The organism is Streptomyces sp. A 4/2 (assembly GCF_940670765.1).
In the GTDB taxonomy this organism is placed as follows: Bacteria; Actinomycetota; Actinomycetes; order Streptomycetales; family Streptomycetaceae; genus Streptomyces.
This window is the reverse complement of sequence record NZ_CALNVW010000039.1, coordinates 57,672-114,719: the sequence shown is the minus strand read 5'-3', so window position 1 is coordinate 114,719 and position 57,048 is coordinate 57,672. Positions and strand designations below refer to the sequence as shown.

General features: G+C 71.0%; 51 protein-coding genes and 1 riboswitch (2 of these 52 running past the window's edge). Of the genes, 35 read left to right on the top strand and 16 right to left on the bottom strand.

What is annotated here, in order from left to right:
* Positions 1-1,077, top strand: the 3' portion of a protein-coding gene (locus NBY69_RS28720) for a citrate synthase/methylcitrate synthase (RefSeq protein WP_250304795.1). 69 nt of this gene lie to the left of the window's left edge; only the last 1,077 of its 1,146 coding nucleotides appear in the window; its start codon lies off the left edge, out of view; the stop codon is at positions 1,075-1,077.
* A 38-nt stretch (positions 1,078-1,115) separates the two neighbouring features.
* Complete coding sequence (locus tag NBY69_RS28715; protein ID WP_250304794.1) at positions 1,116-2,258, top strand: GTP-binding protein; 1,143 nt, start codon at positions 1,116-1,118, stop codon at positions 2,256-2,258.
* Between the two features lie 46 nt (positions 2,259-2,304).
* Here the strand turns inward: NBY69_RS28715 and NBY69_RS28710 are convergent, their stop codons facing one another.
* Entirely contained in the window at positions 2,305-4,752 is a 2,448-nt protein-coding gene (locus NBY69_RS28710; RefSeq protein ID WP_250304793.1) for a DNA topoisomerase (ATP-hydrolyzing) subunit A, read from the bottom strand.
* Positions 4,753-4,932: 180 nt separating this feature from the next.
* Between NBY69_RS28710 and NBY69_RS28705 the strand changes: the two genes are divergently transcribed.
* From NBY69_RS28705 to NBY69_RS28690, 4 genes are all read left to right on the top strand, one after another.
* The gene (locus tag NBY69_RS28705) at positions 4,933-6,282 is read left to right on the top strand and encodes a pitrilysin family protein (RefSeq protein WP_250304792.1); all 1,350 of its coding nucleotides are present in this window, start codon (positions 4,933-4,935) and stop codon (positions 6,280-6,282) included.
* 20 nt (positions 6,283-6,302) lie between these two features.
* Positions 6,303-7,670 carry a pitrilysin family protein gene (locus NBY69_RS28700; RefSeq protein WP_250304849.1) on the top strand — a complete coding sequence of 456 codons (1,368 nt, stop codon included), beginning with the start codon at positions 6,303-6,305 and terminating at the stop codon, positions 7,668-7,670.
* Between the two features lie 309 nt (positions 7,671-7,979).
* Positions 7,980-8,138, top strand: a riboswitch (cyclic di-AMP (ydaO/yuaA leader).
* Between the two features lie 13 nt (positions 8,139-8,151).
* A complete protein-coding gene (locus NBY69_RS28695) occupies positions 8,152-8,952 on the top strand; it encodes a M23 family metallopeptidase (protein ID WP_250304791.1) in 801 nt (266 codons plus the stop codon).
* A 184-nt stretch (positions 8,953-9,136) separates the two neighbouring features.
* Positions 9,137-9,814 carry a GntR family transcriptional regulator gene (locus NBY69_RS28690; protein WP_250304790.1) on the top strand — a complete coding sequence of 226 codons (678 nt, stop codon included), beginning with the start codon at positions 9,137-9,139 and terminating at the stop codon, positions 9,812-9,814.
* A gap of 289 nt (positions 9,815-10,103) precedes the next feature.
* On the opposite strand, the gene NBY69_RS28685 is transcribed toward NBY69_RS28690, so the two are convergent.
* Positions 10,104-10,385: an HPr family phosphocarrier protein gene (locus tag NBY69_RS28685; protein ID WP_250304789.1), complete on the bottom strand. Its 282-nt coding sequence runs from the start codon at positions 10,383-10,385 to the stop codon at positions 10,104-10,106.
* A gap of 129 nt (positions 10,386-10,514) precedes the next feature.
* Between NBY69_RS28685 and NBY69_RS28680 the strand changes: the two genes are divergently transcribed.
* The 4 genes from NBY69_RS28680 to NBY69_RS28665 all read left to right on the top strand — a co-directional run bounded on the left by NBY69_RS28680 (position 10,515) and on the right by NBY69_RS28665 (position 15,952).
* Positions 10,515-13,352, top strand: coding sequence for a bifunctional GNAT family N-acetyltransferase/acetate--CoA ligase family protein (locus tag NBY69_RS28680; protein WP_250304788.1), 2,838 nt, complete (start codon positions 10,515-10,517; stop codon positions 13,350-13,352).
* Between the two features lie 100 nt (positions 13,353-13,452).
* Positions 13,453-14,040: a DUF5998 family protein gene (locus NBY69_RS28675; protein WP_250304787.1), complete on the top strand. Its 588-nt coding sequence runs from the start codon at positions 13,453-13,455 to the stop codon at positions 14,038-14,040.
* Positions 14,040-15,236: an alkaline phosphatase family protein gene (locus tag NBY69_RS28670; RefSeq protein ID WP_250304786.1), complete on the top strand. Its 1,197-nt coding sequence runs from the start codon at positions 14,040-14,042 to the stop codon at positions 15,234-15,236. Before NBY69_RS28675 ends, NBY69_RS28670 begins: the two co-directional genes overlap by 1 nt.
* A 65-nt stretch (positions 15,237-15,301) precedes the next feature.
* Positions 15,302-15,952 (top strand): thymidine kinase, encoded by a 651-nt coding sequence (locus NBY69_RS28665; protein ID WP_250304785.1) that lies wholly within the window; start codon positions 15,302-15,304, stop codon positions 15,950-15,952.
* Positions 15,953-15,977: 25 nt separating this feature from the next.
* Here the strand turns inward: NBY69_RS28665 and NBY69_RS28660 are convergent, their stop codons facing one another.
* From NBY69_RS28660 to NBY69_RS28640, 5 genes are all read right to left on the bottom strand, one after another.
* Positions 15,978-16,898 carry a M56 family metallopeptidase gene (locus NBY69_RS28660; RefSeq protein ID WP_250304784.1) on the bottom strand — a complete coding sequence of 307 codons (921 nt, stop codon included), beginning with the start codon at positions 16,896-16,898 and terminating at the stop codon, positions 15,978-15,980.
* Between the two features lie 4 nt (positions 16,899-16,902).
* The gene (locus tag NBY69_RS28655; RefSeq protein WP_308409509.1) at positions 16,903-17,277 is read right to left on the bottom strand and encodes a BlaI/MecI/CopY family transcriptional regulator; all 375 of its coding nucleotides are present in this window, start codon (positions 17,275-17,277) and stop codon (positions 16,903-16,905) included.
* An 89-nt stretch (positions 17,278-17,366) separates the two neighbouring features.
* Complete coding sequence (locus NBY69_RS28650) at positions 17,367-18,152, bottom strand: polysaccharide deacetylase family protein (RefSeq protein ID WP_250304782.1); 786 nt, start codon at positions 18,150-18,152, stop codon at positions 17,367-17,369.
* Entirely contained in the window at positions 18,149-19,489 is a 1,341-nt protein-coding gene (locus NBY69_RS28645) for an MGDG synthase family glycosyltransferase (protein ID WP_250304781.1), read from the bottom strand. Before NBY69_RS28645 ends, NBY69_RS28650 begins: the two co-directional genes overlap by 4 nt.
* Positions 19,490-19,844: 355 nt before the next feature.
* Positions 19,845-20,618: a VOC family protein gene (locus NBY69_RS28640; protein WP_250304780.1), complete on the bottom strand. Its 774-nt coding sequence runs from the start codon at positions 20,616-20,618 to the stop codon at positions 19,845-19,847.
* Between the two features lie 204 nt (positions 20,619-20,822).
* Here NBY69_RS28640 and NBY69_RS28635 point away from each other — a divergent pair, with 204 nt between their 5' ends.
* Positions 20,823-21,653, top strand: coding sequence for a sulfurtransferase (locus NBY69_RS28635; RefSeq protein ID WP_250304779.1), 831 nt, complete (start codon positions 20,823-20,825; stop codon positions 21,651-21,653).
* Between the two features lie 103 nt (positions 21,654-21,756).
* On the opposite strand, the gene sepH is transcribed toward NBY69_RS28635, so the two are convergent.
* A complete protein-coding gene (gene sepH / locus NBY69_RS28630; protein ID WP_250304778.1) occupies positions 21,757-22,812 on the bottom strand; it encodes a septation protein SepH in 1,056 nt (351 codons plus the stop codon).
* Between the two features lie 475 nt (positions 22,813-23,287).
* Here sepH and NBY69_RS28625 point away from each other — a divergent pair, with 475 nt between their 5' ends.
* Positions 23,288-24,286: a hypothetical protein gene (locus NBY69_RS28625; RefSeq protein ID WP_250304777.1), complete on the top strand. Its 999-nt coding sequence runs from the start codon at positions 23,288-23,290 to the stop codon at positions 24,284-24,286.
* A 42-nt stretch (positions 24,287-24,328) separates the two neighbouring features.
* Here the strand turns inward: NBY69_RS28625 and NBY69_RS28620 are convergent, their stop codons facing one another.
* Positions 24,329-25,663, bottom strand: a complete 1,335-nt coding sequence (locus NBY69_RS28620; protein ID WP_250304776.1) for a D-arabinono-1,4-lactone oxidase — start codon at positions 25,661-25,663, stop codon at positions 24,329-24,331.
* Positions 25,608-26,870, bottom strand: a complete 1,263-nt coding sequence (locus tag NBY69_RS28615; RefSeq protein ID WP_250304775.1) for an MFS transporter — start codon at positions 26,868-26,870, stop codon at positions 25,608-25,610. The genes NBY69_RS28620 and NBY69_RS28615 overlap by 56 nt, the downstream gene beginning before the upstream one ends.
* Before the next feature lie 139 nt (positions 26,871-27,009).
* Here NBY69_RS28615 and NBY69_RS28610 point away from each other — a divergent pair, with 139 nt between their 5' ends.
* Both NBY69_RS28610 and NBY69_RS28605 read left to right on the top strand, forming a co-directional pair.
* Complete coding sequence (locus NBY69_RS28610; RefSeq protein ID WP_250304774.1) at positions 27,010-28,122, top strand: ferrochelatase; 1,113 nt, start codon at positions 27,010-27,012, stop codon at positions 28,120-28,122.
* Positions 28,123-28,132: 10 nt separating this feature from the next.
* Positions 28,133-28,933, top strand: coding sequence for an inositol monophosphatase family protein (locus tag NBY69_RS28605; protein ID WP_250304773.1), 801 nt, complete (start codon positions 28,133-28,135; stop codon positions 28,931-28,933).
* Between the two features lie 114 nt (positions 28,934-29,047).
* Here the strand turns inward: NBY69_RS28605 and NBY69_RS28600 are convergent, their stop codons facing one another.
* The gene (locus NBY69_RS28600) at positions 29,048-29,221 is read right to left on the bottom strand and encodes a hypothetical protein (RefSeq protein ID WP_250304772.1); all 174 of its coding nucleotides are present in this window, start codon (positions 29,219-29,221) and stop codon (positions 29,048-29,050) included.
* Positions 29,222-29,529: 308 nt separating this feature from the next.
* Between NBY69_RS28600 and NBY69_RS28595 the strand changes: the two genes are divergently transcribed.
* From NBY69_RS28595 to NBY69_RS28580, 4 genes are all read left to right on the top strand, one after another.
* Positions 29,530-30,183, top strand: a complete 654-nt coding sequence (locus tag NBY69_RS28595) for a response regulator transcription factor (RefSeq protein WP_250304771.1) — start codon at positions 29,530-29,532, stop codon at positions 30,181-30,183.
* A gap of 7 nt (positions 30,184-30,190) precedes the next feature.
* Entirely contained in the window at positions 30,191-31,435 is a 1,245-nt protein-coding gene (locus tag NBY69_RS28590; protein WP_250304770.1) for a cell wall metabolism sensor histidine kinase WalK, read from the top strand.
* Positions 31,436-31,828: 393 nt separating this feature from the next.
* The gene (locus NBY69_RS28585) at positions 31,829-32,125 is read left to right on the top strand and encodes a DUF4193 domain-containing protein (RefSeq protein WP_164260119.1); all 297 of its coding nucleotides are present in this window, start codon (positions 31,829-31,831) and stop codon (positions 32,123-32,125) included.
* Positions 32,126-32,135: 10 nt separating this feature from the next.
* Positions 32,136-33,203 carry a hypothetical protein gene (locus NBY69_RS28580; RefSeq protein ID WP_250304769.1) on the top strand — a complete coding sequence of 356 codons (1,068 nt, stop codon included), beginning with the start codon at positions 32,136-32,138 and terminating at the stop codon, positions 33,201-33,203.
* On the opposite strand, the gene NBY69_RS28575 is transcribed toward NBY69_RS28580, so the two are convergent.
* Complete coding sequence (locus NBY69_RS28575) at positions 33,181-33,627, bottom strand: DUF3093 domain-containing protein (protein ID WP_250304768.1); 447 nt, start codon at positions 33,625-33,627, stop codon at positions 33,181-33,183. The genes NBY69_RS28580 and NBY69_RS28575 overlap by 23 nt on opposite strands.
* A gap of 58 nt (positions 33,628-33,685) precedes the next feature.
* On the opposite strand from NBY69_RS28575, the gene NBY69_RS28570 reads away from it, so the two are divergent.
* From NBY69_RS28570 to NBY69_RS28510, 13 genes are all read left to right on the top strand, one after another.
* A complete protein-coding gene (locus NBY69_RS28570; RefSeq protein WP_250304767.1) occupies positions 33,686-34,270 on the top strand; it encodes a PaaI family thioesterase in 585 nt (194 codons plus the stop codon).
* Entirely contained in the window at positions 34,267-34,782 is a 516-nt protein-coding gene (gene dut / locus NBY69_RS28565) for a dUTP diphosphatase (RefSeq protein WP_250304766.1), read from the top strand. Before NBY69_RS28570 ends, dut begins: the two co-directional genes overlap by 4 nt.
* A gap of 1 nt (position 34,783) precedes the next feature.
* Entirely contained in the window at positions 34,784-35,551 is a 768-nt protein-coding gene (locus tag NBY69_RS28560) for a DUF3710 domain-containing protein (RefSeq protein ID WP_250304765.1), read from the top strand.
* Between the two features lie 183 nt (positions 35,552-35,734).
* Positions 35,735-35,905: a hypothetical protein gene (locus NBY69_RS28555; RefSeq protein ID WP_250304764.1), complete on the top strand. Its 171-nt coding sequence runs from the start codon at positions 35,735-35,737 to the stop codon at positions 35,903-35,905.
* A complete protein-coding gene (gene kdpF / locus NBY69_RS28550; protein ID WP_250304763.1) occupies positions 35,902-36,000 on the top strand; it encodes a K(+)-transporting ATPase subunit F in 99 nt (32 codons plus the stop codon). The genes NBY69_RS28555 and kdpF overlap by 4 nt, the downstream gene beginning before the upstream one ends.
* Before the next feature lie 6 nt (positions 36,001-36,006).
* Positions 36,007-37,671 carry a potassium-transporting ATPase subunit KdpA gene (kdpA, locus tag NBY69_RS28545; RefSeq protein WP_250304762.1) on the top strand — a complete coding sequence of 555 codons (1,665 nt, stop codon included), beginning with the start codon at positions 36,007-36,009 and terminating at the stop codon, positions 37,669-37,671.
* Entirely contained in the window at positions 37,668-39,761 is a 2,094-nt protein-coding gene (kdpB, locus tag NBY69_RS28540; RefSeq protein ID WP_250304761.1) for a potassium-transporting ATPase subunit KdpB, read from the top strand. Before kdpA ends, kdpB begins: the two co-directional genes overlap by 4 nt.
* Before the next feature lie 5 nt (positions 39,762-39,766).
* Positions 39,767-40,432, top strand: a complete 666-nt coding sequence (locus NBY69_RS28535; RefSeq protein ID WP_250304760.1) for a potassium-transporting ATPase subunit C — start codon at positions 39,767-39,769, stop codon at positions 40,430-40,432.
* Between the two features lie 190 nt (positions 40,433-40,622).
* The gene (locus tag NBY69_RS28530; protein ID WP_250304759.1) at positions 40,623-41,357 is read left to right on the top strand and encodes an ABC transporter ATP-binding protein; all 735 of its coding nucleotides are present in this window, start codon (positions 40,623-40,625) and stop codon (positions 41,355-41,357) included.
* Positions 41,358-41,573: 216 nt separating this feature from the next.
* Positions 41,574-44,123: a sensor histidine kinase KdpD gene (locus NBY69_RS28525; protein ID WP_250304758.1), complete on the top strand. Its 2,550-nt coding sequence runs from the start codon at positions 41,574-41,576 to the stop codon at positions 44,121-44,123.
* Positions 44,120-44,815, top strand: coding sequence for a response regulator (locus tag NBY69_RS28520; RefSeq protein WP_250304757.1), 696 nt, complete (start codon positions 44,120-44,122; stop codon positions 44,813-44,815). Before NBY69_RS28525 ends, NBY69_RS28520 begins: the two co-directional genes overlap by 4 nt.
* 66 nt (positions 44,816-44,881) lie before the next feature.
* Positions 44,882-45,232, top strand: coding sequence for an OB-fold nucleic acid binding domain-containing protein (locus NBY69_RS28515; protein WP_250304848.1), 351 nt, complete (start codon positions 44,882-44,884; stop codon positions 45,230-45,232).
* A gap of 3 nt (positions 45,233-45,235) precedes the next feature.
* A complete protein-coding gene (locus tag NBY69_RS28510; protein ID WP_250304756.1) occupies positions 45,236-45,970 on the top strand; it encodes a DUF3159 domain-containing protein in 735 nt (244 codons plus the stop codon).
* 61 nt (positions 45,971-46,031) lie between these two features.
* Here NBY69_RS28510 and NBY69_RS28505 read toward each other — a convergent pair whose 3' ends face one another.
* Both NBY69_RS28505 and NBY69_RS28500 read right to left on the bottom strand, forming a co-directional pair.
* The gene (locus NBY69_RS28505; RefSeq protein ID WP_250304755.1) at positions 46,032-46,709 is read right to left on the bottom strand and encodes a TrkA family potassium uptake protein; all 678 of its coding nucleotides are present in this window, start codon (positions 46,707-46,709) and stop codon (positions 46,032-46,034) included.
* Positions 46,709-47,383 carry a TrkA family potassium uptake protein gene (locus NBY69_RS28500; protein WP_250304754.1) on the bottom strand — a complete coding sequence of 225 codons (675 nt, stop codon included), beginning with the start codon at positions 47,381-47,383 and terminating at the stop codon, positions 46,709-46,711. Before NBY69_RS28500 ends, NBY69_RS28505 begins: the two co-directional genes overlap by 1 nt.
* Positions 47,384-47,601: 218 nt before the next feature.
* Between NBY69_RS28500 and NBY69_RS28495 the strand changes: the two genes are divergently transcribed.
* Together NBY69_RS28495 and NBY69_RS28490 are read left to right on the top strand one after the other, a co-directional pair.
* On the top strand, positions 47,602-49,692 hold the full coding sequence (locus NBY69_RS28495) for an APC family permease (protein WP_250304753.1): 2,091 nt from the start codon (positions 47,602-47,604) through the stop codon (positions 49,690-49,692).
* A gap of 271 nt (positions 49,693-49,963) precedes the next feature.
* Complete coding sequence (locus NBY69_RS28490; RefSeq protein ID WP_250304752.1) at positions 49,964-51,292, top strand: class I SAM-dependent RNA methyltransferase; 1,329 nt, start codon at positions 49,964-49,966, stop codon at positions 51,290-51,292.
* A gap of 650 nt (positions 51,293-51,942) precedes the next feature.
* Here the strand turns inward: NBY69_RS28490 and NBY69_RS28485 are convergent.
* Entirely contained in the window at positions 51,943-52,557 is a 615-nt protein-coding gene (locus NBY69_RS28485; RefSeq protein WP_250304751.1) for a TetR/AcrR family transcriptional regulator, read from the bottom strand.
* Between the two features lie 122 nt (positions 52,558-52,679).
* Between NBY69_RS28485 and NBY69_RS28480 the strand changes: the two genes are divergently transcribed.
* Positions 52,680-53,981 (top strand): MFS transporter, encoded by a 1,302-nt coding sequence (locus tag NBY69_RS28480; RefSeq protein WP_250304750.1) that lies wholly within the window; start codon positions 52,680-52,682, stop codon positions 53,979-53,981.
* A 65-nt stretch (positions 53,982-54,046) separates the two neighbouring features.
* Positions 54,047-56,353: a glycoside hydrolase family 3 C-terminal domain-containing protein gene (locus NBY69_RS28475; RefSeq protein WP_250304749.1), complete on the top strand. Its 2,307-nt coding sequence runs from the start codon at positions 54,047-54,049 to the stop codon at positions 56,351-56,353.
* A 15-nt stretch (positions 56,354-56,368) separates the two neighbouring features.
* On the opposite strand, the gene NBY69_RS28470 is transcribed toward NBY69_RS28475, so the two are convergent.
* Positions 56,369-57,048 carry the 3' portion of a formylglycine-generating enzyme family protein gene (locus NBY69_RS28470; RefSeq protein ID WP_374211353.1) on the bottom strand. The gene runs 247 nt beyond the window's last position, so 680 of the gene's 927 nt are visible here — the last part of the coding sequence; its start codon lies off the right edge, out of view; the stop codon is at positions 56,369-56,371.

Genomic DNA, 57,048 nt, shown 5'->3' with positions numbered 1-57,048 from the left:
CGGGGTCGCGAAGGCTTCTACCACTACCGCCAGTACTCGGCGGTGGACCTCGCGCAGACCCGCAGCTTCGAGGACGTCTGGTACCTGATGGTCCACGGCGCGCTCCCGGACGCGGCGCAGAGCGCGGCCTTCACCGCCAGGACCGCCGAACTGCGCCGGCTTCCGGCCGAGGTGCGCGAGGTGCTGCCCGCGCTGGCCCGAGCGGGATCGGGCCCGCTGGCCGGGCTGCGTACCGCGCTCTCGCTGCTCGGCGCGGCGGGCGGGTTCCGGCCCGTCTACGACATCGACGCGGACCGGCGCACCGCCGACGCCCTCGCCGCCTGCGCGGCCGTACCGACCCTGCTCACCGCACTGCACCGGCTCGGCCGCGGTCTCGACCCGGTCGAGCCGCGCGACGACCTGTCCTGTGCGGCCAACTACCTGTACATGCTCACCGGTTCGGAGCCCGATCCGGTGAAGGCGCGGGCCGTGGAGCAGTACCTCGTCTCCACCGTCGACCACGGCTTCAACGCCTCGACGTTCACCGCCCGGGTCATCGCGTCCACCGGCGCCGATGTGGCGGCCTGCCTGGTCGGCGCGGTCGGCGCACTGTCCGGACCGCTGCACGGCGGGGCGCCGAGCCGCGCCCTGGACACCCTCGACGCCATCGCCGTACCGGACCGCATCGACCCCTGGATACGGGAGAAGGTCCTGGCGGGGGAGCGGATCATGGGCTTCGGCCACCCGGTCTACCGCACCGAGGATCCGCGCTCCCGGATGCTGCGCGGCATCGCCCAGCAGTTCGGCGGCCCCCTGGTCGACTTCGCCGTGCAGGTCGAGGAGAGGGTGGAGGCCATCCTGGCCGAACTCAAGCCGGGCCGTGAGCTGCACACCAACGTCGAGTTCTACGCCGGGGTCGTCATGGAGCTGTGCGGACTGCCGCGGGAGATGTTCACGCCCACCTTCTGCGCGGCGCGGGTGGTCGGCTGGAGCGCCAACATCCTGGAACAGGCGGCGGACTCCAAGATCATCCGCCCTGCCGCCCGCTATGTGGGACCCCCTGCGCCACAGCCGGTGCCGGACGCGGGCCGGGGCTGATCGCAGGTGCGGTGCGGGGCTGACTAAAATCGGGGCCCATGTCCAGGAAACCCGTGCCCGTCGTCGTTCTCGCGGGATACCTCGGCTCCGGTAAGACCACCGTGCTCAACCATCTGCTCCGGCAGAGCAGGGGCACGCGTATCGGCGCCGTCGTCAATGACTTCGGCGCCATCGAGATCGACGCGATGACCGTGGCGGGTCAGGTCGACTCGATGGTCTCGCTCGGCAACGGCTGTCTGTGCTGCGCCGTCGACACCAGCGAGCTCGACGACTATCTGGCCCGGCTGGCCCGCCCCGACCTGCGGATCGACGTCATCGTCATCGAGGCGAGCGGTCTCGCCGAGCCGCAGGAGCTCATCAGGATGATCCTGGCGAGCGAGAACCCGCACATCGTGTACGGGGGGCTCGTCCAGATCGTCGACGCCGCCGAGTTCGATGCCACCCGCGCCCGCCACCCGGAGACCGACCGCCATCTGACCCTCGCCGATCTGGTCGTCGTCAACAAGGCCGACCGGGTGGACGGACCGGAGCAGGAGCGGATCGTCGCGGTGATCGGCGAGCAGGCCGCGGGCACCCCGGTGGTCCGCGCGTCGTACGGGCAGGTCGACCCGGAGCTGCTCATCGACCGCAGGCCCGGCGGCGAACGCATCGGTCAGCTCTCCTTCGACGACCTGCGCGCCGACGGGGAAGACGCGGCGGCGGAGGAGGACGGCGATCACCGCCGTCATCTGCACGCGCGGTACGAGAGCGTCGAGTTCGTCGCACCGGAGCCGGTGAATCCGCGACGGCTGATGGACTTCCTCGACGGCAGGCCAGACGGCCTGTACCGCATCAAGGGGTTCGTCCACTTCGACGTCCCGGGCCACCGTGAGCGGTACAGCCTGCACGCGGTGGGGAACTTCCTGCGCTTCTATCCGATGGCGCGGGCCGGGGACGGGGAACCCCTGACGCAGCTGGTCCTCATCGGGTCGGGCATCGACGCGGACGCGGTGCGGGAACAGCTCGACGGCTGCCGGGAGCCGGCACCGCAGGACGTCCGCCCGGAATCCATGTGGGGCGTGCTGCGGTACGTACCGGATCCGGCCGGAACAGACGAGGCCGACCCCGGGCAGGCCGGAGCGGACGCCTTCGCCGGAGCGGACGCCTTCGCCGGAGCGGACGCCTTCGCCGAAGCGGACTGACCCGGCCCGGCCGGTCCCGTCCGCTTCGGCGAGTGAGCCGTACCGGCTACACGGGCCCCGCGAGCGTCGCCACCGCCGGGGCGAACGGGACGCCCGAGCCGTCACGGCGCGGGTCCGGTTCGGGCAGCTCCGCCGGGGTGCCGTTCGCCGTGGCGGCCCTGGCGGGGGCCTCGCTCGCCCAGGCCAGCACCAGCAGGTCCTCCCCCTTCAGGAAGCGCTGGCAGCGCACCCCTCCGGTCGCCCGCCCCTTGCGCGGGTACTGGTCGAACGGCGTCAGCTTCGCCGTACGCACCGAGTCGTCCAGCGTGCCGTGCGAGCCCGCGATCGTGAAGACCACCGCGTCCGCCGCCGGGTCCACCGCGGTGAACGAGATCACCTTGGCGCCCTCGGCCAGCTTGATGCCTGCCATCCCGCCCGCCGGGCGGCCCTGCGGCCGTACCTGCCCGGCCGGATAGCGCAGCAGCTGCGCGTCGTCGGTGATGAAGACCAGGTCCTCCTCGCCGGTCCGCAGTTCGACCGCGCCGACGATCCGGTCACCGTCCCGCAGGCCGATGACCTCCAACTCGTCCTTGTTGGGCGGGTAGTCGGGCACCACCCGCTTCACGATGCCCTGCTCGGTGCCGATCGCCAGCCCGGGTGAGGCCTCGTCCACCGTGCTGAGACAGACGACCTGCTCGTCGTCCGCGAGCGAGACGAACTCCGAGATCTGCGCGCCGCCCGCCAGATTGGGCGCGGAGGCGGTGTCCGGCAGCTGCGGCAGATCGATCACCGCGACCCGCAGCAGCCGACCGGCCGAGGTGACCACCCCGATGTCACCGCGCGCGGTCGCCGGGACGGCCGAGACCACCACGTCGTGCTTGGTGCGCTTCTGCCCCTCGGTGCTCAGCGGCTCGGCGGTGGCCGTACGGGCCAGCAGGCCCGTCGACGACAGGAGCACCCGGCACGGGTCGTCGGCGACCTCCAGCGAGGTCGCGGCGAGCGGGGTGCCCGCGGACTCCAGCAGGACCGTGCGCCGGTCGGTGGAGAACTTCTTCGCCACCGCGGCCAGTTCGCCCGAGACCAGCTTGCGCAGCTCCGCGTCCGACTCAAGGATCTTGGTCAGTTCCTCGATCTCGCTGTTCAGCCGGTCGCGCTCGCTCTCCAGCTCGATCCGGTCGAACCGGGTGAGCCGGCGCAGCGGTGTGTCCAGGATGTACTGGGTCTGGATCTCGCTCAGCGAGAAGTGCGAGATCAGCCGCTCCTTGGCCTGTGCCGAGTTGTCGCTGGAGCGGATGAGCCGGATGACCTCGTCGATGTCGAGCAGCGCCACGAGCAGGCCCAGGACCAGATGCAGCCGGTCCTGCCGCTTGCCCCTGCGGAACTCGCTGCGGCGCCTGACGACCGAGAAGCGGTGGTCGAGATAGACCTCCAGCAGCTCCTTGAGCCCCAGCGTCAGCGGCTGCCCGTCCACCAGCGCGACGTTGTTGATCCCGAAGGACTCCTCCATCGGGGTGAGCTTGTAGAGCTGTTCCAGAACGGCTTCCGGTACGAAGCCGTTCTTCACCTCGATGACCAGCCGCAGACCGTGCGCACGGTCGGTGAGGTCCTTCAGGTCGGCGATGCCCTGGAGCTTCTTCGAAGCCACCAGGTCCTTGATCTTGGCGCGGACCTTCTCCGGGCCGACCGCGAAGGGCAGTTCGGTGACGACGATGCCCTTGCGGCGCGGGGTGACGTCCTGGATCGTCGTCGTGGCGCGGATCTTGAAGGTGCCGCGGCCCGACGCGTAGGCGTCCTTGATGCCGTCGAGCCCCACGATCCGGCCGCCGGTCGGCAGGTCGGGTCCGGGCACGAAACGCATCAGCGAGTCGAGATCCGCACCGGGGTGCTTGATCAGATGCCGGGCCGCGGCGATGACCTCGCCCAGATTGTGCGGCGGCATGTTCGTCGCCATCCCGACCGCGATCCCGGACGCGCCGTTGACCAGCAGGTTCGGATAGGCGGCGGGGAGTACGACGGGCTCGCGCTCCTGGCCGTCGTAGTTCGGCTGGAAATCGACGGTGTTCTCGTCGGTCGACTCCGTCATCAGTGACGTGGCGTCAGCCATCCGGCACTCGGTGTACCGCATGGCGGCGGGCGGGTCGTCGTTGCCGAGGGAGCCGAAGTTGCCGTGACCGTCGACCAGCGGGAGCCGCATCGAGAAGGGCTGCGACATCCGCACCAGGGCGTCGTAGATGGAGGCGTCGCCGTGCGGGTGCAGCTTGCCCATGACCTCGCCGACGACACGGGCGCACTTCACATAGCTGCGGTCGGGGCGCAGCCCCATCTCGCTCATCTGGTAGACGATGCGGCGGTGGACGGGCTTCATGCCGTCACGGGCGTCCGGCAGGGCCCGTGAGTAGATCACCGAGTACGCGTACTCCAGGTAGGAGTTCTCCATTTCATCGACGACGTCGATGTCGAGAATCTTCTCCTCGAAGTCCTCCGGCGGCGGGGTCTTCGTGCTGCGGCGGGCCATCGCTGCTGCGGCTCCTTCACGTGCCTGGTCCGGTACTGATGCCGACCATTGTGGACTGTCCCACCGACAACACCGACCGCGACCCGGGGACGCCCGGGTGGCTGCCAGGTGTCAGCGCGCTTGCATACAGTGGCAGGACAGCATTCAACGCGGTCAACACACGCGAGCGAAGGGACGTACATGCCCATGGGTCACACGGCCACAGCCGAGGCCGCTTCCGGCGGCCTGACAGCGACCGAGCACCGGCTGGCCAACGGCCTGCGGGTGGTGCTCTCCGAGGACCACCTGACCCCGGTGGCGGCGGTCTGCCTCTGGTACGACGTCGGTTCACGGCACGAGGTCAAGGGGCGTACCGGACTCGCCCACCTCTTCGAGCACCTGATGTTCCAGGGCTCCGGGCAGGTCGAGGGCAACGGTCACTTCGAGCTGGTACAGGGGGCCGGAGGATCGCTCAACGGCACCACCAGCTTCGAGCGCACCAACTACTTCGAGACGATGCCCACACACCAACTGGAGCTCGCTCTCTGGCTGGAGGCGGACCGGATGGGCTCGCTGCTCGCCGCGCTCGACGAGGAGTCCATGGAGAACCAGCGGGACGTCGTCAAGAACGAGCGGCGCCAGCGCTACGACAACGTGCCGTACGGCACGGCGTTCGAGAAGCTGACCGCCCTCTCGTACCCCGAGGGCCACCCGTACCACCACACGCCGATCGGGTCGATGGCCGACCTGGACGCCGCGACGCTGGAGGACGCACGGGACTTCTTCCGTAAGAACTACGCGCCCAACAACGCGGTCCTGTCGGTCGTCGGCGACATCGACCCCGAGCAGACGCTGGCCTGGGTCGAGAAGTACTTCGGCACCATCCCGTCCCACGACGGCAAGCAGCCGCCGCGCGACGGCGGCCTCCCCGACACCCTCGGCGCCGAGGTGCGCGAAGAGGTCCACGAGGAGGTCCCCTCGCGTGCGCTGATGGCCGCCTACCGGCTCCCGGAGGACGGCACGCGCGCGTGCGACGCGGCCGACATCGCGCTGACCATCCTGGGCGGCGGCGAGTCGTCGCTGCTGCACAACCGCCTGGTCCGGCGGGACCGGACAGCGGTCGCCGCGGGCTTCGGCCTGCTGCGGCTGGCCGGTGCGCCCTCGCTCGGCTGGTTGGACGTCAAGACGTCGGGCGGGGTCGAGGTCCCGCAGATCGAGTCCGCGGTGGACGAGGAGCTGGCCCGCTTCGCCGCCGAGGGCCCCACGGCCGAGGAGATGGAGCGCGCGCAGGCCCAGCTGGAGCGCGAATGGCTGGACCGGCTGGGTACGGTCGCCGGCCGGGCCGACGAACTGTGCAGGTACGCCGTGCTGTTCGGCGACCCGCAGCTCGCGCTGAGCGCCGTGCAGCGGGTGCTGGACATCACGGCAGAAGAGGTGCAGGAGGTCGCGAAGGCGCGGCTGCGCCCCGACAACCGCGCCGTGCTCGTGTACGAGCCCGTCACGGCGGACGAGACCGACGACAACACCCGGACTGACGAGGCGGACCTGTGACCGACGCCGCAACCGTGAGCATGACCTTCCACCCGCAGCCGCAGGCGGGTACCGCCAGGCCCTGGGCCTTCCCGGCCCCCGAGCGGTCCACGCTCCCCAACGGCCTGACCGTGCTGCGCTGCCACCGCCCCGGACAGCAGGTGGTGGCCGTCGAGATCAGCCTCGACGCCCCGCTGGACGCCGAGCCGGAAGGGCTCGACGGCATCGCCACGATCATGGCGCGGGCCTTCTCCGAGGGCACCGACAAGCACACCGCCGAGGAGTTCGCCGCGGAGCTGGAGCGCTGCGGTGCCACCCTCGACGCGCACGCCGACCACCCCGGTGTCCGGATCTCCCTGGAGGTCCCGGTCTCCCGGCTGCCCAAGGCGGTCGGCCTGCTCGCCGACGCGCTGCGCGCGCCCGCCTTCGCGGAGAGCGAGATCGAACGGCTCGTGGGCAACCGCCTCGACGAGATCCCGCACGAGCTGGCCAACCCGGCCCGCCGCGCGGCCAAGCAGCTCTCCAAGGAGCTGTTCCCCGCCACCGCGCGCATGTCACGCCCGCGGCAGGGCACCGAGGAGACGGTGGCGCGCATCGACGCGGCGGGCGTCCGCTCCTTCTACGAGGCGTACGTCCGGCCCGCGACGGCCACCGCGGTGATCGTCGGTGACCTCACCGGCACCGACCTGGACGGCCTGCTCGCCGACACCCTCGGCGACTGGAAGGGCAGCGCGGGCACGCCCCGGCCGGTGGCGCCCATCACCGCGGACGACACGGGCCGGGTGGTCATCGTGGACCGTCCCGGGGCCGTCCAGACGCAGCTGCTCATCGGCCGCATCGGCGCCGACCGGCACGACCGCGTCTGGCCCGCGCAGGTTCTCGGTACGTACTGCCTGGGCGGCACCCTCACGTCCCGGCTGGACCGGGTGCTGCGTGAGGAGAAGGGCTACACCTACGGGGTGCGCGCCTTCAGCCAGGTGCTCCGCTCCGCGCCGGACGGGACCGGCGCGGCGATGCTCGCCATCAGCGGTTCGGTGGACACGGAGTCGACCGGGCCCGCGCTCGACGACCTCTGGAAGGTGCTGCGGACCCTGGCCGCCGGTGGTCTCACCGACGCCGAGCGGGACGTGGCCGTGCAGAACCTGGTGGGCGTCGCCCCGCTGAAGTACGAGACGGCCGACGCGGTCGCGGGCACCCTCGCGGACCAGGTCGAGCAGCACCTGCCGGACGACTTCCAGGCGCAGCTGTACGCGCGTCTCGCGGCGACGGGCACGGTCGAGGCGACCGCGGCGGTCGTCAGCGCCTTCCCCGACGACCGCCTGGTGACGGTGCTGGTGGGTGACGCCGCGCAGATCGCGGAGCCGGTCAGGGCGCTGGGCATCGGCGAGGTGACGGTGGTCGCGGGCTGACCCCCGGCTGCCCCGCGGGCGCGGGGGAGTGAAGGACGGACAGGACTCCGGCGGCTCGGCTGCCGCCGGAGTCCTGTTCCGTGTCCGCCGGGCACCCGCTTCCGGTGTCCGCTGCGCACCGGTTTCCGGTGTCTCTTACGCACCCACTTCTGTGTCCGATGTGCGCACGCGATGTCCGGTTTATTCGCAAGGTTGCCTGTATTTCCTGTGGCATGACCGACAAAACTGCCCATCTGTTTGGTTCAACCGACAACCACCGTTTAGCGTCTCACTCGCTGTTCGTCGGACGTAAGCCGCGATCGCGGCGCCGAACAGCGATCGCCGAGTCCCCGTCAGGCGCGAGCCTGGGGAGCCGGGGACCCACGCAGTCCCTGGGGTGAATCGGGCCGCTCCGCGTGGAGCCGGCCCGTAGGAGACCTTCCTGCTCCGAACCCGTCAGCTAACCCGGTAGGCGAGAAGGAAGGAAAGGACCAGCCACTTCATGGCGTTCACCCGCCCTGCCGGTAAGCACCGTGCCCCGAACCGTCTGACCCGCAGGACTGCGACCGTGGCCGGTGTGGCCACCCTCGCCACCGCGGGTGTCATCGGCACTCTCGCGTCCCCGGCGATGGCCGACGACGTCAAGGCTCCCTCCGCGCAGGAAGTCAACCTGGAACGGACCATCCTTGTCGGCGATTCCGTCGCCGACCGGATCGCCGCCCAGGCCGTCGCGCAGCAGTACGAGGCCGAGCAGGCCGCGGCGAAGGCGGAGGCCAGGGCCAAGGCGGTCGCCAAGGCGAAGGCGGAAGCGAAGGCCAAGGCGCGGGCCGAGGCAGCCGCGAAGGCGAAGGCCGGCCGGGAGCGTGCGGCCCGCGACGCGGAGCGCAAGCGCCTCAATGCCTATGTGGCCCCCGTGACCGGCTCGTACGTCTCCACCGGTTACCGGACCGGCGGCAATCTCTGGTCCTCCGGCAGTCACACCGGCATCGACTTCCACGCGGCGAGCGGCACCCCGGTGCACGCCGTGGGCGCGGGCACCGTCGTCGAGGCGGGCTGGGGCGGCGCGTACGGCAACAACGTCGTCATCAAGATGAACGACGGTACGTACACCCAGTACGGCCACCTCTCGTCCATCGGCGTCTCGGTCGGCCAGTCCGTCACCTCGGACCAGCAGATCGCGCTCTCCGGCGCCACCGGCAACGTCACCGGCCCGCACCTCCACTTCGAGGCGCGTACGAGCCCCGACTACGGTTCCGACATCGACCCGGTCGCGTACCTGCGTTCACACGGCGTCAACGTCTGACCCACGCACACCCCCGTCCCCCGGTGGCCCCGGCGCAGATGCGCGCCGGGGCCACCGCTTTTTATGGCCAAAAGACAGTCATCATTTACCGGTGGCCTTCGGAAATTCACGTGCACTGTCATAGAGTCGCCGCACAGGTATGGATCGACCGCGATTTCGCGGGGGATCAGGCGGAGGTTCGGCCATGCGCATTCCCGCGCATTCGGTATGCACGGCAATTCGCGACGACATCATCTCGGGGGTCCTGGAACGCGGCACCCGGCTGACCGAGGAGGTGCTCGCGCGCCGCTACGGGGTCTCGCGCGTCCCGGTGCGCGAAGCCCTGCGCACCCTGGAGTCCGAGGGCTTCGTGGTCACCCGCCGCCACGCCGGCGCCTGGGTCGCCGAGCCGAGCGAGCAGGAGGCCGCCGACCTGCTGGAGATGCGGATGCTGCTGGAGTCGATGGGCGCGGCACGCGCCGCCCGGCACCGGACCGAGGCCCATCTGAAAGTCCTGCGGGGCTTGGTCGGCCTGGGGCAGGAACGGGCCCGTCGGGGGCAGGGTGAGGATCTGCGCTCACTCGGCGGCTGGTTCCACGAAACGCTCGCGCAGGCGTCCGGGAGTGCGGCGCTGACCACCCTGCTGACTCAGCTGAGGCAGAAGACCGCCTGGATGTACACCGTCGATCAGCCGGTCCGGCCCGTCGATTCCTGGGCCGAGCACGGCGCGATCGTGGACGCGGTGGCCCGTGGTGACGCCGAGCGGGCCCGGTCACTGACCACGGCGCACGCGGACCGGGCGACGGCGGCGCACCGGCTCCGCAAGCGGGGGCGTGTGAGGACTTCGCAACATGCCGTAAACGTTTCGGGCATCCCGGATTAACGAGCGTGCCGTAGAAAAAGAGCGGCATACGGAAATAGTTGTATTCCCGCAGCCGGTCTTCTGCGTGCCCTCGACCGGTCCCCGGCAATTGACCGCGCCGGAAAGACGGAATGGCAGGGAGAGTGCGAAGAGCAGGAGAGCGCGAAGCGCAGGAAGAGTACGAAGCCCAGGGAAAGCGCGAAGGGCAGGAAAAGCAGAACCGCAGCGCCCGAATTCGGGACACTGCGGTTTCTCGGAACGCCCGACTCCGGTGTCCGGAACGAACCGGCCGGGCGGAGCGGCACACGTCTCAGACGGTCTCGGGCAGTTCGTCGAGTCCTTCGGCGACCAGTTTGGCCAGCCGGTCGAGTGCCGCCTCGGCGCCGTCGACGTCCGAGGACAGCACGATCTCCTCGCCACCTTCGGCGCCCAGGCCGAGAACCGCGAGCATCGACGCGGCGTTGACGGGGCTGGTGTCGGGCCTGGCGATCGTCACCGGGACCCCGGAAGCCGTCGTGGCACGGACGAAGATGGAGGCCGGACGGGCGTGCAGACCCTCGGCCCAACCGACCTTGACGCGGCGCTCAGCCATGGTGTTGCCCTTCGAGTTCTCTGACGGTTGTCTAGACCATTCTTGCACGGGGTGCGCGGCGTGCCGGGGGCCGTGCCGGATCCCAGACTGCACCGCTCGCGGTACCGCCGCGACCCGTACGCTTTCCCCATGCAGCCCCCGCTGGAGCAGAGCCCGCACCAGGAGTACCCGGCCCACTGGGAAGCGGACGTGGTGCTGCGCGACGGCGGTACGGCCCGGATCAGGCCCATCACCACCGAGGACGCCGAGCGGCTGGTCAGCTTCTACGAACAGGTCTCGCCCGAGTCGAAGTACTACCGCTTCTTCGCCCCCTACCCCAGGCTGTCCGCCAAGGACGTCCACCGCTTCACCCATCACGACTACGTCGACCGGGTAGGTCTGGCGGCCACCGTCGGCGGGGAGTTCATCGCGACCGTCCGCTACGACAGGATCGGCGAGGACGAGGCGGAGGTCGCCTTCCTCGTCCAGGACGCGCACCAGGGGCGCGGTGTGGCCTCCGCCCTCCTCGAACACATCGCGGCCGTTGCCCGTGAACGCGAGGTCAGCCGCTTCGTCGCCGAGGTGCTCCCCGCCAACAACAAGATGATCAAGGTGTTCACGGACGCCGGGTACGAGCAGAAACGCAGCTTCGAGGACGGCTCCGTCCACCTCACCCTCGACCTCGAACCCACCGCGGCCTCGCTCGCGGTCCAGCGCGCCCGCGAACAGCGCGCCGAAGCGCGCTCGGTACAGCGGTTGCTCGCCCCGCGCGCCGTCGCCGTGGTCGGCGCGGGCCGCACACCCGGCGGGGTGGGGCGCACGGTCCTGCGCAATCTGCTCGGCTCGGGCTTCACCGGCCGTACGTACGCGGTGAACCGCGCCTTCCCCGACGGCGTCACCGAGCTGGACGGGGTCCCCGCGCACCGTACCGTCGCCTCGATCGACGACACCGTGGACCTGGCGGTCATCGCCGTACCGGCCGGACGCGTCCCCGAAGCGGTCGCCGACTGCGGCGAGAGCGGCGTGCAGGGGCTGGTCGTCCTCTCCGCCGGGTACGCCGAGAGCGGCGCCGAGGGGCTGCGCCGCCAGCGCGAACTGCTCCGCCAGGCCCGCTCGTACGGCATGCGCATCATCGGCCCGAACGCCTTCGGCCTCATCAACACCGCCGAGGCCGTCCGGCTGAACGCCTCACTGGCCCCCGAGTCCCCGGTCCGCGGCCGGATCGGTCTCTTCACCCAGTCCGGCGCGATCGGCATCGCCCTGCTCTCCGGGCTGCACCGGCGCGGAGCCGGACTCTCCTCCTTCATCTCCTCGGGCAACCGCGCGGATCTCTCCGGCAACGACTTCCTGCAGTACTGGCACGAAGACCCGGACACCGATGTCGCCCTGCTCTACCTCGAATCGATCGGCAACCCCAGGAAGTTCACCCGGCTCGCCAGGCGCACGGCAGCGGTGAAACCGGTCGTCGTGGTCAAGGGCGCCCGGCACAGCGGCAGCGCCCCGCCCGGCCACGCGGTCCCGGTCACCCGCCTCCCCGACGCCACGGTCTCGGCGCTGCTGCGGCAGGCCGGCGTCATCCTCGTCGACACCGTCACCGAGCTCGTCGACGCGGGGCTGCTGCTCGCCGACCAGCCGCTGCCCGAGGGGCCGCGCGTGGCGATCCTGGGCAACTCCGAATCCCTGGGCCTGCTGACGTACGACGCCTGTCTGACGGAACGGCTGCGTCCGCTGCCGCCCGTCGACCTGACGACGGACGCGACTCCGCAGGACTTCCGCGACGCGCTCGCCGGGGCGCTGGCCGACGAGGGCTGCGACGCGGTCCTGATCACGGCGATCCCCTGGGTGGGGGAGAACGGCGTCACCGAATCGGGCGACGGCGAAGTGCTCGCCGCCGCGCTCCGCGAGGCCGCCGCCCACTCCCCGGCCAAGCCGGTCGCCGTGGTCCACCTGGAGATCGGCGGACTGGCGGAGGCGCTGGCCGCCGCCACGAACTCGGTGCGCCACCCCAAGGGGACGCCGCCGCCCGCCGGTCCGAGGACGGCGGGCGGCGGGGAAGCGGCGACGTCCGACTCCGACGGCGGGACCGACGCGCCGCCCGCCTGGGACCGCCCCGGCGGGATGCCCGCCTACCCCGCCGCCGAGCGGGCCGTCCGCGCCCTCGCCCAGGCCGTCCGGTACGGACAGTGGCGCCGCCAGGCCGCCGACCCCGGCCGGGTCCCCGCGTACGACGACATCGACGAGCCGGGCGCCGCCGAGCGGATCGGGGCGCTGCTCGAAACGGCCCACGTCGACGTCGCCCGCGGCCTGACCCTGTCCCTCGACGACGCCTGCGAACTGCTCGGCCTCTACGGCATCCGCGTCCTCCCGGCCCGCCCGGCGCCGGACGCGGACACCGCCGTCGCGGCAGCCGCACACCTGGGCTACCCCGTGGCGCTCAAGGCAACCGCACCGCACCTCCGCCACCGCCCGGACCTCGGCGGTGTACGCCTGGACCTCGGGTCCGAGACCGGGCTGCGCCGCGCCTACACCGAACTGACCCGGGCGCTCGGCGCACCGGCGGTGGTCCAGCCGGTGGTCCAGGCGATGGTTCCCCGCGGTGTGGACACGGTCGTCCGGTCCGCGATCGACCCCGCAGTCGGCGCCGTCCTCTCCTTCGGGCTCGCCGGGGCGCCGTCCGAACTGCTCGGCGACACCGCGCACCGGCTGGTCCCGGCCACCGACCGGGACGTCGCCGAACTCATCAGGAGCATCCGGACGGCCCCCCTCCTCTTCGGCTGGCGGGGCTCGGCGCCCGTGGACACCCACGCCCTCGAAGAGCTGCTGCTCCGGGTGTCCCGGCTGGTCGACGACCACCCCGAGGTGGTGTCCGTCGCCCTGGAGCCGGTGGTGGTCGGGCCGAGCGGTCTGTCGGTGCTCGGCGCGTCCGTTCGGCTGGCGCCCGCGAACGCCCTCGGCGACCTCGGGCCGCGCCGGATGCCCAGCTACTGAGGAGGCAGCTGTCATGAGGGCCGGACGCGCCTTCTCCGCCCTGTGGCGGGGCCCGTACCGCGCCCACCTCCCATGTGCCCGTCGGTCTAAGATGGAGCCCATGGCGAAGACCGGTACAACGACCCAGGGGCTGCGCGCGGCGATCGAGCGCAGCGGCTATTACCCGGCCCTCGTGGCCGAGGCGGTGGAGGCCGCTGTCGGCGGCGAGCCGGTTTCTTCGTACCTGGTGCACCAGGAGACGACGTTCGACTCCAACGAGGTGCGCCGCCATGTCACGGTCCTCGTCCTGACCGGCAACCGCTTCATCGTCAGCCACACCGACGAGCAGGCCGCCGACGGCGGCTCTCCGACGCCGTTCGCCACCACCTCCACCGAGTCGGTGAAGCTGGGCCGGATCTCCTCGGTGGTCCTGAGCCGGGTGGTGGCCAACCCGGAGAAGTACGTCCCGGGCACCCTGCCCCGTGAGGTCGTCCTGACCATCGGCTGGGGCGCGGTCGCCCGTCTCGACCTGGAGCCCGCCGCCTGCGGCGACCCCAACTGCGAGGCGGACCACGGGTACACCGGCAGCTCCACGGCCGACGACCTGAGCCTGCGCGTCAGCGAGGCCGGTGACGGCCCCGACACCGTCCGCCAGACCCTCGCCTTCTCCCAGGCGCTCTCCGAGGCGACCGCGGCGGCCGGCCGCTGATGGTCCAGCCCGACTGGCGGTACGAGGACGACGTCGCCCCGCTCGCGCTCTCCACCGCCCCCGTCCCGGAGTACGGCTCGGGCTCGCTCGCCGATCTGCTGCCGACGCTCGCCGCGGGCCTCGGCGTCCCGGGTTTCACCGCGGCGATCCCGGAGCTCACCCCGGCCGACCGGAACTGCGTCTTCCTGATCGACGGCCTCGGCTGGGAGCAGATCCGCGCCCACCCGGACGAGGCCCCGTACCTCCACTCGCTCCTCGGCACCTCGCGCGGCGGCACCGGCCGTCCGATCACGGCCGGTTTCCCCGCCACCACGGCCACCTCGCTGGCCTCGGTCGGCACCGGTCTGCCGCCCGGCGCGCACGGTCTCACCGGCTACACCACCCGGAATCCCGCCACCGGTGAGCTGATGAACCAGCTCCGCTGGCGGCCCTGGACGGACCCGCACGTCTGGCAGCCGTACCCCACGGTCTTCCAACTCGCCGACGCGGCAGGCGTCCACACCGCCCAGGTCTCCTCACCGGACTTCCAGCACACCCCGCTCACCAAGATCGCGCTGAGCGGCGGCACCTTCCGGGGCAAGCTCACCGGCGAGGACCGGATGGACCTGGCCGCGGCCCAACTGGGCGCGGCGGACCGTTCGCTGATCTATACGTACTACAGCGAGGTCGACGGCAAGGGCCATCGCTTCGGGACGGACTCGGACGCCTGGCGCGGCCAGCTGATGTACGTCGACCGGCTCGTCCAGCGCCTCGCCGAACAACTCCCGCCGCGCTCCGCGCTCTACGTCACCGCCGACCACGGGATGATCGACATCCCGTTCGACGAGGAGTCCCGCATCGACTTCGACGAGGACTGGGAACTGGGCGCGGGCGTCGCGCTGCTGGGTGGCGAGGGCCGTGCCCGCCACGTCTACGCGGTGCCCGGCGCCGAGGCCGATGTGCTGACCGTCTGGCGCGAGGTGCTCGGTGAGCAGTTCTGGGTGGCGAGCCGCGAGGAGGCCGTCGCGGCGGGCTGGTTCGGCCCGCAGGTCGACGAGCGGGTGCACGGGCGGATCGGCGACGTGGTCGCCGCCGCCCACGCCGACGTGGTGATCACCGCGTCCCGCCGCGAGCCCCACGAGTCCGTCATGGTCGGCATGCACGGCTCGATGACCCCCGTGGAGCAGCTGGTGCCGCTCCTCGAAGTACGCTCTTGACCCGCGTACCCCACCCACGCGTTCCCCACCCGTTTCCCCCGGATCCGAAAGGTCCTCGACTTCCCATGCCCGAGCTGGTGTTCTTCTCCGGAACGATGGACTGCGGAAAGAGCACTCTGGCGCTGCAGATCGGACACAACCGTTCGGCCCGTGGCCTCCAGGGCGTGATCTTCACCCGCGACGACCGTGCGGGGGAGGGCAAGCTCTCGTCCAGGCTCGGCCTGGTCACCGACGCGGTCGAGGCGGACGAGGGCATGGACCTCTACGCGTACCTGGTGGGCCGCATCACCCACGGCGACAGGGTGGACTACGTGATCGTGGACGAGGCGCAGTTCCTCGCGCCGGACCAGATCGACCAGCTGGCCCGGGTGGTGGACGACCTCGACCGGGACGTCTTCGCCTTCGGGATCACCACCGACTTCCGGACCAAACTGTTCCCCGGCTCGCAGCGGCTGATCGAACTGGCCGACCGGATCGAGGCGCTTCAGGTCGAGGCGCTGTGCTGGTGCGGCGCACGGGCCACGCACAACGCGCGCACGGTGGGCGGGGAGATGGTCGTCGAAGGCGCGCAGGTGGTGATCGGGGACGTCAACCGGCAGCAGGGCGAGGTCGGTTACGAGGTGTTGTGCCGACGCCACCACCGGCGCAGGATGACCGCCCGGTCGGCCCGCGCGGGGGCGCTCTCGCCCGATGTCCTGCCGGTCGCGACGCGCTGATCACCCGGTATTCCCGACACCCGCGTCAGTGCTGCGGTGCCTCGGTACGGGCAGGCGCGGCGGCATCGAACAGCTGGTCCACGTCGTGGGCGGTCAGCGCCGGACCGGCGCAGCAGATCACCATCAAGGCCGCCACGGCCACGACCAGACGGCGGCGCAACGGCGTGGGCGGGGCGAGCAGGGCCTGGACCCGCTGGGGCACCGGGCCGCCGGTGGCGGCCAGTGCGGGCTGCGGGGCACGACCGGTGGCGAGTGCCGCGCGGGCGACCGCGCGGGCGACCAGATGGCGGTCGGCCACGACGGCTCCGGCCGACTCGTCGGCCCAGCACTCCAGCGCGTGGGCCCCGGCCCGGGTGAGCGGCCTGAGCAACGGGTTGGCCGCCGCGGCGAGTTGCAGCACCAGCAGGAAGACATGGTGACGGTGGCGCAGATGAGCGCGCTCGTGCGCCAGCAGGGCGCGGCGCTCGTCGGCGTTCAGGGCGCGGAGCATGCCGGTGGAGACCACGATCCGGCCGGGCGCCCCGGGCAGCGCGAAGGCCACCGGAGCGGGGTCGTCCAGAACCGCCAGATCACCCGAGGTGGGCAGGGGCCGGAAGTCGTGCCGGGCCCGGACGAACACCCGCACCCAGCGGTACGCGGACACGACGAGGGCCGCCAGACAGCCGAGAGCACCGACGGCGCACGCCGCGGCCACCGGCCAGTCGAGCGGGTTGTCGGCGGCCAGCACCCGGGGTGACCACCGGCCCTCGGCGGCCACTTGAGGAATCTGTCCGATGAAGGTGACACCGAGCATGGCCAGGACCGCGACCCAGGCGCCCGCCGCGATCACGGCGGCCGAGGTCAGCATCCAGGCGGCGGCGCGCGGGGGCAGCCTGCGGGCGGTCCGGGGCGCGCTCAGCGTCAGGACCACACCGGCCGACAGCGCCACGCACAGGCTGATCCACACGGTCCTACTCCTTCGCGTCGCGCAGGAGTTGTTCCAGCAGCTTCTCGTCGTCGGCGGGCAGCTCGGAGACGAAACGGGCGAGCACCGCGGCCCGGTTCCCGCCGTGCTCCAGCAGATCGCGCATCCCGGCCGCCGCGTGTCCGGCCTCGTCGCGCACCGGGGAGTAGAGATACCCGCGTCCGGCCCGGGTACGGGTCACCAGGCCCTTGGCGTGCAGCCGGGACAGGATCGTCAGAACGGTGGTGTAGGCGGGGTCGCCGGTGACCTGTTCGCGCACCGTACCGGCGCCCGCGGGCTCACCGGCCGCCCACAGAGCGGCCAGGACCTCGCTCTCCAGCTCGCCCGGCGCACGCCGTCCCGATGGCCCCTGCTTGCTCACGCTCCGCACCCCTCTGTACTCCGCCCGGCTGCGCCGCAGCTCCGTCCGCGCCGCTCCGTGTCCATGAACCGCGCCGGTCCTCCAAGCTACTACGGCATACGGAGCGCGGGCGTCCGCCCGGATCCGCGGTGAGCGGGGTCCGGCCACCCGTGTTCCCCGAGCGGTCCGACCTCCAGCCCGCGCTCGTGGCAGGTGTCCAGGATCCGGGGAAGCGCGCCGAGGGTGTTGCGCCAGGAGCCGGTGGCGGACGTGCAGTCGGAGTCGTGCAGCAGGATGGTGCCGCCGCCGCGCAGGTCGCGCGCGACGGTGTCGTGTACGGACGCGGGGGTCGCGCGCTTGCGCCAGTCCTCGCCCCAGGTGGTCCACAGGACGGGGGTGAGGCCGAGGCGGCGGCAGGCCAGGTACGTCCCGGCGGTCATCACCCCGTACGGGGGCCGGAACAGCCGGGGCGGGACGCCGGTGATGCCGGTGACGGTGTCGTGCGCACGGGCGAGGTCGTCGTAGGTGGCGGCGGGGCCGCGCACCAGCAGCGGCCGGTGGGCCCAGCCGTGCAGGGCGATCTCGTGCCCGGCGGCGGTCATCTCCCGTACCAGGGCGGGGGAGCGCACCGCCATCGAGCCGAGCAGGAAGAAGGTCGCGTGCACCCGGCGGGCGTCCAGCAGGCGCAGGAAGTGCGGGGTGGAGAGATGGTCGGGGCCGTCGTCGAAGGTGAGCGCGGCGTGACCGGCCCGGCCCTGCCCGGACAGCCGGGGCATGAACCTGTTGCGCAGCGGCCCGAAGGTGGAGACGACCGGTGCGGCGTGCACGGCGGCGAGCGCGGGCAGCACCGCGGCGCCGGCGAGCAGGACGGTACGGGCCGTTCGGTGCAGGGTCATCGGCGCACGTCGCCGTCCAGGAAATGCGTGAACGAGCCGAAGCGGGCCGGTGAGTCACCGTACGCCTCGGCGAGCGGGGCGCCGATCCCCAGCAGCAGGGTGGCCGCCATGGCGACGGTCACGACGGCGGCCCGGCGACGGGCCCGGCGGCCCGGCGGTGTGCCCCAGGCGACGGGACGGTGGCGGGCGGCGGCGGCGATGGCCGCGGCGGGGCCGGGCCCCTTGTCGTACAGGGCCAGTCCCGCGGCGCGCTGGGACCGGCCGAGGGGGCCGTCGAGCAGTTCGGTGAGCGTCTGTGCGAGGTCGGCCGGTTCCCGTATCCAGGTGGCGAGCCCGGCTTCGTGCAACGCGGCGGCATTGGTCTGTCCATGGCCGGGAATGCAACGGTAACTGGCCACCGGCAGGCCGCTGGCGAAGGCTTCGAGCGAGGTGAGGCCGCCCGCGTTCTGCACCAGGACGTCCGCCGCGGACATCAGTGCGGGCATGTCCGCCACCCAGCCGTGCACATGCTCGATCCCGGCTCTGCGGAGCCGCCCGGCCAGCGCCTCGTTGTGCCCGCACACGACGACCGGTACGGCTGTGCCGCTCGCCCGTATCTCGGCGGCCACCTGCTCCACCGGCCCGACCCCCCACGATCCGGCCACCAGCAGCGCCACCGGGGCCTCGTCGGGCAGGCCGAAGCGGGCACGCGCGGCGCTGCGGCGCCGGGGCGTGGCGGGGGCGAAACGGTCAGCGGTGACGGGTCCGCTGACGGTCACCCCGGCGGCGCCCTGGGCGGTGGCCTGTCCGGCGGGTATCGCATGGGCGGCGAGATGCGTGTCTATCCCGGGCGCCACCCACAGCGAATGGACCGAGAAGTCGGTGAGGTAGGTGATGGCCGGTACGGACAGCCGCCCGCGCAGCCGCAGACCGCCGAGTACCTGGCTCGCGCACGGATAGGTCGAGACGACCGCGGAGGCGTCGGCGGGGACGGCCCGCAGGGTGCGCCGCTGGGCAACGCGGAACAGGGCGCGCAGGACCGGGCCGGGCCCCCCGGTGTGCTCGGTGGCGGCGTAGATCCGCTGGTAGCCGGAGGGCGCCCAGGTCAGCAGGCGGTGGTAGCTGCCCGACAGCAGTTTCCCGAGCCGGGCGGGGAGCAGATCGAGGAAGTCGTGCCGGTCGACCGTGAAGCCCTCGGCCTCCAGACGGCGCGCCAACTCGTGGGCCGCGCCGTCGTGTCCCGCGCCGACGCTCGCCGAGATGATCACGATCCGCGGCAGCGCGTGTTCCCGCCGGTGGGTCCGGCGCGGGAACACCCCGCCGCCCACGGGGAATTCGGGGTCCTGGTGGTACGACACGGCCGATCAGCCTCCGAACTGGCAAGAGCGGGACAGGGGTTCGCTCTCGCCGGGCTGACGGAAGTGCCGGGCGCGCGAAAACGACGCCGTCCGGCGGGGCCTGAGGGATCAGGACGGCGCGGAGGGCTGCCGTCTGAAACTACTACATGATGTAGAAGTAAGGGAATGGCCCTCGGATGGGCGGTCCGCCGGGGGTATCGCGAACCGGCCGGGGAGACGGCGAACCGGCCGGACGGCAGCCTGCTGCTCCGTCCGGCCGGTGGTGATGTCCGTGCCTGCCCGAGGGGTGCGACGCCCGCCCCGGGGAGCGCCGTGCCTGCCCGGGGTCGGTGCCGGGGTCAGTGTGCCGCCGCGTTCAGCGCGCCGTCCGGACGATCGTGAAGGCCGCGCCCTCCGGGTCGGCGACCGTGGCCAGCCGCCCGGTCTCGCCCTCGCGCGGTTGCTGCAGCACGTGCCCGCCCAGCTCGACCACCCGGTGTGCGGCCTCGTCGGTGTCTGCCACCTCGAAGTACGTCATCCAGTGCGCACCCCTGTCCCTGGGCAGCGCCTGACCGACCCCGTGCAGGGAGGCCACCGCGTGGCCCTCCAGGTACAGGGTCAGATAGTCGAAGTCGGCCGAGACCACGGCCTCCGTCTCGTATCCGAACACCGCTTGGTAGAACTTGCCGACCGTCCCGGTCTCCCGGGTCACCAGTTCGTTCCACACCGGCGTCCCGGGGACGCCCGCCTCCGCGACCCCGGCGTGGGCGGTCGCCTGCCAGACGCCGAAGACCGCGCCCGCGGGGTCGGACCCTATGGCCAGCCGCCCCGCCTCGCCCGCGTCCAGCGGCCCCACTCCGACCGTCCCGCCGCAGTGCCGGATGGTCTCCGCGGTCGCGTCGGCGTCGTCGGACGCCAGATAGGTCGTCCAGGCGATCGGCAGATGCCGGTCGGGCGGCATCTGCCCGATGCCGGCGACCTCCTTGCCGTTGAGCAGCGCGCGTACGTACGGCCCCAGTTGGAGGGGGCCAGGCTGGAACTCCCAGCCGAACAGGTCCCCGTAGAACTCCTGGGTCGCTGCCAGGCCGTGCACCATCAGACTTACCCAGCAGGGGGTTCCGGGCGTACGCCGAGTGGCTGCCTCGGTCATCTTCGCTCTCTCCTCGGACCATCGGTGGTGGCCGTGCGGGGGTCGGTGGGCGGCCCTCACCCAGATGCTTCCACCACCTGCCGCGCGCCGGGCCCCGGCCGCGCCGTATTTTGCACGTTCCAGCAGGAGGATGCCTGTTTTGATACTCCTCGTCCGTTTCTACGGCGTTACGTGCGAGCCGGTCCCTGGGCGAGGATGTGATCCATGACTCCCATCATCACCGCAGCCGAACTCGCCAGCGAGTCGGCCGGAACGCGGCCACCGGTGCTCCTCGACATCCGCTGGAAGCTCGGCGGCCCGAATCTGCGCCCCGAGTACGAGGCCGGGCACATCCCCGGCGCGGTCTTCGTCGACCTGGACGCGGAACTGGCCGGTCCGCCCGGCACCGGCGGCCGTCATCCGCTGCCCGATCCGGCGGAGTTCGGCGAGGTGCTGCGCCGGGCGGGTGTCTCGCGGGACACCCCGGTCGTCGTGTACGACGGCGGCCAGGGCTGGGCCGCCGCGCGCGCCTGGTGGCTGCTGCGCTGGACCGGCCACCTCGATGTCCGGGTCCTGGACGGCGGTCTCGCGGCCTGGACGGGCCCCCTCTCGGCGCAGACTCCGGCGCCCGCCCGGGGCGATTTCACCCCCGTACCGGGCTCGCTGCCGCTCCTCGACGCGGACGGCGCGGCCGGGCTGGCCGGGAAGGGGCTGCTGCTGGACGCCCGCGCCGCCGAGCGCTACCGCGGCGACGTGGAGCCCATCGACCGGGTCGGCGGGCACATCCCCGGCGCGGTGTCCGCGCCGACCACGGAGAACGTCCGCCCGGACGGCCGGTTCCTGCCGGCCGACGAGCTCAGGGCCCGGTTCGCCGGGCTGGGGGCCGCGGGCGAGGACACCGAGATCGGTGTGTACTGCGGGTCCGGTGTCTCCGGGGCCCACGAGGTGCTCGCCCTGGAGGTCGCGGGCTTCCCGGCCGCTCTCTACGCGGGTTCCTGGTCGGAATGGTCGTCCGACGAATCCCGCCCGGTGGCGACCGGTCCCGATCCCCGGTAGCCGCCGCCGGACACCAGTGGGGCCCGCACGCGGCGCGTACGGGCCCCACTGGTCCTGTCTCTCCCGCCCAAAGGCCGCCCGGCGGACCGGGGGCGGGCAGTCCCTAATCCTGCTTCTTGCGCCGCGTCCCGAAGACGATCTCGTCCCAGCTCGGTACGGCCGCACGCCGCCCCGGCCGCACGCCGTCGGCCTCGGCCTGCCGGTCCGTCGTCCCGGTGAGCCGGTCGCGGTGACCGGTCACCGCACGGGGCATCAGTACGTCCGCGTACGCCGAACCGGCGCCGACCGACGCCGCGGGCGGCTCCTCGGCCTCCGACTCGCGCACCGGCTCGGCCGGCGGAAGCTCCGGCGGAGCGGGCCGGTCCGGTACGACCATGTCGCCGCGGAAGCTCGGGACGGCCTCCAGCAGGCTGGTCAGCGAATCGCGCTCGCTGATGCTGTCGTCCGGCTCGGGAGGCGCGGGCACGGGCGCCGTGGGCCGCTCCATCTGCCGGTCCAGGGCACGGTCGAGCGGCCGGTCGCGCGGCAGCCTGGCGATCCGCGGTACGAACGGAAAGCTCGGCTCGGGCGCCACCAGCGAGTTGTCGGACTCGCCGATCAGCGACCGTGCCTCGTCGTCCATGGCCTGCACCAGACGGCGCGGCGGGTCGTACGTCCAGCTCGCCGAGTGGGTCTCGGTCGCGACCCGGTACACCAGCAGGACTTCCCAGGTGCCGTCGTCACGGCGCCAGGAGTCCCACAGCACGGTGTCCCGGTCGGCGCCGCGCAGCAGCAGCCGCTCCTGCACCGCCTCGCCGAGCTGCGGACCCGTGCCGGTGTTCTCACCGGCACGGCGCACGGGCGTCTTACGGGCCCGTTCGGCCATGAAGGCGCGCTCCGCGAGCACGGGGCCCTCGAAGCGGCGGACCCGGTCGACCGGGATCCCGGCCATCTGGGCGACCTCCTCGGCGGAGGCACCGGCTCTTATACGTGCCTGAATGTCGCGGGGACGGAGGTGGCTCTCCACCTCGATCTCGATCTGGCCGAGGCGCGCGCGGTCATTACGGACCGCCGCACGCAGCCGCTCGTCGATCGGAAGCGTGTACTCCGTACTGTCCGCAGCTTTGAGCACCAGTCGTGTGCCGTCATTCGAGACGGCCACGACACGCAGTTCGGGCATGGGAACCTCCCGGGTGGTGCCTGCCGACGTCACGTGCGTCGCTGCTTCCGCTAGTCGAGTGTGGCCTGCCCGGGTTCGGCACGCCACAACCTTGCCGAGTTACCCGGCGTGTCGGGTCTCAGTCCTGGAACGCCGTTATGGCACGGTTACCTGTTCGCAACGCAGAGCGACTGGCGATCACTCTGTGCAGCGGGCGCCCGTGCGGTGCCACGGCTCCGCCGGTTCGAGTGCCGCCTTCGGCCCCCTCCCGTTGGTCCGGACACCCTTGTGGGAGGCCGGGCCCAGGGCTCGACACAGTACTCCATTCGGGCCAAGTGGGTGGACGGCTCGCCGCTCGAGTTCTGGCGGCCCGGGGGAGCGGAATCCCGATAATTGCCTCCGGTGTATGCCCTCGGGTGTTGTGCTTCACACAATCTCCCGAATCGGAACTATCCACTTCGCTCACATGTCCCTTTCTGGTGCAGAGTGTCATCAGATGGGCAAACAGAGGCTGGAGATGGAGCAGAAGCCGGACAGCGGGACAGAGTCCGAGAACGCGACGAAGAAGAAGCTCGACCTGAGCGTGCCGCAGGTCGCGGGCAGCGCCTTCGCGGCTGTCGTGGCGGCGGTGCTGGCCTCGAAGCTCGGGGTGTACGGAACGATCATCGGCGCAGGTGTGGTCAGTGTGATCGCGACCTGTGGCGGCACGATCTTCCAGCATCTCTTCCGGCGTACCGGGGAGCAGATCCGCGAAGTCACGGTGCAGGTGAAGCCGAAGGGCCCGAGGTTCCCGACCCGGCAGGTGCCGGTCAGCCGGGTTTCCGTCAGCCAGGTGCCCGGGACCGCGGAGCCGGGGGAGATGCCGCCCACGGTCGCCGCGCCGTGGCCCGACGAGCTGAGCAGCACCACCACGGGCGGCCGTCGGGCCGGGGACCGGGCGGCCCCGGGTCCCGGTCCGGACGCGACTCGGCTGCTGCCCCTCGACGGGGAGTTCACCGAAGCCACGACCCACGGCACACGGGTGCGCGGCTGGAAGCGCTCGTCGCTCGCGGCCGGCGTCGCGTTCCTCGTGGCGATGTCCGGGATCACCGGGTTCGAGCTGCTCTCGGGGCACGGCCTCAGCGGCGGCAGCGGAACGACGGTGGGATCGGCCGTGCAGGGCGGCGGTACGAAGGCGTCGAAGCCCTCGCCCGCCCCTTCGCACTCGACGGAGCAGGACCGGCAGCAGGGCGGGAACCCGGACCCGAGCCGGAGCCCGGACCCGTCGCCGAGCCGCAGTTCCGGCGACGGCGGGCAGACCGGGCCGGGCCCCGGGAAGAGCGACGCTCCGGCCGACCCGGCCCCGAGCCCTTCACCGCCCTCGTCGGGTGACGCCTCCACGGCACCCGACCCGGCACCGTCCGGCCCGGCCGACAGCGGGACGGGCGGCACCACGGGCCACGACGGCACCGTCCAGCAGGACAAGGGGGCGGGCTCCGGGGCGACGACTCCCTGACGTGATCTTCAACCTGTGCGGCGCGGAGCCCCCCTCGGGCGGTCAGTCGCCCAGGACCCGGCGCAGGTAGTCGTTGGCGAACAGCCGCTGCGGGTCCAGCCGGTCGCGCAACGCCGTGAACTCGCCGAACCGCGGATACACCCCGGCCAGATATTCGGCGTCACGGCTGTGCACCTTGCCCCAGTGCGGCCGGCCGCCGTGCGCGGTCATGATCCGCTCGACGGCGGTGAAGTACGCCCGGTGCGGTGTGCCCCGGTACAGGTGCACCGCGATGTACGCGCTCTCCCGTCCCGAAGCCGTGGAGAGCGCGATGTCGTCGGCGGGCGCCGTCCGCACCTCCACCGGGAAACTCACCCGCAGCGGTGAACGCTCCACCATCGCCTTCACCTCGCGCAGCGCCGCCACCGCGGCCTCGCGCGGCAGGGCGTACTCCATCTCGACGAAGCGCACCCGGCGCGGACTTGTGAAGACCTTGTAGGGGACGTCGGTGTAGGTGCGGGCGGAGAGCGCGCGGCTGGAGATCTTCGCGACGGCGGGGATCGTCGCGGGGACGGCCCGGCCCAGCGAACAGGCCGCCTGGAAGAGGCCGTTGGAGAGGAGCTCGTCCTCGATCCACCCGGCTACCTTGCCGGGGGGCGCGGCGGGGCCCGCGCTGCGGTTGTTGCGCTTGGTGTTGCAGTTGCCGGTGTGCGGGAACCAGTAGAACTCGAAGTGCTCGTTCTCGGCGACGAGCTGCTCGAAGTCGGCGGTCACCCGGTCGAAGGCCATCGGCTCCTCGCGGGCCGTCAGCAGGAAGACCGGCTCCACCGCGAAGGTGATCGCGGTGACGACCCCCAGCGCGCCCAGGCCGATCCGGGCGGCGGCGAAGACCTCGGGGTTCTCCTGCTCCGAACACTTCAGTACCGTGCCGTCGGCCGTCACCAGCTCCAGCGCGCGGATCTGCGCGGAGATCGACGCCGAATCACGGCCGGTGCCGTGCGTGCCGGTACTGGTGGCGCCCGCCACCGTCTGCTCCATGATGTCGCCCATGTTCGTGAGGGAGAGCCCCTCACGGGCGAGCGCCAGATTCAGCCGCTTCAGCGGAGTACCCGACTCGACGGTCACGGTGCCGGCCGTGCGGTCGATCTCCCGGATGCCGGTGAGGAGATCGGGGCGTATCAGTACCCCGTCGGTCGCGGCCGTCGCCGTGAAGGAGTGGCCGGTGCCGACGGCCTTCACCTTCAGGCCCTCGTCCGCCGCCCGCCGGACTGCGCCCGCGAGCTCCTCGGCCGACGCGGGGGTCACCTCCCGCACCGGGCGCGCGGTGACGTTCCCCGCCCAGTTACGCCACGTGCCCGCCGTTCGCGCTGTCACCGATGTCCGTGCCGTACCCGTCATCTGCCCCGCTCCCCTCGTGTAGTGGCGCCGGCACATGGAGCCGGCGATACCCGAGCAACGCCACCACGGCCGCGAGCGCTCCCGCCACGAGCGGCACCAGATACCCCTGGCCGGCCCCGCCCGCGTCGACCGCCCAGCCGGCGGCCGAAGAGCCGAGTGCCACCCCGACCGCGAGCCCGGTACTGGTCCAGGTCATGCCCTCGGTCAGTTTGCTGCGCGGTACGTGCTGCTCGACGAGGGCCATCGTGGTCACCATCGTCGGTGCTACGGCAAGGCCCGCGACAAAGAGCGCCCCGGCCAGAAACGGCAGGTTCCCGGCCAGTTGGAGGGGGATCATACTCAGCGCCATCGCGCACACACCCACCAGCCACCTGCGTGAGGCCGGGCCGCGAGGGTGCAGCAGTCCGAAGACAGCGCCGGCCAGACAGGAGCCGAGGGCGTACACGGCGAGAACGACACTGGCCAGCGCCTTGTGCCCGCGCTCCTCGGCGAAGGCGACCGTCACGACGTCGATCGCCCCGAAGATCGCCCCGGTCGCCACGAAGGTCAGGACCAGCATCTGCAGCCCGCGCGAGGCCAGCGCCGAACCGGCCGGTCCCTGGCCGCGCGGATGCGGCGCCGGTTCGGTCGCGCGCTGCGAGGTCAGCCAGAAGACGCCGACGACCAGGAAGCCCCCGGCCATCAGCGGGCCCGCCTCCGGGAACCAGGCCGTGGACAGCCCGATGGAGAGGATCGGGCCGAAGATGAAGCAGACCTCGTCGACGATCGACTCCCAGGAGTACGCCGCGTGCAGGCTGCGCGGGGTGCCCCGGTAGATCGCCGCCCAGCGGGCCCTGACCATCGAGCCGATGCTCGGTACGCAGCCCGCGCCCGCCGAGAAGAGGAAGAGCGTCCACTCCGGCAGCTCCTGCTGCGCACAGATCAGCAGGCCCGCGACGGCGGCGGCCGAGACCAGGGTGGCGGGGCGCAGCACCCGGCGCTGCCCGTGCCGGTCGACGAGCCGGGAGATCTGCGGACCGATCGCCGCCGCGGACAGTGCCAGTGTCGCGGAGAGCGCACCGGCCAGCCCGTAGCGCCCGGTGAGCTGGGAGATCATCGTCACCACACCGATCCCCAGCATGGAGAGCGGCATCCGGCCGAAGAGTCCGGCCGCCGAGAACCCCTTGGTGCCGGGGGCGGCGAAAATCGCACGGTAGGGACTGGTCAAGAAGGGCTCCGGTAAGGCGTAAGTGTCGTTTGCGCAGCTTACGGTCGCAGTGACGGGTCCTGCACCGGGGGTCAGGAACGGGCACCCGTTGCGTGGGGGGTCCCCCGGCCTGTCGGAGGCGGGTGGCAGGATCGGAGCCATGTCCGATCAGCGTGATCCAGATCCCTACGACGCCCTCCTGCTGCTCTCCTTCGGCGGCCCCGAGGGCCCGGACGACGTGGTCCCGTTCCTGGAGAACGTGACCCGCGGCCGCGGTATCCCCAAGGAGCGGCTCAAGGAGGTGGGGCAGCACTACTTCCTGTTCGGCGGGGTCAGCCCCATCAACGGCCACAACCGCGCCCTGCTGGACGCGCTGCGCAAGGACTTCGCCGAGCACGGCGTGGAACTGCCGGTGTACTGGGGCAACCGCAACTGGGCGCCGTACCTGACCGACACCCTGCGGGAGATGGTCCGGGACGGCCACCGGCGTATCGCCGTGCTGGCCACCAGCGCGTACGCCTCGTACTCCGGCTGCCGGCAGTACCGCGAGGACCTCGCCGAGGCGCTGGCGACGCTGGAGGCGGAAGGCCTTGAGCTGCCGCGCGTCGACAAGCTGCGGCACTACTTCAACCACCCGGGTTTCGTACGGCCCATGACCGACGGTGTCCTGAAGTCGCTGGCCGGGCTGCCCGACGAGGTACGCGACGGGGCGCACCTGGCCTTCACCACCCACTCCATCCCCACCGCCGCGGCCGACAGTTCGGGGCCCGACGGCGGGGCGTACGTCGCCGAACACCTGGACGTGGCGCGGGTGATCGTCGACGCGGTCCGCGCGGAGACGGGGATCGAGCACCCCTGGCAGCTCGTCTACCAGTCGCGCAGCGGCGCCCCGCACATCCCGTGGCTGGAACCCGACATCTGCGACCACCTGGCGGAGCTGCACGGCGCGGGCGCGCCCGCGGTCGTCATGGTGCCCATCGGCTTCGTCTCGGACCACATGGAAGTCCTCTACGACCTGGACACCGAAGCCGTCGCCAAGGCCGCGGAGCTGGGGCTCCCCGCCGCGCGGTCCGCGACGGTCGGCGCCGACCCGCGCTTCGCGGCAGCGGTGCGCGAGCTGCTGCTGGAGCGCGCAGCCGCGGAGCGGGGGCTCCCGGTGGCGCGCTGCGCGCTGGGAACGCTCGGCGCCTCGCACGACGTGTGCCCGGTCGGCTGCTGCCCGGCCCGCAGTGCCAGGCCCGCAGCCGCGGGCGCCGACAGCCCGTACGCCTAGAGGGAGAACCGTGACCGATCCGCTCCACACCGAACTGCTCGAACTGGCCCAGGAGGCAGCCCGGCGCGCCGGCACCCTGCTGCGGGACGGGCGCCCCGCCGACCTGGAAGTGGCGGCCACCAAGTCCAGCCCCATCGACGTCGTCACCGAGATGGACATCGCGGCCGAAAAGCTGATCACGGGCTACCTCGCCGGTCTCCGTCCCGACGACGGGTTCCTCGGCGAGGAGGGCGCGAGCTCCGAGGGCACCAGTGGCATCCGCTGGGTCATCGATCCGCTGGACGGCACCGTCAACTACCTCTACGGCCTGCCCACCTGGTCCGTGTCGATCGCGGCCGAGCAGGACGGCGAGACCGTCGTGGGTGTGGTGGCCGCGCCGATGCGCGGCGAGACGTTCCACGCGGTCCGCGGCGGCGGGGCGTACCTCGGCGACCGGCGACTGCGGTGCAGGCCCGCACCGCCCCTCGACCAGGCGCTGGTGTCGACCGGCTTCAACTACGTCACGACGGTGCGCGTCCACCAGGCGTCCGTGGCCCAGCAGTTGATCCCGCAGCTGCGGGACATCCGGCGGGGCGGCTCGGCCGCGGTCGACCTGTGCGACGTCGCCGCGGGCCGGCTCGACGGGTACTACGAACGCGGACTGCACCCCTGGGACCGCGCGGCCGGGGACCTCATCGCCCGCGAGGCCGGTGCGAAGACCGGTGGGCGGCCCGGGGAGCGCCCTACGGACGATCTGACGGTCGCCGGGTCGCCGGGCGTCTTCGAGCCCCTCCAGGCCCTCCTGGAGGAGTACGGCGCCTGGCACGACTGACGCCCCGGCTCCGAGCACGCTGACAGGCCCCGGCGGCCGGGACAGGGCACGGGGAGCGCATGCGAAGGCCCCGGCACCGTCGTCCTGTGGTGCCGGGGCCCCGCACGCCGTACGTCAGACGCTCGCGGTGCGGACTTCCACGCCGTGTTCGGCGGCGAGGCGGTGCAGATCGTCCAACTCGCCCTGCTCGACCTCCGCCAGGAAGTCGTCGCCGGTCTCGCGAGCAAGGGTCAGGTCGGTCTGAGCTGCCTTTATGCGCTGCAGCAGACCTGCGGTGAATGCGTCCATGGTGCGCCCCCTCGTCGTGGGTCGGTGGCACGGGGGTGTGCCGAGGGTCATCAACTGATCACGGGCTCCCCGGGGCGGCGGAGCGGCCTGTGGCGCGCCACATACAGGGCGTGATCGGCGGGTGTGCAATCGTCCTCCCCTCGCTCCACCTCAGAGAAACCTCAACCGGCCCGGGAATCACGGAATTCCCACCGTTCCGGGGCCCGGCATTGTCTTACAGCCGGTTTATGGCCGTACGGGGCAGGATGGACGTACACACACTCCGTGCCAGAGCTGCCCTGAACAGGGCTCAGAGGAAGGACAGCGCCGTGCGCGTACTCGTCGTCGAGGACGAGCAGCTGCTCGCCGATGCGGTGGCCACCGGACTTCGCCGGGAGGCCATGGCCGTCGACGTCGTGTACGACGGCGCCGCCGCCCTGGAGCGGATCGGGGTCAACGACTACGACGTCGTCGTCCTCGACCGCGACCTGCCGCTGATCCATGGGGACGACGTCTGCCGCAAGATCGTCGAACTCGGCATGCCGACCCGGGTCCTCATGCTGACCGCGTCGGGTGACGTCAGCGACCGGGTCGAGGGCCTGGAGCTCGGCGCGGACGACTACCTGCCCAAGCCCTTCGCCTTCAGTGAGCTGACGGCGCGGGTACGGGCGCTGGGGCGCCGTACGACGGTCGCCCTGCCCCCCGTCCTGGAGCGGGCCGGCATCAAGCTGGACCCCAACCGCCGCGAGGTCTTCCGGGAGGGCAACGAGATCCAGCTCGCGCCCAAGGAGTTCGCCGTCCTCGAAGTGCTGATGCGCAGCGAGGGTGCGGTGGTCTCCGCCGAGCAGCTCCTGGAGAAGGCCTGGGACGAGAACACCGACCCGTTCACCAACGTCGTGCGGGTGACCGTCATGACGCTGCGCCGCAAGCTCGGTGAGCCCCCGGTCATCGTGACCGTGCCCGGCTCCGGATACCGGATCTGACCGCCCGGTGGCCTCCACCCCCGCGCCGCCGACGGCGCCTCCCAAGCCGACCTGGGACCCGAAATCAGCCGAGTCCCTGTCGCCCTTGCTGCGTCCGACCATCCGGATACGCCTGACCCTGCTGTACGGCGGGATGTTCCTGATCGCCGGGATCCTGCTGCTCACGATCATCTACATGCTGGCGGCGCAGGCGCTGCACAGCGGCAGCAGCACCCCTGCCTTCCAGGTGTCCGGCCAGAACGTGTCCATCGCCAGCCCGACCTGTCCGAACCTCGGGCAGACACAGAACAGCGACCAGCTGAACAGCGTGCTGAAGGCATGCATGAGCGAGCAGCGTCAGCACGCCCTCGACAATCTGCTGACCCGCTCGCTGTACGCCCTCGTGGGCCTGAGCATCATCGCCTTCGCCTTCGGCTACGCCGTGGCCGGGCGGGTGCTGTCGCCGCTCGGCCGGATGACGCGTACCGCCCGCCGGGTGGCCGGAACGGACCTGACCAGGCGGATCGAGCTGGACGGCCCGGACGACGAGCTCAAGGAGCTGGCCGACACCTTCGACGAGATGCTCGACCGACTGGAGCGGGCCTTCACCGCGCAGCAGCGCTTCGTGGCGAACGCCTCGCACGAGCTGCGCACCCCGCTCGCGATCAACCGCACGCTTCTGGAGGTCCACCTCTCCGACCCGGGCGCGCCGGTGGAGCTGACCCAGCTGGGTAAGACGCTGCTGGCCACCAACGAACGCAGCGAGCAACTGGTGGAGGGGCTGCTGCTGCTCGCCCGCAGCGACAACCAGATCGTCGAGCGGAAACCGGTCGACCTGGCCGAAGTCGCCACCCGCGCCCTCGACCAGACCCACGCGGAGGCCGAGGCGAAGGGCGTGGAACTGCGCGGGGAGCAGGCGCCCGCGGTGGTCCAGGGCAACGGTGTCCTGCTGGAGCGGATCGCCCTGAACCTGGTGCAGAACGCGGTGCGTTACAACATCCCGGAGGGCGGCTGGGTGGAGGTCACCACCGAGCTCCAGCCCGGACAGGCGGTGCTGGTGGTGTCGAACACGGGACCCGTGGTCCCCGCGTACGAGATCGACAACCTCTTCGAGCCGTTCAGGCGCCTGCGTACCGAGCGGACCGGGAGCGACAAGGGGGTGGGGCTCGGGCTCTCCATCGCCCGCTCCGTCGCGCGCGCCCACGGAGGCCGTATCATCGCGGAGCCTCGCGAGGGCGGCGGCCTCGTGATGCGTGTCACGTTGCCTGTTTGAGACGTTTCCGGGGGAGTCCAGATGTTCGCTTTGCGCGGAATTTCCGGGACGCGTTCCCGAGAAACATATGTGCGATCGGTCACAGGTCCGGATTTCCGCCCACCTACTCTCCGTGAACCCCAAATCCCCGAAAAACCGGGAAAATCCGGGGTTTCCAGGGGGTGTGATCACGGGAAGTACACGGGGTGGTGCCCGCAAAGCGCCACGCCCGGACCGTGTACGGTCCCGATCGCCATCCAAATCGATCTCTCCCGGGGGATCCGGTTGGGTGTCGATTGAGTAACAGACCTTGATGTGAGGCAAAATCTCCGCCTCAGGTCGGGCACAAGTCCGGCCTCTCACGCGTTACGTGCGCTGGAGACACCGCAAATACCCAGAGGGGGAGAGCGCGACATGGCTACGGATTACGACACTCCACGCAAGACCGACGACGACAGCGACCAGGACAGTCTGGAAGAGCTCAAGGCACGTCGGAACGACAAGTCGACGGCTGCTGTCGACGTCGACGAGTTCGAGCAGGCCGAGGGACTGGAGCTGCCCGGCGCAGACCTGTCCAACGAAGAGCTGTCGGTCCGGGTCCTGCCCCGGCAGGCCGACGAGTTCACCTGCATGAGCTGCTTCCTCGTGCACCACCGCAGCCAGCTGGCGCGCGAGAAGAACGGCCAGCCCATCTGCCGCGACTGCGACTAGGCAGTCGGCCGTGGCAGGCGCGAAACCGTCCCGGAAGCGAAGCTTCCGGCGGAAGGGTTCCCCCGAGGGCCAGCAGGACGGCACGGGCCCGGCTGAAGGCGCGGAAGCGTCTGCCGAGCCCTATGCCCTCCGGCTCCCGGAGGAGAACGACCACGGGGCGAGCGCGCTCGTCAGCAGCGCACGTGACGACGAGCGGGGCCGGTCGGCCTCGCTCGACGAAGCGGCACCTTTCGACGCAGTGGCAGATGCGGTGACGGGTGCGGTGGTACAGGGCGTGCAGGACGGACCCAAGACCGGGGCCCGCCGCCTGGGCGCCCTGAAACACGGCATACAGAACGGCGTGCAGAAGAGCGGTCGGGGGGCGAGGGCCGGGCTGGCGTACGTCGTCGACCGCGTCATCGACATCGCGCCGCGGATCCCGGTCCGCGATCTCGCGACTCTGCGCAGACACTTCCCGGGCCTGGGCCCGGAGGAGATCGCCGACAAGCTGGTCGCGGGTGCGGCCAATGCGACATCCACCGTCGGCGCGGGCATCGGAGCAGCCGCGATGCTGCCCGTACCGCCCGCGATACCGGCGGAGATCGCAGCCGAGATCACCGGAGTCGCGGCGATCGAGCTGAAGCTCATCGCCGAGCTCCACGAGGTCTACGGCATGCGCCCGCCGGGCAATCTCAAGGACCGCTCCACCGCGTATCTGAACGCGTGGTCGGGCGAGCGCGGCTTCGACATCACCAAGCCGGCCACGGTGAACGCGGCCCTCGGCGGTCAGATGAAGCGCGAACTACGGCAGCAGATCATGAAGCGCACCTTCCGCGACCTGCCGAACCTGATGCCGTTCATGGTGGGCGCCGCCGTCGGCGCGGCCATGAACCGCCGGGACACCAGGAGAGTCGCGGAGAAGATCCGCAAGGACATGCGCAAGCGCCAGGTCCCCTGGGACGCCCTCCCCGAGCTGCCCCCGCTGTCACGGCCCGGGAAGCTCGTACCGCCCGAGGACCCGAAGGGTGCTGAGCACCCCGCCCCTTTCCCGCCCGGCAGAAACCGGCCGGACAGTCCTAGGTGGCGGGCACGGCCGTGAGTGCCGCCTTGAGCGCCTCGGGGTCCCGCGTCGAGAGATAGGCGTACGGCGTCGGGTCGGCCGGGTCGGTGATCTCCACCCGCAGCGCCGTGTGCACATAGCTGCGCATCAGCATGAAGGCACGCGGATCGGACTTGTACGAGCGCCAGGCGACGGTCTCCTCCGCGTCCAGCACCGTGGCCTCGCCCAGCGCGGTCAGCGGGATCTTCGCGTCTCCCGCGACGAGTGAGCCCGCGACGACGCGGATGCGGACCGAACCGTACGAGCTCACGATCACGCCCGCCACCGCCGCACCGCCGACCAGACCGCCGAGCATCGGCAGCGTGCCCAGCGGCAGCGCGATCAGCCCGCCCGCGATCCCGACGAGCAGGGCGATCAGCCACCAGGAACGGGGCGCGGTGAGACGTTCTTCGTAAGGCTGCATGAAACCAAGCTTGGCATGGTGCGGTACCGGCGTGACCGCGCGGGTAATGTCTGCGGCTGTGACACGAACATCTTCAGCGCTGACGCCCCCGGCCGATGCCATGGCGCCCGTGCGCCATCCCGATGCCCCGGCCCCCGGAGAGCTGCTCGGAGCGCACTACGCGCACTGCTTCGGCTGCGGCGAGGGACAGCCGCACGGGCTGCACCTCCAGACCAGGGCCGGCGAAGGTGTGACGATCACCGCCGAATTCACCGTGCAGTCCGCCCACCAGGGTGCGCCCGGCCTCGCCCACGGCGGCGTGCTGGCCTCGGCGCTCGACGAGACGCTCGGTTCGCTGAACTGGCTGCTGCGGGTCATCGCGGTGACCGGACGGCTGGAGACGGACTTCGTACGGCCCGTCCCGGTGGACACCGTGCTCCACCTGGAGGCCGAGGTCACCGCGGTGCACGGCCGGAAGATCTACTCCACGGCCACCGGCCGGATCGGCGGCCCCGAAGGGCCCGTCGCGGTCCGTGCCGACGCGCTTTTCGTCGAGGTCAAGGTCGACCACTTCACCGAGAACGGACGCCCGGAGGAGATCCGTGCCGCGATGGCCGACCCCGACCAGATCAAGCGCGTCCGCGCCTTCGAGGTGAACCCGTGAGCCGCGCCCCCGTGGACGTACTGATCCACCGTGTCGATCCCGAGGTGCCGATCCCGGCGTACGGGCATCCCGGCGACGCCGGCGCCGATCTGGTCACCACCGAGGCGGCCGAGCTCGCTCCTGGGGAGCGGATCGTGCTGCCCACCGGAGTGTCAGTGGCCCTGCCCGATGGGTATGCCGCCTTCGTGCACCCCCGATCCGGTCTCGCCGCCCGCTGCGGAGTCGCTCTGGTGAATGCCCCGGGGACGGTGGATGCCGGGTACCGTGGAGAGATCAAGGTGATCGTGGTCAATCTCGATCCGCGCGAGACGGTGCGGTTCGAGCGTTTCGACCGGATCGCCCAGCTGGTAGTACAGCAGGTCGAGAAGGTGCGCTTCCATGAGGTGGCGGAGCTTCCGGGCTCCGCGCGGGCCGGCGGGGGCTTCGGGTCCACCGGCGGTCACGCGTCTGTGGACGGCTCACAGGGTGGGAATCGATACGCATCGGTCGTATCCGACCGGGAAGGACAGTGACGTGTTCGGACGTCGCAAGAACAGCGGTTCCGACGAGGACGCGACGGGCGAGGCCGAGCAGGTCGTCGACGGCGCCGAGAGCAACGAGGCGACAGAGGTGAGCGAGCCGCGCAGGTCCGGCCTGCCGCCCGCCCCGCGGCCCGACGGCCCGTGGGACATCTCCGAGGTCGGCGCCCCGGGCGAGGGCCGGGTGGACCTCGGCGGTCTCTTCGTGCCCGGAGTCGAGGGCATGGAGCTGCGCGTCGAGGTCGCGGGTGACGCGATCGTCGCCGCCACGGTGGTCCTGCGCGACAGTGCCGTCCAGCTCCAGGGCTTCGCCGCGCCCAAGAAGGAAGGCATCTGGGGCGAGGTGCGCGAGGAGATCGCCTCGGGCATCACCCAGCAGGGCGGCATCATCGACGAGGTCGAGGGTCCGCTCGGCTGGGAGCTGCGGGCCCAGGTGCCCGTACAGCTCCCGGACGGTACGAACGGCGTGCAGCTGGTGCGCTTCGTCGGGGTCGACGGGCCGCGCTGGTTCCTGCGCGGTGTGATCTCCGGGCAGGGCGCGGTCCAGCCCGAGGCCGCCGGCCTCCTTGAGCAGATCTTCCGGGACACCGTCGTCGTCCGGGGTGAAGGGCCGATGGCCCCCCGCGACCCGATCGTCCTCAAGCTGCCCGACGACGCGCAGATGATGCCCGACGGCGTCCAGCAGGAGGAGCAGGAGGGCTCGCGCTTCTCCGGCGGCATGGGACAGCTTCAGCGCGGTCCCGAGATCACCGAGGTGCGCTGACCGGCCGTCCGCCAGGACATCGGCCAGGGCATCAGGCAGGACATCGGCCAGGTCGGCGCGCGTCCATCGGCCCGATCCGGCAGAGCCGGTGGCCCGCACCCCCACGGGGGTGCGGGCCACCGGCTTTTCTGCTGGTCACGGCCTTGCGCGTAGGGATCGCATCAAGGGCGGGCCGCTCGCCGTATGGGTGCCGTCAACGGAAGGCTCTGTGGCCGTTCGAGAGGGTTTGCTCAGGGAGTCCGAATTTTCGAACTCTTTCAGGAGCTCACGATGGCCGATGTGGCCTTCGTCGTCACCATGATCGCGGTCTTCGCGCTGGTGGCGCTCATTGCCAAGGGGGTGGCGAAGCTGTGAGCGGTTCTTCCGTGGAGGCCGTCGTCGGCCTCGTGGTGGCTGTCGCCCTGCTGGGCTACCTCGTCCTCGCCCTTGTTCACCCGGAGAGGTTCTGAGCCCTGATGAGCCCCGTCCTCGCCGGTGTGCTCCAGATGCTCGCGCTGATCGTGGCGCTGGGTCTGGCCTACCGACCGCTCGGCGACTTCATGGCCCGTGTCTACTCCTCCGACAAGCATCTGCGGGTCGAGAAGTGGATCTACAAGGCCATCGGCGCCAACCCCGCATCCGAGATGCGCTGGCCGTCCTATCTCCGGGGCGTCCTCGCCTTCTCGCTGGTGAGCATCCTCTTCCTGTACCTGCTCCAGCGGGTGCAGGGCAGCCTGCCCGGTTCACTCGGCTTCGCGTCGATCGACCCGGACCAGGCGTTCAACACCGCCGCCTCGTTCGTCGCCAACACCAACTGGCAGTCGTACTCGGGTGAGCAGGCCATGGGCCACGTCGTGCAGACCGGCGGCCTGGCGGTGCAGAACTTCGTCTCGGCAGCCGTCGGCATGGCCGTCGCGGTCGCCCTCGTACGCGGCTTCGCCCGCTCCCGCACCGGTGAACTCGGCAACTTCTGGGCCGACCTGGTGCGCGGTACCGTCCGCATCCTGATCCCCATCGCCGTCGTCGGCGCGCTGATCCTGGTGGCCTGCGGTGCCATCCAGAACTTCGCCGGGATCCACGAGGTCGGCCAGTTCGGCGGTGGTTCGCAGCAGTGGAACGGCGGCGCCGTCGCCTCCCAGGAGGCCATCAAGGAGCTGGGCACCAACGGCGGCGGCTACTTCAACGCCAACTCCGCCCACCCCTTCGAGAACCCGAACGGCACCTCCAACCTCCTGGAGATCTTCCTGATCCTGGTCATCCCCTTCGCGATGACCCGGACCTTCGGCCGGATGGTGGGCTCCCTCAAGCAGGGATACGCGATCCTCGCCGCGATGGTGACGATCTGGATCGGCTTCACCGCGCTGATGATGTGGACCGAGTTCCACCACGGCGGCCCGGCCTTCGACCTCGCGGGCGGCGCGATGGAGGGCAAGGAGACGCGCTTCGGGATCGGCGGCTCGTCGATCTTCTCGGTGGCGACCACGCTTACCTCGACCGGCGCGGTCAACTCCTTCCACTCCTCCTTCACCGGCTTCGGCGGCGGCATCACCATGCTCGGCATGCAGCTCGGCGAGATCGCCCCCGGCGGTGTCGGCTCCGGCCTCTACGGGATGCTGATCATGGCGGTCATCGCGGTGTTCATCGCGGGACTGATGGTGGGCCGTACGCCCGAGTACCTGGGCAAGAAGATCGGCGTCCGCGAGATCAAGTTCGCGGCCTGCTACATCCTGATCACCCCGGCGCTGGTGCTCTGCTTCACCGCTGCGGCGCTGGCACTCCCGACACCGGGCCACTCGATGACCAACTCCGGTGCACACGGCTTCTCGGAGATCCTCTACGCCTACACCTCGGGCGCCAACAACAACGGCTCGGCCTTCGCCGGGCTCGGCGCGGACACCCAGTGGTTCAACACCACCATCGGACTGGCGATGCTGCTCGGCCGTTTCGTCCCCATGGTGTTCGTGCTGGCGCTGGCCGGTTCGCTCGCAGAACAACGGCCGGTGCCCGCGACCGCCGGCACGCTCCGTACCGACAAGCCGCTCTTCACCGGGCTCCTCGTCGGCACGATCATGATCGTCGCCGGACTGACCTATTTCCCGGCGCTCGCGCTGGGTCCGCTCGCTGAAGGGCTGGCGTCATGAGTACCCTCACCCCGGCCCGTGCGCCCCACCCGGGCGCACCCGACCAGAAGCCCGAAGGGCGCGTCGGCGGTGGGCTGTTCGACCCCAAGCAGCTGATCAAGTCCTTCCCCGACGCGGTACGCAAGCTCGACCCGCGGCTCATGGTCAAGTCGCCCGTGATGTTCGTGGTCGAGGTCGGTTCCGTGGTGACCACGGTGTTCGCCCTGAAGGATCCGGGCGACTGGTTCGGCTGGGCCATCACCGGCTGGCTCTGGCTGACGACGATCTTCGCCAACCTGGCCGAGGCGGTCGCCGAGGGCCGGGGCAAGGCCCAGGCCGACACGCTCCGCAAGGCCAAGAGCGACACCGTCGCACGGCGGCTCGACGGCTCGGTGGAGGAGCAGGTGCCCGGCACCGGCCTGCGCATCGGTGACCTGGTGGTCTGCGAGGCCGGCGACATCATCCCCGGCGACGGCGACGTCGTCGAAGGGGTCGCGTCGGTCGACGAGTCCGCGATCACCGGTGAATCGGCCCCCGTCATCCGGGAGTCGGGCGGTGACCGCTCGGCCGTCACCGGCGGTACGAAGGTGCTCTCCGACCGGATCGTCGTCAAGATCATGACGAAGCCGGGCGAGACCTTCATCGACCGGATGATCAAGCTGGTGGAGGGTGCGGCCCGGCAGAAGACGCCGAACGAGATCGCGCTGAACATCCTGCTCGCCTCGCTCACCATCGTCTTCCTGCTGGCGGTCGTCACCCTCCAGCCGTTCGCCACGTACGCGGGCGCCAAGCAGTCCATGATCGTGCTGACCGCCCTGCTGGTCTGCCTGATCCCGACGACCATCGGAGCCCTGCTCTCCGCGATCGGCATCGCGGGCATGGACCGCCTGGTGCAGCGCAATGTCCTCGCCATGTCGGGGCGCGCGGTCGAGGCCGCGGGCGATGTGTCGACACTGCTGCTCGACAAGACCGGCACCATCACGCTGGGCAACCGGCAGGCCGCCGCGTTCGTGCCGGTCAGGGGAGTCACCGAGGCGGTGCTCGCCGACGCGGCGCAGCTCTCCTCGCTGGCCGACGAGACCCCCGAGGGACGCTCGGTCGTCGTACTCGCCAAGGAGAAGTACGGGCTCCGCGAGCGGAGCCGGGGCGAGCTGACCGGGGCCGACTGGGTCACCTTCACCGCCCAGACCCGGATGTCGGGGGTGGACACCGGCGGGCGCCGGATCCGCAAGGGCGCGAGCGGCTCGGTGGTGGCCTGGGTCGAGGAGTGCGGCGGTCAGGTGTCCGAGGACGCCCGGACGCTCACCGACGCGATCTCGCAGGCCGGTGGCACCCCGCTGCTCGTCGCCGTCGAGGACGGTGAGGGCGCCCGGGTGCTGGGCGTCATCCACCTCAAGGACGTCGTCAAGGAGGGCATGCGCGAGCGGTTCGACGAACTGCGCCGGATGGGCATCAGGACCGTCATGATCACCGGCGACAACCCGCTGACCGCCAAGGCCATCGCCGAGGAGGCAGGTGTCGACGACTTCCTCGCCGAGGCCACCCCCGAGGACAAGATGGCGCTCATCAAGCGCGAGCAGGCCGGCGGCAAGCTCGTGGCGATGACCGGCGACGGTACGAACGACGCCCCCGCGCTGGCCCAGGCGGACGTCGGGGTGGCCATGAACACCGGGACCTCGGCCGCCAAGGAGGCCGGGAACATGGTGGACCTGGACTCCAACCCGACCAAGCTGATCGAGATCGTCGAGATCGGCAAGCAACTGCTGATCACCCGGGGCGCGTTGACGACGTTCTCGATCGCCAACGACGTCGCGAAGTACTTCGCGATCATCCCGGCGATGTTCGCGGTGGCGTACCCGAGCCTGGACAAGCTCAACGTCATGCACCTCGCGTCGCCGGAGTCCGCGATCCTGTCGGCGGTCGTCTTCAACGCGCTGGTCATCGTCGCGCTGGTGCCGCTCGCCCTGAAGGGCGTGCAGTACAAGCCGACGGGAGCGGACCGGATGCTCCGTCGCAACCTCGGGATCTACGGACTCGGCGGCCTGGTCGCGCCGTTCGTCGGCATCAAGATCATCGACCTGCTCCTCTCCCTCATTCCTGGCATCGGGTGACCATCATGAACAACTCCGTGAGCGGAACGGGACGGCTGCTCTGGGCCGCCCTGCGTGCCCTTCTGGTCCTGACCGTGGTGTGCGGGGTGATCTACCCGCTCGCCGTCACCGGCGTCGCCCAGGCCCTGTTCCACGACAAGGCCAACGGCTCGGAGATCAAGTCCGGGGGCAAGGTCGTCGGTTCCTCCCTCATCGGGCAGAGCTACACCCTGCCGCTGAAGAAGGGGCAGGAGACCCCGGCGCCCGACCTCAAGTGGTTCCAGCCCCGGCCGTCCAACGGGCTCGGCACCAACAGCATCAACACCCAGTACAAGTTGCTGGTGTCCGGCGCGACCAACCTGTCCGGCGACAACGCCGGGCTGATCAAGTCGGTCAAGGAGGCCAAGGCCGCCGTCATCGAGGACAACGCGGCGGCCGGCTACACGGTGAAGCCCTCCGAGGTGCCCGCCGACGCCGTCACCTCGTCGGCCTCCGGGCTCGACCCGGACATCTCCCCGGCGTACGCCGAGATCCAGGTGCACCGGGTAGCGGAGCGCAACCACCTCACCGTGGCCCAGGTGGACAGGCTGGTCGCCGACCACACCACCGGCCGGGGGCTGGGATTCATCGGCGAGCCCCGGGTGAACGTCCTCGAACTCAACGTGGCACTGAAGCAGCTGGTCAAGGGCTGATCCCCGGCCGACTGCCCAGCGGCCCGCGGTGGTTCTGGTGTGTCCAGAGCGCCGCGGGCCGCTTCCGCGCGCCCGCGTACCGGGTCCGCCGCACCGCTGTCAGCGGACGCACCGGCGCCCCGCCATTGCCCGACGGCGCGTCCGGTGACCATACTGACGCCGATCGACCGGACCGTACGGGGGAGCGAGCATGACCGAGGGCACCAGCGGACAGGCCGGCACGGCCGTGGCGGACGACCGGCCCGACGAGCCGATGGTGCGGGTGGAGAACCTGCACCGTTCGTACGGCACGGGCGCCGCCGCCGTGCACGCGCTGCGCGGGGTCTCCTTCGACGTGCCGCGCGGTGAACTCGTCGCCCTCAAGGGCCGCTCGGGCTCCGGCAAGACCACCCTGCTCAATCTGGTCGGCGGTCTGGACACCCCCGGCGAGGGGCGGATCACCGTGGACGGCACGGAGCTGGTCGGGCTCGGTGAGAACGGGCTGCTCGATCTGCGCCGTGACCGCATCGGCTTCATCTTCCAGTCGTTCGGACTGATCCCGATCCTCTCGGCCGCCGAGAACGTCGGCGTACCGATGCGGCTGCGCAAGGCCGACCCGCGCGAGCGGGAGGAGCGCGTCGCTCTGCTGCTGGGCCTCGTCGGCCTCGCCGACCACATGGCGCAGCGCCCCGGCGAGATGTCCGGCGGGCAGCAGCAGCGGGTGGCCATCGCCCGTGCGCTCGCCAACCGGCCCGCGCTGCTCATCGCGGACGAGCCGACCGGCCAGCTGGACGCGGAGACCGGGCTCGCGGTGATGGAGCTGCTGCGCGCGGTCGTACGGAGCGAGGGGGTGACGGCGCTGGTGGCCACGCACGACGCCCAGCTGCTCGACCTCGCGGACCGGGTGCTGGAACTCAGCGACGGGCAGATCATCGACCACGGCTGAGCCCTGCTGACCGTCCTGCCGCGGGAGCGCTGCCGACGGCCCAGAGCCGTCCGGTCGCGGCTGACCAGCGTGGATCCGGGCCAGGCGGGCGCCGGCCGGGCCCATCAGGATCGTGTCAAGACCCCCCTCGGGACGGCCCCCCGTCCGTTATGCCGGAATCCCTGGCCGTATGGTCGACGGAGAGTACTCACCTGTTCTCTGAAAGACAATGGGGCCATGGCACGAGGCAAGCTTCGAATATTCCTCGGCGCGGCACCGGGCGTCGGCAAGACGTACACGATGCTCGCCGAGGCCCACCGCAGGGTGGAGCGGGGGACGGACTGCGTCGTGGCCTTCGTCGAGCACCACGACAGGCCGCGGACCGAGGTGATGATGCACGGCCTGGAGCAGATCCGGCGCCGTGAGATCACCTACCGGGGCAGCGTCTTCACCGAGATGGACGTGGACGCGGTCCTGGAGCGGGCGCCCGCCGTCGCGCTGGTCGACGAACTCGCCCACACCAATGTCCCCGGCTCGCGCAACACCAAGCGCTGGCAGGACGTCGAGGAACTCCTCCAGGCCGGTATCGACGTCGTCTCCGCCGTCAACATTCAGCACCTGGAGTCGCTCGGTGACGTCGTCGAGTCGATAACGGGTGTCGCCCAGCGGGAGACCGTCCCCGACGAGGTGGTCCGCCGTGCCGACCAGCTCGAACTCGTCGACATGTCGCCCCAGTCGCTGCGCCGCCGGATGGCGCACGGCAACATCTACAAACCGGACAAGGTCGACGCGGCCCTGTCCAACTACTTCCGCCCGGGAAACCTCACCGCGCTGCGCGAGCTCGCCCTGCTGTGGGTCGCCGACCGGGTCGACGAATACCTCCAGCAGTACCGCGGCGAGCACAACATCCGCTCCACCTGGCAGGCCCGCGAACGCATCGTCGTGGGGCTGACGGGCGGCCCCGAGGGCCGCACGCTCATCCGCCGGGCCGCCCGGATGGCCGCCAAGGGCTCCGGCAGCGAGATCCTCGCCGTCTACATCGCCCGCAGCGACGGGCTGACCTCGGCGTCACCGAAGGAGCTCGCGGTCCAGCGGACCCTGGTCGAGGACCTGGGCGGCACCTTCCACCACGTCATAGGGGAGGACATCCCCTCCGCGCTGCTCGAATTCGCCCGGGGTGTGAACGCCACCCAGATCGTGCTCGGCTCCAGCCGCCGCAAGACCTGGCAGTACATCTTCGGCCCGGGTGTCGGACAGACCGTGGCCCGCGATTCCGGGCCCGACCTGGACGTCCACATCGTCACCCACGAGGAGGTCGCCAAGGGGCGCGGTCTGCCGGTCGCCCGCGGCGCCCGGCTGGGGAAGGTGCGGATCATCTGGGGCTGGCTGGCCGGCGTGGTCGGCCCGGCGATCCTCACCGTGCTGCTGACCAACATCGACGCCGACCTCGGCCTCGCCAACGACATGCTGCTCTTCCTGTCGCTGACCGTGGCGGCGGCCCTGCTGGGCGGTCTGCTGCCCGCGCTCGCCTCCGCGGCCTTCGGCTCGCTGCTGCTGAACTACTTCTTCGCCCCGCCGCTGCACCTGCTGACCATCTCGAACTCGAAGAACATCGTCGCCATCGTGATCTTCGTGTCGGTGGCCGTGGCGGTGGCCTCCGTGGTGGACCAGGCGGCCCGCCGTACCCACCAGGCGGCCAGGCTGCGGGCCGAGTCGGAGATCCTTTCCTTCCTGGCGGGCAGCGTGCTGCGCGGGGAGACCACCCTGGACGCGCTTCTCGAAAGAGTGAGGGAGACCTTCGCCATGGACTCCGTGGCACTCCTCGAACGCAAGAGCGATGTCGACCCGTGGGTCTGTGCGGGCAGCGTCGGACCCCGTACGCTCGCCCGCCCCGAGGAGGCGGACGTGGACATGCCGATCGGCGACCACATGGCGATGGCGCTCTCCGGACGGGTCCTGCCCGCCGAGGACCGCAGGGTGCTCGGCGCCTTCGCCGCCCAGGCCGCCGTCGTACTGGACCGCCAGCGGCTCGTCGGCGAGGCCGAGGAGGCCCGCAGGCTGGCCGAGGGCAACCGCATCCGTACGGCTCTGCTCGCCGCCGTCAGCCACGATCTGCGCACCCCGCTCGCCGCCATCAAGGCGGCCGTCAGCTCCCTGCGCTCCGACGACGTCTCCTGGTCCGACGAGGACGAGGCGGAACTGCTCGCAGGCATCGAGGACGGCGCCGACCGGCTCGACCACCTCGTCGGGAACCTCCTGGACGTCTCCCGGCTGCAGACCGGCACCGTCACCCCGCTGATCCGCGAGATCGACCTCGACGAAGTGGTCCCGATGGCCCTCGGCGGGGTCCCCGAGGGCAGCGCCGAACTCGACATCCCCGAGACGCTGCCCATGGTGGCCGTCGACCCCGGCCTGCTGGAGCGGGCCGTCGCCAACATCGTCGAGAACGCGGTCAAGTACAACCCGGGCGACGTGCCCGTCACCGTGGCGGCCAGTGCCCTGGGCGACCGGGTGGAGCTCCGCGTCGCCGACCGGGGACCCGGAGTCCCCGACGAGGCCAAGGAACGCATCTTCGAGCCCTTCCAGCGCCTCGGCGACGCCCCGCGCGGCGTAGGGGTCGGCCTCGGCCTCGCCGTGGCCCGCGGCTTCGTCGAGGCCATGGGCGGCACGCTGGGCGCCGAGGACACCCCCGGCGGTGGCATGACCATGGTCCTCACACTCGCGGCGGCCGGAGGACGGGCCGCCGCATGCCCCACACCGTCAGCAGAAAGGCAGATCTCGCTATGACGCGGGTGCTCGTGGTCGAGGACGATCCGCAGATCGTGCGCGCCCTTGTGATCAACCTGAAGGCACGCAAGTACGAGGTGGACGCGGCCCCCGACGGGGCCACCGCCCTCCAGCTCGCCGCCGCCCGCCACCCCGACGTGGTCCTGCTGGACCTCGGGCTGCCCGACATGGACGGCGTGGAGGTCATCAAGGGCCTGCGCGGCTGGACCCGGGTGCCGATCCTGGTGCTCTCCGCCCGGCACACCTCGGACGAGAAGGTCGAGGCCCTGGACGCGGGCGCCGACGACTACGTCACCAAGCCCTTCGGCATGGACGAACTGCTGGCCCGGCTGCGCGCGGCGGTCCGCAGGGCCGAACCCCTCGGATCCGAATCCGGCGGCGGCGAGGACGTCTCGCTCGTGGAGACCGAGGACTTCACGGTCGACCTGGCGGCCAAGAAGGTCCAGCGCGCGGGCCGTGACGTACGGCTCACCCCCACCGAGTGGCACCTCCTGGAGGTGCTCGTACGGAACACCGGTCGGCTCGTCAGCCAGAAGCAGCTGCTCCAGGAGGTCTGGGGCCCCTCCTACGGCACGGAGACCAACTACCTGCGGGTCTACATGGCCCAACTGCGCCGCAAGCTGGAGGCGGACCCCTCGCACCCCCGGCACTTCGTCACCGAGCCGGGCATGGGCTACCGGTTCGAGCATTGATCCCACGGCCCGGCTCCCCGGTACCCTTCGGGTATGAGTGTTAAGCCGACCGGCCGCTTCCGCCGGATGATCGACCGGCTGTCGACCTCCCTGGAGGACCTGCACTCCGCGGAGCTGCAGGAGGACGCACAGGCCGCCGGGTGCACCCGTATCTCCGAGTGCACCGACCGCCAGATCGTCAAGGTGACTGGTACCTTGCGCACGGTCACCCTGCGTCCCCGGGCCGGTGTGCCCGCCCTGGAGGCCGAGCTGTTCGACGGCACGGCCCCGCTGGACGTGGTGTGGCTGGGACGGCGCTCGATCGTGGGCATAGAACCGGGACGCAGGCTGATCGCCTCCGGCCGGATCTCGATGAGCCACGGCCGGCGGGTGCTGTTCAACCCCAAATACGAACTGCGACCGCTCGGACAGGAGTAGCCGGTGACGTCTCTCGACAAGCCGACCGCAACCGACCAGGACACCGATGCGAGAGCTGTCACCGAGGCAGCTCTCTTCGAGGCCTTCGGCGGGGTGCGGGGCATGGTGGAGACCGTGCTCCCCGGCCTGCTGTTCGTGACGATCTTCACGGTCAACAAGGACCTGAAGTCCTCCGCGATCGCCGCCGTCGCGGTCTCCCTGGTGCTCGTCGCCGTACGGCTGGTCCGCAAGGACACCGTCAAGCACGCCTTCAGCGGCGTCTTCGGCGTGGCCTTCGGTGTCGTCTTCGCGATGATGACCGGCAACGCCAAGGACTTCTATCTGCCGGGGATGATCTACACGCTGGGGCTGGCCCTCGCGTACATCGTCACCGCCGCGGTGGGCTTCCCGCTGATCGGGGTGATCCTCGGCCCGGTGTTCAAGGAGAACCTCTCCTGGCGCACCCGCAACCCCGGCCGCAAGACGGCGTACGCCAAGTCCAGCTGGGCCTGGGGCCTGATCCTGCTGGCCAAGTGCGCGATCCTCTTCCCGATGTACTGGTGGGCCGACACCACGAAGTTCGGCTGGGTGCTGATCGCGCTGAAGATCCCGCCGTTCCTGCTCGCCGTCTATCTGACCTGGGTCTTCCTGGCGAAGGCGCCGCCGCCGATCGACGTGTTCGCGGAGATGGAGGCGGAGGAGCAGGCCGAGAAGGCCCGCAAGGCCGCCGCAGCCGAGGCACAGCGCGGCGAGGCATAACCGCGCGGACACACACCGAAGGGCGGGGCCGGTTGCGGCCCCGCCCTTCGGGCGTACGTCCCTAACCGGCGGCGCCCTCGCTCCGTACCGACAGCAGGTCCTCCAGCTGCTCCTCGCGCGCCTGCGCGGCGACGAACAGCAGCTCGTCGCCCGGCTCCAGCGTCTCCTCCGGGCTCGGCGTCAGGACGCGCGTGCCGCGGATGATCGTGACCAGCGAGGTGTCCTCCGGCCACGCCACATCACCGACCTGGGTGCCGGCCAGCGCCGACTCGGGCGGCAGCGTCAGCTCGACGAGGTTGGCGTCACCGTGGCTGAAGCGCAGCAGCCGTACCAGATCGCCGACGCTCACCGCCTCCTCGACCAGCGCCGACATCAGGCGCGGGGTGGACACCGCGACGTCGACGCCCCAGGACTCGTTGAACAGCCACTCGTTCTTGGGGTTGTTCACCCGGGCCACCACCCGAGGCACCCCGTACTCCGTCTTCGCCAGCAACGAGACGACCAGGTTGACCTTGTCGTCACCGGTCGCCGCGATCACCACGTTGCACCGCTGCAGCGCCGCCTCGTCCAGCGAGGTGATCTCGCAGGCGTCGGCCAGCAGCCATTCGGCCAGCGGCACCCGCTCCACCGAGATGGCGGTGGGCGCCTTGTCGACCAGCAGGACCTCGTGCCCGTTCTCCAGCAGCTCGCCCGCGATGGAACGTCCCACCGCACCGGCCCCGGCAATAGCCACGCGCATCAGTGACCGCCTTCCTCTGGACCCTGGGCGAAGGCCGCCTCGACCCGCTGGATGTCGCCGTCGTCCGTGTGCATCATCACGTGCACCAGATCGCCCTCCTGGAGCACCGTCTGCGAGGTGGGCAGCATGGCTTCACCCAGACGCGTGAGAAACGCGACACGGACGCCCGTCTCCTCCTGGAGCTGGCTGATCTTGCGGCCGATCCAGGCGGCGGACGTGTGCACCTCGGCGAGCTGCACACCACCGCTCGGGTCGCGCCACAGGGGTTCGGCGCCGGACGGCAGCAGCCGCCGCAGCATCTGGTCGGCGGTCCAGCGGACCGTGGCGACGGTCGGAATCCCCAGGCGCTGGTAGACCTCGGCACGACGGGGGTCGTAGATCCTGGCGGCGACGTTCTCGATCCCGAACATCTCACGGGCGACCCGCGCGGCGATGATGTTGGAGTTGTCCCCGCTGCTCACCGCGGCGAACGCACCGGCCTCTTCGATCCCGGCCTCGCGGAGGGTGTCCTGGTCGAACCCGACTCCGGTGACCCGGCGCCCGCCGAACCCGGCACCCAGGCGGCGGAAGGCCGTGGGGTCCTGGTCGACGACTGCGACCGTGTGCCCCTGCTGTTCCAGGGTCTGCGCGAGAGCGGCTCCCACTCGCCCGCAGCCCATGATGACGATGTGCACGACCGTCCTTCCACACGTCCGTAAATTTTCGGTCATAACTGTTCGGCGCTGTTCCACCGGAAAAGGTCCGGCAGAGGAATAAAGAGTCTCAGACGTGCGGCCAAGCTACACACGCACGGTAGGGGTACGGACCCCTCCGCGAGGGGAGCGGGAGATTCCGTGCTGATCGGGGGGTGGGGGGTGCGCGGGCTCCATATCGAACGCTTACGATCCTCACCGTGTCCAAACTGACCGACGTGCCCAAACGCATCCTGATCGGCCGGGCGCTGCGCAGCGACAAGCTGGGGGAGACGCTCCTCCCCAAGCGCATCGCGCTTCCCGTCTTCGCCTCCGACCCCCTGTCCTCGGTGGCGTACGCCCCGGGAGAAGTGCTGCTCGTCCTCTCCGTCGCGGGTGTGTCGGCCTACCACTTCAGCCCGTGGATCGCCGTCGCGGTCGTGGTGCTGATGTTCACCGTGGTGGCGTCGTACCGGCAGAACGTGCACGCCTACCCGAGCGGCGGTGGTGACTACGAGGTCGCCACCACCAACCTCGGGCCGAAGGCCGGGCTGACGGTCGCCAGCGCCCTGCTGGTCGACTACGTCCTCACCGTCGCCGTGTCGATCTCCTCCGGCGTCGAGAACCTCGGCTCGGCCGTCCCGTTCGTCGTCGAACACAAGGTGCTCTGCGCCGTCGGCACCATCGTGCTGCTGACGCTGATGAACCTGCGGGGGGTGAAGGAGTCCGGGAAGCTCTTCGCCATCCCGACGTACGTCTTCGTCGCCGGTGTCTTCATCATGATCGGCTGGGGCGCGTTCCGCGGGCTCGTACTCGGCGACACCATGAAGGCGCCGACCGCGGACTTCACCATCCACGCGGAACGGAGCGGACTGGGCGGCTTCGCCATGGTCTTCCTGCTGCTGCGGGCCTTCTCGTCCGGCTGTGCGGCGCTCACCGGCGTCGAGGCGATCAGCAACGGCGTCCCGGCCTTCCGCAAGCCCAAGAGCAAGAACGCGGCGTCCACGCTGGCGCTGATGGGCATCCTGGCCGTCACGATGTTCTGCGGGATCATCGGGCTCGCCATGGCCACCAACGTGCGGATGGCGTCCAACCCCGCCACCGACCTGCTCGACCACGGTGTCGCCGTCGGTTCCGGCTACAACCAGGACCCGGTGATCTCCCAGGTGGCCGCCGCCGTGTTCGGCAACGGCACCTTCCTCTTCATCGTGCTCTCCGCGGCCACCGCGCTGGTCCTCTTCCTGGCCGCCAACACCGCGTACAACGGCTTCCCGCTGCTCGGCTCGATCCTCGCCCAGGACCGCTACCTGCCCCGTCAGCTGCACACCCGGGGCGACCGGCTCGCCTTCTCCAACGGCATCGTGCTGCTGGCCGGGGCCGCCGTACTGCTCGTGGTGATCTACGGAGCCGACTCGACACGGCTGATCCAGCTGTACATCGTCGGCGTGTTCGTCTCCTTCACCCTCAGCCAGACCGGCATGGTCCGGCACTGGAACCGCCACCTGGCGACCGAGAAGGACGCGGAGAAGCGCCGCCGCATGATCCGCTCGCGCGCGATCAACACCTTCGGTGCCTTCTTCACCGGACTGGTGCTGGTCGTCGTCCTGGCGACCAAGTTCACCCACGGCGCCTGGGTCGCCCTGCTCGGCATGGTGATCTTCTTCGGGACGATGACCGCGATCCGGAAGCACTACGACCGGGTCTCCGAGGAGATCGCGGCGCCGGACGAACCGTCCGACGACAGCCTGCGCCCCTCCCGCGTCCACTCGATCGTCCTGGTCTCCAAGGTCCACAAGCCGACGCTGCGCGCCCTCGGGTACGCCAAGCTGATGCGCTCCGACCAGCTGGAGGCGCTCTCCATCGGCGTCGACCCGGCGGAGACGAAGGCGCTGAAGGAGGAGTGGGAGCGGCGGGGCATCAACGTGCCGCTGAAGATCCTGGACTCGCCGTACCGCGAGATCACCCGGCCGATCGTCGAATACGTGCGGGGGCTGCGGCGCGAGAGCCCGCGGGACGTCGTGTCCGTGTACATCCCCGAGTACGTGGTGGGGCACTGGTACGAGCACGTCCTGCACAACCAGAGCGCCCTGCGCCTCAAGGGCAGGCTGCTCTTCACCCCCGGCGTGATGGTCACCTCGGTGCCGTACCAGCTGGAGTCCTCCGAAGTCGCGAAGAAGCGCGCGAGGAAGCGGGCCGAATGGAACGCGCCGGGTGCGGTCCGCCGCGGTCCGGTGGCCCGGCCCAGGGAGCCCATGGGCCCCGGCAGCGGCAAGGGGTCGGGCGCGGCCAAGACCCCGAAGAGCAAGAGCTGAGCGGTACGCCGGGACCCGTGCCGGCCCCGGCGTACAGCGTCCGGGACCGGTACAGCGACCGGGACCGGTACAGCGACCGGGACGGCTACAGGCACCGGTGCTCGGACGGGTACGGGCACCGGCACCGGCGCTGGGACGGGTACAGGCACCCGCGCTGAGAGCAGACGCACAGCCGCATCCGGTCCGACTGGTGAGCAGCCGGAGAACACCCACGTAGACTGGTGGGTCGTTGTCCGGCTGTTCCCTTTTGATCTTCTGGAGTCCCCCCGCCATGCAGACAGAACCCACGTCATCGCTGGTCGGGGAGGAGTACGAGGTCGAGGTCGGCCCCGTCGCGCACGGCGGCCACTGCATCGCCCGCAACGCCGAGGGCCGTGTCCTCTTCGTACGTCACACCCTGCCCGGCGAGAAGGTCGTCGCCCGGGTGACCGAGGGCGAGGAGAGCTCGCGCTTCCTGCGTGCCGACGCCGTCCGGATCATCGAGGCGTCCAAGGACCGCGTCGAGGCCCCCTGCCCCTACGCGGGCCCCGGGAAGTGCGGCGGCTGCGACTGGCAGCACGCCAAGCCGGGCGCGCAGCGCAGGCTCAAGGGCGAGGTCATCGCCGAGCAGCTCCAGCGTCTCGCCGGACTCACCCCCGAGGAAGCGGGCTGGGACGGCACCGTGATGCCCGCGGCCGGTGACAAACTGCCGCCGGGCGAGGTGCCCGCATGGCGCACCCGCGTCCAGTACACCGTGGACGAAGCGGGCCGCGCGGGCCTGCGCAAGCACCGTTCGCACGAGGTCGAGGCCATCGACCGCTGCCTCATCGCGGCGCCGGGCGTCACCGAACTGGGCATCGAGAAGCGGGAATGGCCGCAGCTGGCATCGGTCGAGGCCATCGCCGCCACCGGCTCCGGCGACCGCCAGGTCGTACTCACCCCGAAGCCCGGCGGCCGACTGCCCCTGGTCGAACTCGACAAGCCGGTCTCGGTCCTGCGGGTCGAGGAGCACGACGGGGGAGTGCACCGCGTCCACGGCCGCCCCTTCGTCCGCGAACGGGCCGACGAGCGCACGTACCGCGTCGGCATGGGCGGCTTCTGGCAGGTCCACCCGCAGGCCGCCGACACCCTGCTGAAGGCCGTGATGCAGGGACTCATGCCCCGCAAGGGCGACTCGGCCATCGACCTGTACTGCGGCGTGGGCCTCTTCGCCGGAGCCATCGCCGAACGCGTCGGCGAACAGGGCGCGGTACTCGGCATCGAGTCCTCCAAGCGCGCCTGCGAGGACGCCCGCCACAACCTCAAGGACCTGCCGCGGGTCCGCATCGAACACGGCAAGGTCGAGGCGGCCCTCCCGCGCACCGGCATCACGGAGACCGACCTGATCGTCCTGGACCCGCCGCGCGCGGGAGCGGGCAAGCAGACGGTCAAGCACCTCGCGGGCCTCGGCGCGCGTCGCATCGCGTACGTCGCATGCGACCCGGCGGCGCTGGCGCGGGACCTGGCTTACTTCCGGGAGGGCGGGTACAAGGTGCGGGTGCTGCGGGCGTTCGATCTGTTTCCGATGACGCACCATGTGGAGTGTGTTGCCATCCTTGAACCGGTCACAAAGGGCGCCTGACCTGCGGTTTTGTGCGTGCGCATGATGTGCGGTGCGGGCGTTACGGGCGATATCTTGACGCACATTCGACGCGCGTGAGGCCCTTCTGACGCACGTTTGACGCACGTTCTGATGGGGCGTCGGGCGGCCGTTCTTGCAGGTGGCGGTGCGTCGGGTAGGGCGTGCCGGGTCCCTTCGTTGCTATCTCTTGAGTCAAGGGGCGTCGGTTATGCCTGGTTTGCGGCTCATTAGGGGTGAGGTCTGTACGGGCTCCAGTGACCGAGGAAAGGCTTGAGGCCGTCGCCGCTGGGCTTCGGAGGGGAGGGTAGCTTTGGCGCTGCGGCGGACCTGGCGAGATGCTGGAGGCGGGCATCCGCGAAGGCGAGCCACGCCTCGATCTGTCCTTTCCTGCCCGGGCGTCAGTGACGTGGCTTGGTCGCGCACTGCTGTGACGTATTCGGTCAGCAGCTTGGTCCGGTGCCAGGCGTCTGCCTGCTCTCCGAGGTGTTTGACGCGATAGGCGTGGGCGTACGCGGCGCGGGCTTCCTGCATGGCGGCTTCCCAGAACCACTTCACCGATGCCCGCGACCAACTCGGTGCCTGCATCGCCGCCCTGCGTGCCTACGTGAGAGGGGCGGCGGGCCACGACGTGGCCGACTGTGCCTGAGGCGCTACGTGCGTGTTGCGGCGGTGTCCGATGAGCCGGGCGCAGAAGTGAGCATCCGCCAGACCCCGCGGACCTGGTCCGCCATGTCGATGTCGGGGTCGCTCAGCCATTGGAGTTGGATGCCGTCGGTTGCTGCGACGAGGGCTGAGGCGGTGAAGTGCGGGTCGAGATCGGGGCTCGCCCGGCCGGCCCGCTGCTCGGCCGTGAGGTGCTCGGTGATCGTGGCGCGCAGCAGTGTGAAGCGTTCTCTGAAGTACGTGTGCGCCGGGTGCGCCGGGTCGGTCGAGGCCGCGGCAAGGGTGACGTAGAGGCGTACGCGGGCGGAGTTGGCGGCGTTCGCCGTCAGGGCCTTGGCCAGGAACTCGCCCGGATCGCGCACGACGTCCGGGTCGTGGAAGCGCGCCTCGGCCGCGCGGTCGTTTGCGCGCAGGACCTCGGTGAGCAGGTGGTCCTTGGATGCGAAGTAGTGCATCAGGCCGGTCAGGCTGATGTGGCTCTCCTTGGCGACCATCCGCAGGGTGGTGTTCCGCTCGCCCTCGCGGCCGAAGATCTCGAGGGTGACCTTGAGGATCTCCTCCCGCTTGGCGACCCCCTTGGGGTAGGAGTTTCTGGCTGTCACGCGCCCACCCTATGCGGCGGGTATTCCCCCTGTGCAAAGCCTTGCCCGCAAAAACAGTACGCCGTACTGTTTCTCACCAGTCGCAGGTGCGGCCCCGTGCGGCCCACCGAAAGTAGGTCCCGATGGCGAGACCCCCTGGCGAGCTCCGTGCTCCCTCCCCGCTCCCTGCCGATCCCGGCGGAGCGGCAGGATCGGCCGCCCCGCCGGTCGACGGCCGGGCGCTGCGACGCCTGATGGCGTGCATCGGCCCCGCCAACCTCGGCATTGCCCTCGTATGGGGAGCCGTCCCCGGCACCCTGCTGGCCCTCCAGGTCCAGCGCACGGTGGGCGAGGACGCGAAGGTCGGCATGCTCGCGGTCGTCACCACGGTGGGCGCGCTCGTCGCGATGGTTGCCCAGCCCGTCGCGGGAGCCGTCTCGGACCGGACCCGCAGCCGCTTCGGCAGACGCGGGCCCTGGATCGTGGCGGGCGTAGCGACCGGTGGCGTGGCCCTGATCGGCATGGCGTTCGCGCACTCCGTACCGGCGACGCTGGCCCTGTGGTGCCTGGTGCAGCTCGGCTACAACTTCGCGGCGGGCCCGCTCTCGGCCGTCATGCCCGACAGGGTGCCGCCCGAGAAGCGTGGCCTGTTCTCCACTGTCACCGGCCTCGGCTCCATGGTCGGCTCGCTTCTCGGGCAGATCTTCGCCGCTGCCTTCGAGGACCGGATCATCACGGCGTACGTGGTACTTGCTGCGCTCGCGACGACTCTGGCTGTCGTCTTCGTGACCCTCAACCCGGACCGCCCGAGCCGGGACGCGCCCCAAGAGCCCTTCCGGGTCCGTGAGTTCCTGGGCGGGCTGTTGCCGAACCCGCGGAGGCACCCCGACTTCTTCTGGGTGTTCGTCAGCAGGCTGTGCACCAATACGTCGTACTTCCTGGTGTTCGGCTACAAGCTCTACATCCTCCAGGACTACGTCGGCCTGCACGACAGGGCTATCGATCACGTACCCGCCCTCGCGCTGACCGCTGTCGCGGGCCTGCTCCCGGCCGCCGTCGTCACCGGACCCCTCTCGGACCGGCTCGGCAGGCGCAAGGTGTTCGTGGTGGCCTCGGCGTCCCTCATCGGCTGCGCCATGCTCATCCCGTTCGCCGTCCCCACCATGACGGGTATGACCGCGATGGCCTTCTTGGTGGGCATCGGCTTCGGCTGCTTCCAGGGTGTGGACGCCGCCCTCATCTCCCAAGTGCTGCCGTCCGAACGGTCCTTCGCCCGCGACCTCGGCGTCGTGAACCTCGCAGCCACCCTGCCGCAGGTCCTCGGGCCCGCCATCGCAGGAGCCGTCGTCCTCTGGCTCGGCGGGTACCGCACGCTCTTCCCTCTCGCGCTGGCCTTCGCGCTGCTCGGTGCGGTGACCGTCCTGCGAGTGAAGGAAGTCCGATGACCCCTGGCAGACCACCGCAACCTCCGCACCGCGCATCAATCCGCACCACGCTCCAAGGAGAAGGAATGAACACCCCGAATCAGCCGACGGAGACGCCCGGCGAGACGGTGACCCGGCTGACCCTCGCCGAGAAGGCCGCTCTGACCACGGGTACGGGCTGGTGGCACACCACCGCGCTCCCCGACGCGGGCATCCCGGAGCTCCGCCTCTCGGACGGCCCGCACGGACTGCGGCTGCAGAACGACCCGTACCCCGGCCTCCCGGGCATCGACGACAGCGACCCGGCCACCTGCTTCCCGCCGGCCGTCACCCTGGCCTGCACCTGGGACAGCGACCTTGCGGGGCGGGTCGGCGACGCGTTGGCCCGCGAGAGTCTCGCGCACGGCGTGCACGTGCTGCTCGGCCCCGGCGTCAACATCAAGCGCAGCCCGCTGTGCGGGCGCAACTTCGAGTACTTCTCCGAAGACCCGCTGCTCAGCGGGGTGTTGGGTACGGCCTGGGTCAAGGGCCTGCAGGCGCAGGGCGTCGGGGCCTCGGTCAAGCACTTCGCCGCGAACAACCAGGAGACGGATCGCTTGTCGGTCAGTGCGGACATCGACATACGCGCGCTGCGTGAGATTTATCTCCCGGCGTTCCGCCGAGTGGTGACCGAGGCCGCGCCCTGGACCGTCATGTGCTCCTACAACCGGGTCAACGGCGTGCACGCGTCGCAGAATCCGTGGCTTCTGACGGACGTCCTGCGAGGCGAGTGGGGCTACGACGGACTGGTCGTCTCCGACTGGGGCGCCGTCGTCGACCGGGCGCGGGCGCTTGCCGCCGGGCTCGACCTGGAGATGCCGTCCTCGTTCGGCGTGGGCCCTGCCCAGGCCGTCGAGGCCGTGGAATCGGGTGAACTCCCGCAGGAAGCACTGGATCGCAGCGCCGCGCGGGTCGTGGCACTGGCCCGCAAGGCAGCCGCGCACGCGCGCCCGGACGCCGCCTTCGACCCGGCCGCCCACCACGACCTGGCCCGCGAGGTCGCCACACGTGGGGCGGTGCTGCTCAAGAACGAGGGCGCGCTCCTCCCGCTGGACCCCGCCGCTCCCCAACGCATCGCGGTCATCGGTGAGTTCGCGCGCACGCCCCGCTATCAGGGCGACGGCAGCTCACGCGTGACCCCGACCCGGCTCGACGACGCGCTCAGCTCGGTCATCGAGGCCGCGCCCGCGGCGCACGTCACCTTCGCTCCCGGCTTCCCTGTCGACGCGCCGGACGCCGATGTGGCCGCACTGCACGAGGAGGCCGTCCGTGCGGCGGAGTCGGCAGACGTGGCCCTGCTGTTCCTCGGGCTGCCGCCGAGCTCCGAGTCCGAGGGCTACGACCGTGTGCACATCGAACTGCCGGTAGAACAGACCACGTTGCTCGACGCGGTACGGGCGGCGAACCCGAACACCGTCGTGGTCCTCGCCAACGGCGGCGTCGTGCGCCTGTCCGGGTGGGCCGACGACGTGCCGGCCGTCCTGGAGGGCTGGCTGCTCGGCCAGGCGGGCGGATCGGCCACCGCCGACCTGCTGTTCGGGCGGGCGAATCCGTCGGGCCGCCTCGCGGAGACGATCCCGCTGCGGCTCGCCGACACCCCGGCGTACCTGGCCTGGCCCGGCGAGAACGGCCATGTCACGTACAGCGAGGGCCTGTTCGTCGGCTACCGCCACTACGACGCCCGCGACATGGCAGTCTCCTTCCCCTTCGGCCACGGCCTCTCCTACACCACCTTCGACTACGCGGACCTGCGGGTGGCCTCCGACGACGCGGGGCTCGACGTCACCGTGGCGGTCACCAACACCGGGGAGCGGGCCGGTCACGAGGTCGTGCAGGTGTACGTGGGCGCGCCGGGGAAGCGGGCGCGGCGCCCCGTAAGGGAGTTGAAGGGTTTCGCCACCGTGTGGCTCACGCCCGACGAGACCCGGGACGTCACCATCCGTATCGCCCGCGCGGACCTCGCCTACTTCGACACCGCGGCCGGTACCTGGCTCGTCGAGGGCGCCGATCACCGTGTCGACGTCGGGGCCTCCAGCCGCGACATCCGGCTGACCACGAAGGTCCCGGTCGACGGCGACGCCTACGCCGACCAGCCGGACGCCGACTCGACCGTCTCGGTATGGCTCGCCCACCCCGTGGGCGGCCTGGCCGTCGCGGCCCTGCTGAGCCGGGTTCAGAAGTCCATGGGCGACGCGTACCCCGAGGAAGGAAGCTCCCGCCACCGCATGTTGCCCACCATGCGCCTCAGCCAGCTCGCCCAGCTCCCGATGGTTCCCCTTGGCTTCGGCGACGTACGGGAACTGGTCGAGACGGTGCGGTCGGCCGCAGGCACCGGGAAGGAGGAGACCTCCTGACCCCGGCGTCACCTCTCAGCCGGCGACCGTCCGGAACCCGCAGTTGCCGCTGCTGGAGGCGGGCGTGTTGGCCGAGCGGGCGGCCACGCGGTAGCGGTGGCAGTAGGTGTGGTGGCACAGGTAGGAGCCGCCACGTATGACACGGCGCTCGCCCCTCTCCGGTCCCTTGGGGTCGGTCGAGGGCGAGCGCGCGTAATAGTCCGCGGCGAACCAGTCCGCGCACCATTCCCACACGTTCCCGGCGACCTCGTACAGGCCGAGGCCGTTGGGCGGGTACGAGCGCACCGGGGCGGTCGCCAGCCAACCGTCCGTACCGGTGTTGGCATACGGGAAGCGGCCTTGCCAGATGTTGCACAACCACCGTCCGTCAGGGGTGAGTTCGTCTCCCCATGCGAAGCGCCGGCCTTCGAGTCCGCCGCGGGCCGCGTACTCCCACTCGGCCTCGGTCGGCAGGCGGTGGCCCGCCCACGCGCAGTACGCCATGGCGTCGTCCCACGCCACGTGCACCACGGGGTGGTCCGGCTCAGCGGCGGACAGCGGGCCGTGAGGGTGGCGCCAGTCGGCTCCCCGTACGTCCAACCACCAGGGGGCGGCCGGGTCGGCCCCGAGGACGTTCGCCCGCTCGGCGGCGGCCGCCAGGTGGAACACGGCGGAGCTGCCCTCCCGCTCGGCGACGGTCACGTACGCGGAGTCGG

What these genes read in the sequence shown, in the direction of transcription:
- NBY69_RS28535 (WP_250304760.1), top strand. Translation starts at nt 39,767, where the DNA reads ATGAACAACTCCGTGAGCGGAACGGGACGGCTGCTCTGGGCCGCCCTG.
- NBY69_RS28690 (WP_250304790.1), top strand. Translation starts at nt 9,137, where the DNA reads ATGCGCATTCCCGCGCATTCGGTATGCACGGCAATTCGCGACGACATC.
- NBY69_RS28680 (WP_250304788.1), top strand. Translation starts at nt 10,515, where the DNA reads ATGCAGCCCCCGCTGGAGCAGAGCCCGCACCAGGAGTACCCGGCCCAC.
- kdpA (WP_250304762.1), top strand. Translation starts at nt 36,007, where the DNA reads ATGAGCCCCGTCCTCGCCGGTGTGCTCCAGATGCTCGCGCTGATCGTG.
- NBY69_RS28525 (WP_250304758.1), top strand. Translation starts at nt 41,574, where the DNA reads ATGGCACGAGGCAAGCTTCGAATATTCCTCGGCGCGGCACCGGGCGTC.
- NBY69_RS28610 (WP_250304774.1), top strand. Translation starts at nt 27,010, where the DNA reads ATGTCCGATCAGCGTGATCCAGATCCCTACGACGCCCTCCTGCTGCTC.
- NBY69_RS28715 (WP_250304794.1), top strand. Translation starts at nt 1,116, where the DNA reads ATGTCCAGGAAACCCGTGCCCGTCGTCGTTCTCGCGGGATACCTCGGC.
- NBY69_RS28480 (WP_250304750.1), top strand. Translation starts at nt 52,680, where the DNA reads ATGGCGAGACCCCCTGGCGAGCTCCGTGCTCCCTCCCCGCTCCCTGCC.
- NBY69_RS28685 (WP_250304789.1), bottom strand. Translation starts at nt 10,385, where the DNA reads ATGGCTGAGCGCCGCGTCAAGGTCGGTTGGGCCGAGGGTCTGCACGCC.
- NBY69_RS28670 (WP_250304786.1), top strand. Translation starts at nt 14,040, where the DNA reads ATGGTCCAGCCCGACTGGCGGTACGAGGACGACGTCGCCCCGCTCGCG.
- NBY69_RS28665 (WP_250304785.1), top strand. Translation starts at nt 15,302, where the DNA reads ATGCCCGAGCTGGTGTTCTTCTCCGGAACGATGGACTGCGGAAAGAGC.
- NBY69_RS28555 (WP_250304764.1), top strand. Translation starts at nt 35,735, where the DNA reads ATGGGTGCCGTCAACGGAAGGCTCTGTGGCCGTTCGAGAGGGTTTGCT.
- NBY69_RS28640 (WP_250304780.1), bottom strand. Translation starts at nt 20,618, where the DNA reads ATGACCGAGGCAGCCACTCGGCGTACGCCCGGAACCCCCTGCTGGGTA.
- NBY69_RS28695 (WP_250304791.1), top strand. Translation starts at nt 8,152, where the DNA reads ATGGCGTTCACCCGCCCTGCCGGTAAGCACCGTGCCCCGAACCGTCTG.
- NBY69_RS28635 (WP_250304779.1), top strand. Translation starts at nt 20,823, where the DNA reads ATGACTCCCATCATCACCGCAGCCGAACTCGCCAGCGAGTCGGCCGGA.
- NBY69_RS28600 (WP_250304772.1), bottom strand. Translation starts at nt 29,221, where the DNA reads ATGGACGCATTCACCGCAGGTCTGCTGCAGCGCATAAAGGCAGCTCAG.
- NBY69_RS28700 (WP_250304849.1), top strand. Translation starts at nt 6,303, where the DNA reads ATGACCTTCCACCCGCAGCCGCAGGCGGGTACCGCCAGGCCCTGGGCC.
- NBY69_RS28710 (WP_250304793.1), bottom strand. Translation starts at nt 4,752, where the DNA reads ATGGCCCGCCGCAGCACGAAGACCCCGCCGCCGGAGGACTTCGAGGAG.
- NBY69_RS28490 (WP_250304752.1), top strand. Translation starts at nt 49,964, where the DNA reads ATGCAGACAGAACCCACGTCATCGCTGGTCGGGGAGGAGTACGAGGTC.
- NBY69_RS28625 (WP_250304777.1), top strand. Translation starts at nt 23,288, where the DNA reads ATGGGCAAACAGAGGCTGGAGATGGAGCAGAAGCCGGACAGCGGGACA.
- NBY69_RS28675 (WP_250304787.1), top strand. Translation starts at nt 13,453, where the DNA reads ATGGCGAAGACCGGTACAACGACCCAGGGGCTGCGCGCGGCGATCGAG.
- NBY69_RS28705 (WP_250304792.1), top strand. Translation starts at nt 4,933, where the DNA reads ATGCCCATGGGTCACACGGCCACAGCCGAGGCCGCTTCCGGCGGCCTG.
- kdpB (WP_250304761.1), top strand. Translation starts at nt 37,668, where the DNA reads ATGAGTACCCTCACCCCGGCCCGTGCGCCCCACCCGGGCGCACCCGAC.
- NBY69_RS28620 (WP_250304776.1), bottom strand. Translation starts at nt 25,663, where the DNA reads ATGACGGGTACGGCACGGACATCGGTGACAGCGCGAACGGCGGGCACG.
- NBY69_RS28505 (WP_250304755.1), bottom strand. Translation starts at nt 46,709, where the DNA reads ATGCGCGTGGCTATTGCCGGGGCCGGTGCGGTGGGACGTTCCATCGCG.
- NBY69_RS28650 (WP_250304782.1), bottom strand. Translation starts at nt 18,152, where the DNA reads ATGACCCTGCACCGAACGGCCCGTACCGTCCTGCTCGCCGGCGCCGCG.
- NBY69_RS28515 (WP_250304848.1), top strand. Translation starts at nt 44,882, where the DNA reads ATGATCGACCGGCTGTCGACCTCCCTGGAGGACCTGCACTCCGCGGAG.
- NBY69_RS28530 (WP_250304759.1), top strand. Translation starts at nt 40,623, where the DNA reads ATGACCGAGGGCACCAGCGGACAGGCCGGCACGGCCGTGGCGGACGAC.
- sepH (WP_250304778.1), bottom strand. Translation starts at nt 22,812, where the DNA reads ATGCCCGAACTGCGTGTCGTGGCCGTCTCGAATGACGGCACACGACTG.
- NBY69_RS28475 (WP_250304749.1), top strand. Translation starts at nt 54,047, where the DNA reads ATGAACACCCCGAATCAGCCGACGGAGACGCCCGGCGAGACGGTGACC.
- NBY69_RS28585 (WP_164260119.1), top strand. Translation starts at nt 31,829, where the DNA reads ATGGCTACGGATTACGACACTCCACGCAAGACCGACGACGACAGCGAC.
- NBY69_RS28575 (WP_250304768.1), bottom strand. Translation starts at nt 33,627, where the DNA reads ATGCAGCCTTACGAAGAACGTCTCACCGCGCCCCGTTCCTGGTGGCTG.
- NBY69_RS28520 (WP_250304757.1), top strand. Translation starts at nt 44,120, where the DNA reads ATGACGCGGGTGCTCGTGGTCGAGGACGATCCGCAGATCGTGCGCGCC.